The sequence below is a fragment of the Paenibacillus sp. VCA1 genome (assembly GCF_031583795.1).
Taxonomy (GTDB): domain Bacteria; phylum Bacillota; class Bacilli; order Paenibacillales; family Paenibacillaceae; genus Paenibacillus_AQ; species Paenibacillus_AQ albilobatus.
This window is the reverse complement of sequence record NZ_JAVLSX010000010.1, coordinates 230686-277750: the sequence shown is the minus strand read 5'-3', so window position 1 is coordinate 277750 and position 47065 is coordinate 230686. Positions and strand designations below refer to the sequence as shown.

43 protein-coding genes and 1 tRNA gene (1 of these 44 cut by a window edge) are annotated in these 47065 nt (G+C 52.0%); 37 read left to right on the top strand and 7 right to left on the bottom strand.

Features of this window, described 5'->3' with window-relative positions:
- Together RJP21_RS22875 and RJP21_RS22870 are read left to right on the top strand one after the other, a co-directional pair.
- Window positions 1-91, top strand: a 91-nt coding sequence (locus RJP21_RS22875; RefSeq protein ID WP_310861361.1) for an IS3 family transposase, incomplete at its 5' end; no start/stop codon positions are given.
- A 119-nt stretch (window positions 92-210) separates the two neighbouring features.
- Window positions 211-1545 (top strand): DRTGG domain-containing protein, encoded by a 1335-nt coding sequence (locus RJP21_RS22870; protein ID WP_310861349.1) that lies wholly within the window; start codon window positions 211-213, stop codon window positions 1543-1545.
- A gap of 84 nt (window positions 1546-1629) precedes the next feature.
- Here RJP21_RS22870 and RJP21_RS22865 read toward each other — a convergent pair whose 3' ends face one another.
- From RJP21_RS22865 to RJP21_RS22855, 3 genes are read right to left on the bottom strand one after another with little or no spacing between them, the layout of a single operon-like run.
- Window positions 1630-1938 carry a YtpI family protein gene (locus tag RJP21_RS22865; protein WP_160043249.1) on the bottom strand — a complete coding sequence of 103 codons (309 nt, stop codon included), beginning with the start codon at window positions 1936-1938 and terminating at the stop codon, window positions 1630-1632.
- 50 nt (window positions 1939-1988) lie between these two features.
- The gene (locus RJP21_RS22860) at window positions 1989-2483 is read right to left on the bottom strand and encodes a sporulation membrane protein YtrI (RefSeq protein WP_310861348.1); all 495 of its coding nucleotides are present in this window, start codon (window positions 2481-2483) and stop codon (window positions 1989-1991) included.
- Between the two features lie 2 nt (window positions 2484-2485).
- Entirely contained in the window at window positions 2486-2812 is a 327-nt protein-coding gene (locus RJP21_RS22855) for a YtrH family sporulation protein (RefSeq protein ID WP_310861347.1), read from the bottom strand.
- 149 nt (window positions 2813-2961) lie between these two features.
- On the opposite strand from RJP21_RS22855, the gene RJP21_RS22850 reads away from it, so the two are divergent.
- The 13 genes from RJP21_RS22850 (at window position 2962) to RJP21_RS22790 (ending at window position 17689) form a co-directional block, all read left to right on the top strand.
- Window positions 2962-6582 (top strand): DNA polymerase III subunit alpha, encoded by a 3621-nt coding sequence (locus tag RJP21_RS22850; RefSeq protein ID WP_310861346.1) that lies wholly within the window; start codon window positions 2962-2964, stop codon window positions 6580-6582.
- A 202-nt stretch (window positions 6583-6784) separates the two neighbouring features.
- Window positions 6785-7291 carry a phosphatidylglycerophosphatase A family protein gene (locus tag RJP21_RS22845; RefSeq protein ID WP_160043253.1) on the top strand — a complete coding sequence of 169 codons (507 nt, stop codon included), beginning with the start codon at window positions 6785-6787 and terminating at the stop codon, window positions 7289-7291.
- Window positions 7292-7431: 140 nt separating this feature from the next.
- Window positions 7432-7620, top strand: a complete 189-nt coding sequence (locus RJP21_RS22840; RefSeq protein WP_036707848.1) for a hypothetical protein — start codon at window positions 7432-7434, stop codon at window positions 7618-7620.
- Window positions 7621-7705: 85 nt separating this feature from the next.
- Window positions 7706-8599, top strand: a complete 894-nt coding sequence (accD, locus tag RJP21_RS22835) for an acetyl-CoA carboxylase, carboxyltransferase subunit beta (protein ID WP_310861345.1) — start codon at window positions 7706-7708, stop codon at window positions 8597-8599.
- Window positions 8600-9583: an acetyl-CoA carboxylase carboxyltransferase subunit alpha gene (locus RJP21_RS22830; RefSeq protein WP_310861344.1), complete on the top strand. Its 984-nt coding sequence runs from the start codon at window positions 8600-8602 to the stop codon at window positions 9581-9583.
- Window positions 9584-9706: 123 nt separating this feature from the next.
- Window positions 9707-11131 carry a pyruvate kinase gene (gene pyk / locus RJP21_RS22825; protein WP_160043256.1) on the top strand — a complete coding sequence of 475 codons (1425 nt, stop codon included), beginning with the start codon at window positions 9707-9709 and terminating at the stop codon, window positions 11129-11131.
- 292 nt (window positions 11132-11423) lie between these two features.
- Window positions 11424-11936, top strand: coding sequence for an acyl-CoA thioesterase (locus RJP21_RS22820; protein WP_310861343.1), 513 nt, complete (start codon window positions 11424-11426; stop codon window positions 11934-11936).
- Complete coding sequence (locus tag RJP21_RS22815) at window positions 11936-12325, top strand: FxsA family protein (protein ID WP_310861342.1); 390 nt, start codon at window positions 11936-11938, stop codon at window positions 12323-12325. Before RJP21_RS22820 ends, RJP21_RS22815 begins: the two co-directional genes overlap by 1 nt.
- 249 nt (window positions 12326-12574) lie before the next feature.
- Window positions 12575-13690, top strand: a complete 1116-nt coding sequence (gene citZ / locus RJP21_RS22810) for a citrate synthase (RefSeq protein ID WP_160043259.1) — start codon at window positions 12575-12577, stop codon at window positions 13688-13690.
- Window positions 13691-13805: 115 nt separating this feature from the next.
- A complete protein-coding gene (gene icd, locus RJP21_RS22805) occupies window positions 13806-15098 on the top strand; it encodes an NADP-dependent isocitrate dehydrogenase (RefSeq protein WP_036707858.1) in 1293 nt (430 codons plus the stop codon).
- Between the two features lie 11 nt (window positions 15099-15109).
- A complete protein-coding gene (mdh, locus tag RJP21_RS22800; RefSeq protein ID WP_310861341.1) occupies window positions 15110-16051 on the top strand; it encodes a malate dehydrogenase in 942 nt (313 codons plus the stop codon).
- A gap of 141 nt (window positions 16052-16192) precedes the next feature.
- Entirely contained in the window at window positions 16193-16618 is a 426-nt protein-coding gene (locus RJP21_RS22795; RefSeq protein WP_310861340.1) for a hypothetical protein, read from the top strand.
- A 201-nt stretch (window positions 16619-16819) separates the two neighbouring features.
- Window positions 16820-17689, top strand: a complete 870-nt coding sequence (locus RJP21_RS22790) for an SDR family oxidoreductase (RefSeq protein ID WP_310861339.1) — start codon at window positions 16820-16822, stop codon at window positions 17687-17689.
- A gap of 86 nt (window positions 17690-17775) precedes the next feature.
- Here the strand turns inward: RJP21_RS22790 and yfbR are convergent, their stop codons facing one another.
- The gene (yfbR, locus tag RJP21_RS22785; RefSeq protein WP_310861338.1) at window positions 17776-18387 is read right to left on the bottom strand and encodes a 5'-deoxynucleotidase; all 612 of its coding nucleotides are present in this window, start codon (window positions 18385-18387) and stop codon (window positions 17776-17778) included.
- Window positions 18388-18569: 182 nt separating this feature from the next.
- Here yfbR and pnpS point away from each other — a divergent pair, with 182 nt between their 5' ends.
- The 10 genes from pnpS (at window position 18570) to RJP21_RS22735 (ending at window position 30070) form a co-directional block, all read left to right on the top strand.
- Window positions 18570-20357: a two-component system histidine kinase PnpS gene (pnpS, locus tag RJP21_RS22780; protein ID WP_212957800.1), complete on the top strand. Its 1788-nt coding sequence runs from the start codon at window positions 18570-18572 to the stop codon at window positions 20355-20357.
- 132 nt (window positions 20358-20489) lie between these two features.
- Entirely contained in the window at window positions 20490-21218 is a 729-nt protein-coding gene (locus tag RJP21_RS22775; protein WP_310861337.1) for a response regulator transcription factor, read from the top strand.
- Between the two features lie 124 nt (window positions 21219-21342).
- Window positions 21343-22533, top strand: coding sequence for a methyl-accepting chemotaxis protein (locus RJP21_RS22770; RefSeq protein ID WP_310861336.1), 1191 nt, complete (start codon window positions 21343-21345; stop codon window positions 22531-22533).
- Window positions 22534-22712: 179 nt separating this feature from the next.
- Window positions 22713-23468 (top strand): phosphate ABC transporter ATP-binding protein PstB, encoded by a 756-nt coding sequence (gene pstB / locus RJP21_RS22765; RefSeq protein WP_160043266.1) that lies wholly within the window; start codon window positions 22713-22715, stop codon window positions 23466-23468.
- A 43-nt stretch (window positions 23469-23511) separates the two neighbouring features.
- Window positions 23512-24171: a phosphate signaling complex protein PhoU gene (phoU, locus tag RJP21_RS22760; protein ID WP_160043267.1), complete on the top strand. Its 660-nt coding sequence runs from the start codon at window positions 23512-23514 to the stop codon at window positions 24169-24171.
- A 302-nt stretch (window positions 24172-24473) separates the two neighbouring features.
- Window positions 24474-27140 (top strand): DNA polymerase I, encoded by a 2667-nt coding sequence (gene polA / locus RJP21_RS22755; protein ID WP_310861335.1) that lies wholly within the window; start codon window positions 24474-24476, stop codon window positions 27138-27140.
- A 51-nt stretch (window positions 27141-27191) separates the two neighbouring features.
- Complete coding sequence (gene mutM / locus RJP21_RS22750) at window positions 27192-28022, top strand: DNA-formamidopyrimidine glycosylase (protein WP_310861334.1); 831 nt, start codon at window positions 27192-27194, stop codon at window positions 28020-28022.
- A gap of 152 nt (window positions 28023-28174) precedes the next feature.
- A complete protein-coding gene (locus tag RJP21_RS22745) occupies window positions 28175-28891 on the top strand; it encodes a manganese efflux pump (protein WP_310861333.1) in 717 nt (238 codons plus the stop codon).
- Window positions 28892-28904: 13 nt separating this feature from the next.
- Entirely contained in the window at window positions 28905-29501 is a 597-nt protein-coding gene (gene coaE / locus RJP21_RS22740) for a dephospho-CoA kinase (protein ID WP_310861332.1), read from the top strand.
- Window positions 29498-30070 (top strand): lytic transglycosylase domain-containing protein, encoded by a 573-nt coding sequence (locus tag RJP21_RS22735; protein ID WP_310861331.1) that lies wholly within the window; start codon window positions 29498-29500, stop codon window positions 30068-30070. The genes coaE and RJP21_RS22735 overlap by 4 nt, the downstream gene beginning before the upstream one ends.
- A 139-nt stretch (window positions 30071-30209) precedes the next feature.
- Here RJP21_RS22735 and RJP21_RS22730 read toward each other — a convergent pair whose 3' ends face one another.
- Entirely contained in the window at window positions 30210-30428 is a 219-nt protein-coding gene (locus tag RJP21_RS22730) for an alpha/beta-type small acid-soluble spore protein (RefSeq protein WP_160043273.1), read from the bottom strand.
- Between the two features lie 142 nt (window positions 30429-30570).
- Here RJP21_RS22730 and nrdR point away from each other — a divergent pair, with 142 nt between their 5' ends.
- The 4 genes from nrdR (at window position 30571) to RJP21_RS22710 (ending at window position 34544) form a co-directional block, all read left to right on the top strand.
- The gene (gene nrdR, locus RJP21_RS22725) at window positions 30571-31047 is read left to right on the top strand and encodes a transcriptional regulator NrdR (protein WP_160043274.1); all 477 of its coding nucleotides are present in this window, start codon (window positions 30571-30573) and stop codon (window positions 31045-31047) included.
- Between the two features lie 325 nt (window positions 31048-31372).
- On the top strand, window positions 31373-32260 hold the full coding sequence (locus RJP21_RS22720) for a carbohydrate ABC transporter permease (RefSeq protein ID WP_310861330.1): 888 nt from the start codon (window positions 31373-31375) through the stop codon (window positions 32258-32260).
- On the top strand, window positions 32257-33081 hold the full coding sequence (locus RJP21_RS22715) for a carbohydrate ABC transporter permease (protein ID WP_310861329.1): 825 nt from the start codon (window positions 32257-32259) through the stop codon (window positions 33079-33081). Before RJP21_RS22720 ends, RJP21_RS22715 begins: the two co-directional genes overlap by 4 nt.
- Before the next feature lie 80 nt (window positions 33082-33161).
- On the top strand, window positions 33162-34544 hold the full coding sequence (locus tag RJP21_RS22710; RefSeq protein WP_310861328.1) for an ABC transporter substrate-binding protein: 1383 nt from the start codon (window positions 33162-33164) through the stop codon (window positions 34542-34544).
- Window positions 34545-34819: 275 nt separating this feature from the next.
- Here RJP21_RS22710 and RJP21_RS22705 read toward each other — a convergent pair.
- Window positions 34820-34891 (bottom strand) — tRNA-Ala (locus tag RJP21_RS22705).
- A gap of 123 nt (window positions 34892-35014) precedes the next feature.
- Between RJP21_RS22705 and RJP21_RS22700 the strand changes: the two genes are divergently transcribed.
- Window positions 35015-36697, top strand: coding sequence for a recombinase family protein (locus tag RJP21_RS22700; RefSeq protein WP_310861327.1), 1683 nt, complete (start codon window positions 35015-35017; stop codon window positions 36695-36697).
- Between the two features lie 174 nt (window positions 36698-36871).
- Here the strand turns inward: RJP21_RS22700 and RJP21_RS22695 are convergent, their stop codons facing one another.
- Window positions 36872-37081, bottom strand: a complete 210-nt coding sequence (locus RJP21_RS22695) for a helix-turn-helix transcriptional regulator (RefSeq protein WP_310861326.1) — start codon at window positions 37079-37081, stop codon at window positions 36872-36874.
- Between the two features lie 236 nt (window positions 37082-37317).
- On the opposite strand from RJP21_RS22695, the gene RJP21_RS22690 reads away from it, so the two are divergent.
- From RJP21_RS22690 to RJP21_RS22660, 7 genes are all read left to right on the top strand, one after another.
- Window positions 37318-39582: a helix-turn-helix domain-containing protein gene (locus tag RJP21_RS22690; RefSeq protein ID WP_310861325.1), complete on the top strand. Its 2265-nt coding sequence runs from the start codon at window positions 37318-37320 to the stop codon at window positions 39580-39582.
- Window positions 39583-39842: 260 nt separating this feature from the next.
- Window positions 39843-40829: an ABC transporter permease gene (locus RJP21_RS22685; protein ID WP_310861324.1), complete on the top strand. Its 987-nt coding sequence runs from the start codon at window positions 39843-39845 to the stop codon at window positions 40827-40829.
- Window positions 40830-40887: 58 nt separating this feature from the next.
- The gene (locus RJP21_RS22680; protein WP_310861323.1) at window positions 40888-41787 is read left to right on the top strand and encodes a carbohydrate ABC transporter permease; all 900 of its coding nucleotides are present in this window, start codon (window positions 40888-40890) and stop codon (window positions 41785-41787) included.
- Window positions 41788-41922: 135 nt separating this feature from the next.
- Window positions 41923-43632 carry an ABC transporter substrate-binding protein gene (locus tag RJP21_RS22675; protein ID WP_310861322.1) on the top strand — a complete coding sequence of 570 codons (1710 nt, stop codon included), beginning with the start codon at window positions 41923-41925 and terminating at the stop codon, window positions 43630-43632.
- 101 nt (window positions 43633-43733) lie between these two features.
- Window positions 43734-44963 (top strand): alpha-L-fucosidase, encoded by a 1230-nt coding sequence (locus RJP21_RS22670; protein WP_310861321.1) that lies wholly within the window; start codon window positions 43734-43736, stop codon window positions 44961-44963.
- Window positions 44964-45494: 531 nt separating this feature from the next.
- Window positions 45495-46727 (top strand): FAD-dependent oxidoreductase, encoded by a 1233-nt coding sequence (locus RJP21_RS22665; protein ID WP_310861320.1) that lies wholly within the window; start codon window positions 45495-45497, stop codon window positions 46725-46727.
- 56 nt (window positions 46728-46783) lie between these two features.
- Window positions 46784-47065: the beginning of a TetR/AcrR family transcriptional regulator gene (locus tag RJP21_RS22660; RefSeq protein WP_310861319.1), read on the top strand. Its footprint extends 363 nt past the window's final position; 282 of the gene's 645 nt are visible here — the first part of the coding sequence; its start codon is at window positions 46784-46786; its stop codon lies beyond the right edge, outside the window.

Sequence of the window (47065 nt, the reverse complement as noted above, 5' to 3'; positions counted from 1 at the left end):
ATATATTGAATACTACAATACCAAACGGTTAAAAGCAAAAATCAAAATGAGTCCGGTACAGTACCGAACTCATTTTGAGAAAGCTGCTTGATGAAATAACCGTGTCTAGCTTTTGGGGGTCACTTCACCGCCGCGGCTTTTTTTGCGTGACGCGGAATGGTATTATATAGATACAGAATGGTACAGTTGTAACGATGGGGGTGTAACAGCTTGGAAGGCCGCGATGACGCAATTACAAAACATGAGCAGCTGCTGCTGCATATCGAAGGATTGAAGGTAGGAACGAAAATTTCGGTCCGCAAGCTGGCCAAAGAAATGTCCGTCAGCGAGGGAACGGCCTACCGCGCCTTGAAGGACGCGGAAAATCTCGGGATCGTTGTGACGAAGGAGCGGATCGGCACGGTGCGGGTCGAGAAAAAACCGCGCAACATGTCCGAGCAGCTGACCTTTGCCGATGTCGTCGAAATCGTCGAGGGACATATGCTCGGTGGGGCGGAAGGCCTGCATAAAAACCTGCATAAATATGTGATCGGCGCGATGAAGGTGGACGCCATGGCCCGATACATCGACGCCGGAAGCCTGCTTATCGTCGGCAACCGCGAAAATGCGCATACGCTGGCGCTGGAGCAGGGAGCGGGGGTTCTGATCACAGGCGGCTTCGGCACGAGCAAAGAGGTGAAGGCGCTGGCCGACAAGCTGAATTTGCCGATCTTTTCGTCGCGCCACGATACCTTTACCGTTGCGTCGCTGATCAACCGGGCGATCTTCGACCGCCTGATCAAGAAAAAAATTATGATCGTGGAGGATATCGTCGGCAGCAAGCCGAAAATCCATGCGCTGAAGCTGTCCAGCACGGCCGGCGAAAGCATGGCGTTATCCGAGCAAAAAGGCGACACGAGGCTGCCGGTGGTGGACGAATGGAACCGGGTGCTCGGCATCGTCAACCGCAGCGATTTGAGGAAGCTGCCGCCGGAGCAAAGCATCGAAAAAGTGCTGGTCCGCAATCCGGTTACCGCCACGCTGCAAACGTCCCTGGCGTCGGCTGCGCAGCTGATGATGTGGGAGGGCATCGATTTCCTGCCGATCGTGGACAAAAACCGCAAGCTTGTGGCGACCGTCTCGCGCAAGGAAGTGCTGCAGGCGATGCGCGACGCGCGCAAGCAGCCCCAGCTTGGGGAAACGTTCGATCATTTGATCTGGAACGGCTTTGCCGACGAGCGGGACGAGGAGGGAAAGCTCTTTTTTCACGGGTTTATCACTCCGCAGATGGCGACGGATCTCGGGACCATTTCCGAAGGCATCCTTACGACCGTCATGACGCAGGCCGCGCTGCGAGCCGCGAAGGACATGACGGGCAACGATTTCGTATTGGACAACATGTCCACCTATTTCCTCCGTCCGGTCCAGATCGAGGATCCCGTGGCGGTCATGCCGCGGCTGCTGGAAGCAAGCCGCAGGACGTGCAAGCTGGAAATCGAAATGACGCATATGGACAGCTTGGTCGCCAAAGCGGTTCTGACGCTGCAGTCCATCGAACACGGATAAGCCGGAGGGCGCAAGAAATGCAGCAACGAAAAAGCCGGGAGCTCCTTATACGGAGTGCCCGGCTTTTGCCGCTGGCTCGTTCATTTAGTTCGCGTCCTTCGATTTCATCCGGTGGAAGTAGCCGCGGTTGCGGATGCCGGCAAAAATGTTGAACGCGCCGAGCACCAGAAAAACCGCTTCGACGATAACGGCGACCGTCGACCCCCTGAACATGAACATGGCGATCAGCGCCAGCATGACCAGCATCAACCCCATGAAAATGTTCGTAACAGCCCCGTATAACCCGCGCTCGCGGGCGTCTTTGGCGCGCCGGGAACGGCTGCTGTACAGGGCGGCGCAAATGCAGGAAACGACCAGCAGCGCGAAAAGCAAGTAACGGATGAATATAACCATCGGTTGCGTATCCCCTTTTAAATCCTGATGAGGATCATTGTACCATGATTCTACGGATTTCGCACTTTGACCGGATGGACGTCCACCCAGATTTGCAGCATGCCTTCCATCAGCAGCATCGTTTTGATTTCAACGGTATATTCCTTTTCGCGGACCTTGTATATTTTTTCATTGAGCAGCGTCCGGACGAACTTGCTGTACGTATCGATTTCGAATACGTTCCGGCCGCGCAGCACGTCCAAATCATCCCCGAGCTGCACGATGATGGCTTTGACGATGACCGGGTCGAGCGGGGGATCCTGCTGCTCGTTGCGGATTTTGATTTCCCGGATCACCGTTTGCTGGTTTCTGTATTTTTTCAACGTTTTGATATCGTCTTCATATTGCTTGATCTGGATCTCCAAATCCTGATTCGACAGCCAGAGCAAATTATAGCTGTTCTGAAATACGGCGTTGTACACGACGGCGCCTACGACGGCGCCCAAAACGAAAACGGCGGCGATTTGCGAAATATGGCGGTAACGGCTAAACGGAGGAATCCTCATGGCTACTCCCTACCGCCGCAGACCCACTTCACGAGCTCGCTCCCCATATGCGCCCCCAAAAAAGCCGACACGAGAAACAAAATCTGCTTGATCGCCGGGGACAGATTGCCTCCTAAAAAATTGCTTTCGATGACCCGCATCGGATCGATCGTGCCCCCGACCGCCGCGGCGAGGGCCCAGATTTTGATCCGGTCCGCAACGTCCAGCATCGTCTGAGTAGGGGGCTGCAGCGAAATGACCGCCCCGACGCCTCCGACCATCGCCCCCCCGATGACGATGCCGAAGGCGATGAAAAAATCGAGAATCGCCTTGGATAAAAAGGTGCTCATGATATCCCTTCCTTTCAGAGGGGTACTGGCATACCGCCTGTCCGATGGCCTCTATTCCATTCTATGGGCGGTGCCTTGGCGTTTATGATAAAATAATATAAAGGGATGATTGTTTTCCGCATCAATGGCGGACAAAAAGGAGAAGAGATATGAGTTCATTTGTGCATCTTCATGTGCATAGCGAATACAGCCTCCTGGACGGAGCGGCACGGATCTCGGACCTTGTCCGCGGGGCCGCCGATTACGGGATGAAGGCGCTGGCGCTGACCGACCATGGGGTCATGTACGGCACCGTGCCTTTTTATAAAGCCTGCGTTGCCGCGGGCATCAAGCCGATCATCGGCTGCGAGGCTTATCTGACGGCCGGCTCGCGCAAGGAGCGGGGCAGCCGGAAAGACCAGCCGATTTATCATTTGATCCTTCTGGCCAAAAACGGGACCGGCTACCGCAACTTGATGAAGCTGATCTCGATCGGCCATTTGGAAGGTTACAATTATAAACCCCGGATCGACATGGAAGCCCTCCGGGCCCACCATGAGGGGATCATCTGCCTCAGCGCCTGCCTCGGCGGCGAAGTGCCGCAGCATCTGCTGCACGGAAGAACGGAAGAAGCGCGCAAAGCGGCGATCCGCTACCGCGAAATTTTCGGGGAGGACTTTTACCTGGAGCTTCAGGACCACGGACTGCCGGAACAAAAACGCGTCAATCCGCAGCTGGTCGAGCTGGCGGAGGAGCTTGGCATCGAGCTCGTCGCAACCAACGACGTCCATTATTTGAAACGCGAGGATGCCGCCATGCAGGACGTGCTGATTTGCATCGGAACGGGCAAAACGGTCGAGGACGAAGGCCGGCTGCAGATTCAGACGGACCAGCTGTACCTCAAAAACGGGGAGGAAATGGCCCGCTTGTTCCCGCATGTGCCGCAGGCGATCGCCAATACGGCCGCGATTGCGGAAAAGTGCAGCCTGGAGCTGGAATTCGGCCGATCCATCCTGCCGGAATACCGGCCGCTGCCCGAAGGGATGAATTCCGCCCAATATTTGCGCGAGCTTTGCCGCGAAGGCCTTGCCAAGCGCTATGAAAAAACGGAGCTTTGGACCGCGCCGGGCGGCCGGGAGGAGCTGGACAAGCGCCTCGATTACGAGCTCGGCGTCATCGAAAGCATGGGCTTCAGCGACTATTTCCTGATCGTATGGGATTTTATCGCTTACGCGCACAGCCAAGGCATCGCGACAGGCCCCGGAAGGGGATCGTCGGCGGGCAGCCTTGTCGCGTACGTGCTTGAGATCACCAATGTCGACCCGATCAAATATCATCTTCTCTTTGAGCGATTCCTGAATCCGGAGCGCGTGACGATGCCGGATATCGATATCGATTTCAGCGACGAGCGGCGGGACGAAGTCATCCGCTACGTCGTCCGAAAATACGGCCGCGAGCATGTGGCGCAAATCATCACGTTCGGAACGATGGCGGCGCGGGCGGCCGTCCGCGACGTCGGAAGGGCGCTGAACGTGCCGTATGGCGAAGTGGACAAGGCCGCCAAGCTCATCCCGTCCGCCCACGGCATCAGCATCAAGCGGGCGCTGGAGCTGAGCGGGGAACTGCAGGCTTACGCGCAGCAAAACGCGAAAATCCGCGAATTGCTGAACATGGCCATGAAGGTGGAGGGCATGCCCCGCCATGCTTCGACACATGCCGCGGGCGTTGTCATATCCCGCGATCCGCTCACCGACGCGGTGCCGCTGCAAGAAGGCAGCGAGGAAACCGCGCTCACGCAGTATTCGATGGAAAACCTGGAAAGCATCGGTCTGCTCAAGATGGATTTTCTCGGCCTGCGGACGTTGTCCATCATCGAACGCTGCATGAACTGGATCGGCGAAATGACCGGGGAAAGCCCTGATTTTCAGCGGATTCCGGACGACGACCAAAAGACGTACGATATGCTCGGAAGCGGGGAAACGACCGGGATCTTCCAGCTTGAATCCGCCGGCATCCGGCGCGTGCTGAAGGACTTGAAGCCTTCGACGTTCGAAGACATCATTTCGGTCGTTGCGTTGTACCGTCCGGGGCCGATGGAGTTCATACCGAAATTTATTCAATCGAAACACGGCCAAATCGGCGTTGACTATCCGCATGAAGACCTGAAGCCCATTTTGAGCGATACCTATGGCATCATCGTGTATCAGGAGCAGATTATGAAAATCGCCTCGCTGATGGCCGGTTTTTCGCTCGGTGAGGCCGATTTGCTCCGCCGCGCCGTTTCGAAGAAAAAACGCGAGGTGCTGGATCAGGAGCGGAGCCATTTTGTCGCAGGCAGCCTGCAGCAGGGATACGCGGAAGAAGACGCGAACCGGGTCTACGACATGATCGTCCGCTTCGCCGACTACGGCTTTCCGCGGGCGCATGCCGCAGCTTATGCAGTGCTTGCGTTCCAGACGGCATATCTGAAGGCTCATTATCCGGTGCAGTTCATGGCTTCAATGCTGACGGCAGTCATGGGCAGCCACCGCAAAGTCGCGGAATACGTGCTCGAATGCCGGCGGATGGACATCGAGGTGCTGCCGCCGGACGTGAACGAAAGCGGCGTCCTTTTTACGCCGGTCGCCGCAGGCAGAGACGAAGCCCGGCACGGCGCGGGTCCGGGCCACATCCGGTTCGGGCTCGGTGCCATCAAAAACGTCGGCACGCAGGCCGTCGAAAACATGATGCTCGTCAGGGAGGAGAAGCCGTTCGAAAGCCTGCTCGATTTTTGCCGGCGGATCGACCTGCGGGTCTGCAACAAGCGGGTAATCGAATCGCTCATTCAGGCAGGTGCCTTCGATTCGCTGCCGGGCCACCGGGCGCAGCTTCTTGCCATGCTCGACGAAACGGTCGAAGCGGCGGTGAAATGGCGCAAGGAGCGCGAGGATTTGCAGATCCAGCTGTTCGATTTCGTCGAGACGCCGAACTGGGACATCGAATATCCGGACATTCCGCCGTTTTCCGCCGGGCAGCAGCTGGAGCTTGAACGGGAGCTGCTGGGGCTTTACCTGTCCGGGCATCCGCTTGACGATTACGACGTGGCGCTGGACGTTCCCGGCGTCGACCGTCTGATGGACCTGACCGAGGCGGCCGACGAATCGCATACCGTCGTCGCCGCCATGGTCATTTCGGTTAAGTCAATTACGACCAAGCAGGGAAAAGCGATGGCTTTCATGGAAGTGGAGGACCAGATCGAACGCTGCGAAGTGGTCCTCTTTCCGGAAGTGTGGAAGCGGAGCTCGCAGCATGTCGGCAAAGGGGCGCTGATCGCGCTCCGCGCCAAGGTGCAGCAGCAGGACGAGGGCTTCAAGCTGCTCGCCGAGGATGTCCTGCCGCTGGATGAAACGGCGCTCGCGCAGCTGGCGAAACGCTCCCGCATGAAACCTTCCCCCGCAAGGGCGTATCCCAAAGCGGAGCGGAAGCCTGCGTCCCCATCGGGCGCCGAGGGGCCGCAAACGCCTTCCGGCAGCGCCGGGCCCGCAAGCATGCGTCCCGCGCCGGAGCAGGGCAAGTCCGCGGGTCAGCGCGTATTCGTCAAAATTACGCCGCAAGCCGAACATAACCCCGATCTGCTTGCCCGGCTGAAAGTGCTGCTCCAGGAGCATCCGGGGCCGGTGCAGACGGTGCTGTTCTATGAGGAAAGCCAGAAGCTGCTTGCTTTAAGCGACGGCTACCGGATCAAGCCTTCGCCCGAGCTGTTTGCGGAAATGGAACGGATGCTCGGCAAAGAGACGGTCCGGATCAAATAAAAATGCCGGCCGCTCCAAACCGCCGTTAACTTGGCAGCGCACGGGGCCCACAATCTAAACGATTGGCGATTTACCGCAATTTTACGAACGTTTCCGGTTGTTTTCGCATACACATAGAAACACCCTTCCAAGGGACAACATTATGAAAGCGCCGGGGGCTTTGAAAATCAGCTTCCGGCAGCGTATGCGGGGGGAATAACGGATGTCGTATGAAGCAGCGGTAGCCATGCTGAACCGGCGTGGAGTCAAAGTCGAGGATATCGCGAAGATCGTGCACCAGCTCCAGCTGGCTTACCACCCTCTTTTGACATTGCAGGATTGCATGGAAAGCGTCAAAGCGGTACTTGGCAAGCGGGAAGTGCAATATACCCTTTTTACGGGAATGGCGCTCGACGAGCTGGCGGAGCAAAAGCTGCTGCCCCAGCCTCTTCAATCCATCATGGAGGCGGATGAGCCTTTGTATGGCGTGGACGAGACATTGGCTCTTGGCATTACGAATGTGTATGGTATGATCGGATTGACGAGTTTTGGTTATTTGGATAAGGAAAAAAACGGCATCATCGCGGAATTGAACGACAAAAGAAATGAAATCCACGTTTTTTTGGACGATCTGGTGGCGGGGCTTGCCGCAGCGGCTTCGGCCCGCATCGCCCATAGGCATAAAGGCGCGAAAACGTACCCCGATCCGAACGTTCCTCCGGGCTCTTGACCGGAATGCCCGGCCTTTTGCCGCCCCTTGATCCGCAAAAGTGTTCAGAGGCTCTTTCTTGCGGGAAAAAACAGAGTTATGTTATCATTGTTTCATTATACGGGCTAAAGAAACATGAGATTAGGGGGCTGACGAAAGGCATGTGGACGGTCATCTATATCGCGCCAACCGCGAAGGTTGCGGAAATGATCCAGGCCAAGCTAACCGAAGAAGGATTTTTGGTGAAAAGCCGTCCGGTCAACTTATCCAAACAGCAATTTGAAATTCTGGTTCCTTCCGGGGAGCTGGAGGAAGTCCAGGAAGTGCTGAATTCCATTTTGCATCCTTAATCTCTCGGGATACACAAAAGCGGCGTTTAAGATTGATTGAGCATTTGGTGCGGCTGAGCAAATAAACGGCTGGAGAGGTGTAGTTGTGTTTAAAGACTTGTTTCAGAAAAAAAGGAAGTACGCGACCATTCCTTCAGATCGTGTAGGAAGAGGCGCCGAGCCTGGCGAAAGCGAGAGACCCCGGCGGGAAGTTCCCGAAGGGCTCATGAATAAATGTCCCAAGTGCGGCACGATTCAATACAGCAAAGAGCTGGAGAAAAATTTGAAGGTTTGCCCGAACTGCGGGTACCACATGCGCCTGAACGCCATGGAACGGATTCATATGATCCTCGATGAAGAGGGCTTCGAGGAATTCGACAGCGGCATGGTATCGGTGGATCCGCTGCAATTTCCGGGGTACGGAACGAAGCTGGAGCAGCAGAAAATGAAGTCGGGTCTGCGCGAGGCCGTCATTACCGGACAAGGCACCATCGAAGGATTGCCTGTCGTCGTAGCCGTCATGAGCTTCGATTTCTTTACGGGAAGCATGGGTTCGGTCGTAGGCGAAAAGATTACGCGAGCCATTGAGGTGGCGACCGAAAAGGATTTGCCGCTGATCATTTTCTCGACTTCGGGCGGAGCGCGCATGCAGGAGAGCATTCTCAGCTTGATGCAGATGGCCAAAACAAGCGCGGCCTTGTCCCGTTTCAACGAAAAAGGCGGCTTATACATCTCCGTGATTACGGATCCTACGACTGGCGGTGTTTCTGCCAGTTTTGCCACGCTTGGTGACATTAACATTGCCGAGCCGGGCGCCGTGTTCGGATTTGCCGGCCGGATCGTCATCGAGCAGACCATCCGCCAGAAGCTGCCGGATGATTTCCAGACGGCGGAATTCAACCTGGCCCACGGCCAGCTCGACCTGGTCGTCCATCGCAAAGAGCTTCGTCCAATGTTGTACAAGCTCCTTGAGATGCACAGCGTGAAAGGGGGATACTAAGTGGCGGGAGAATTGCCTTTTGAAAAACCCCTTGTTGAAATGCGCCAAAAAATTAACGAGCTGAAGCAGTTCGGACAGGACAAGGGTATCGATTTTACCGAGGAAATTTCGAGGCTGGAAGAACGTTATGCGGAAATGGAGCACGAGATTTATTCGAACATTTCCCCGCACCAGAAAATGCATGTGGCGAGGCATCAGCAGCGTCCGACCTCGCTTGATCTGATCCAGCTCATCTTTACCGACTTTATCGAACTCCACGGCGACCGCGTGTTCGGCGACGATCTCGCCGTCGTTGGCGGGCTCGCCAAGCTGGACGGAAGACCGGTGACGGTGATCGGCCAGCAGAGGGGGAAAGATACGAAGGACAACATCGCCCGTTTCTTCGGCAGCGCGCATCCGGAAGGATTCCGCAAGGCGCTGCGCCTGATGCAGCAGGCGGACAAGTTTAAACGCCCGATCATTACCTTTGTCGACACCAAAGGCGCGTATCCGGGCAATACAGCAGAAGAAAGAGGACAGTCCGAAGCGATCGCCCGGAATTTACGGGAGATGTCCGCGCTCGGCGTTCCTGTCATTTGTGTGATCATCGGCGAAGGTGGAAGCGGCGGTGCTCTTGCGATGGCCGTAGGCAACCGTGTCCTGATGCTCGAGCATGCCATCTATTCGGCGATTTCGCCGAACGGGGCCGCGTCGATTTTGTGGAAGGATGCGTCGAAGGCCGACCAGGCGGCCGAGGCGATGAAAATTACCGCCAAAGACCTGCTTGGGTTCGAAGTGATCGAGGAGATCATTCCGGAGCCGGTCGGCGGCGCCCACAAAAATTACGAATGGACCGCGTCGGCGATCAAGGAAGCGCTGGTCCGGCATTTGGAGGAGCTGTCCGAAATGGACGGCGCAGCCTTGAAAGAAGACAGATACCAGAAGTTCCGCAAGATCGGAAAATTCGCATTTGAGCAATCTTCGACTGCCACAGCAATAGAATAGGCACATCTTGTCAAAGATAGATATGACAAAGTTCCTATACAAAGTCTTAAATTTGTAGTAAATTTAGTTGTTGGATAAAGATGTAGGATAGAGAGATTTTTATGAAAAACGGAGGAGACCCAAATGCGCAAAACTAAAATCGTATGTACTATCGGACCTTCGAGCGAATCGTTGGAAAACACCAAAAAGTTGATTCTCGCAGGCATGAACGTCGCCCGCCTGAACTTCTCGCACGGCGATTTCGAGGAGCATGGCAACCGGATCAAAAACATCCGCCAGGCAGCGAAGGAACTTAACAAAACCGTTGCGATCCTGCTTGACACGAAAGGACCTGAGATCCGCACGGGCAAAATGGCGGTAGAGCCGATCGAGCTGGTTCAAGACGAATACATCACGTTGACGACCGAAGAAATTTTGGGAGACAAAGACCGCATCTCCATTACTTACAAAGATCTTCCTAACGATGTGGAAGTCGGCTCCACGATTCTGATCGACGACGGTCTGATCGGGCTTACGGTTGTCGGCGTCGAAGGCACCGAAATCAAATGCCGCATCGTCAACGGAGGCACCATCAAGAGCAAGAAAGGCGTAAACGTGCCGGGTGTAGCGATTTCTCTGCCGGGAATCACTGAAAAAGACGCCAACGATATCGTGTTTGGGATCGAGCAGGACATCGATTTTATCGCAGCCTCCTTCGTCCGCAAAGCAAGCGACGTTCAAGAAATCCGCGATCTGCTGGAAAAGCATAACGCTGGCCATATCAAAATCATTTCCAAAATCGAGAATCAGCAAGGGGTGGACAACCTCGACGAAATTCTCGAAGCTTCCGACGGCTTGATGGTTGCCCGCGGCGACCTCGGCGTGGAAATTCCTGCGGAAGAAGTGCCGTTGGTCCAAAAACGCATGATCGAGAAATGTAACCTTGCGGGCAAGCCGGTCATTACCGCGACGCAAATGCTCGATTCCATGCAGCGCAACCCGCGTCCGACCCGCGCCGAAGCGAGCGACGTGGCCAACGCGATTTTTGACGGTACCGACGCCATCATGCTTTCCGGCGAAACGGCTGCAGGCAAATATCCGGTGGAATCCGTGCTGACGATGTCCCGCATCGCGGAAAAAGCCGAATCCGCTTTGAACTACCGCGAAATTTTCCTGAAGCAAAGAATCGCTCAGGAAACGACCGTTACGGAAGCGATCAGCCAATCGGTAGCGATCTCCGCGCTCGATTTGAACGCGAAAGCGATCATTTCTTCCACGGAATCCGGCCTGACGGCACGCGTCGTGTCCAAATACCGTCCGCAGGCTCCGATCATCGCCGTGACGACCAAAGAGCGTACGCTCCGCCAGCTGGCGCTGACTTGGGGCGTAACGCCGATCCAAGGCAAAACGGCGGCTTCCACGGACGAAATGTTCGAATACTCCATGAAGGGGGGCCTGGAATCCGGCCTCGTGAAACCTGGAGATCTGGTTGTCATTACGGCCGGCGTGCCGCTTGGACAATCCGGTTCGACGAACCTGGTCAAAGTGAGCCAAATTCCGAACGAATAGCCGGCAAGGCGATACGTTCACGTTTTAACCGCATATTTCGCATGAACTCAAGAAAGGCTGTGCAGGCGACTCCTGCGCAGCCTTTTTTTTTCTAAAAGATAAGAGGGCGGTGCCATAGAAATGCCATGCCGGGACCATCCCGTTAGGTTGAATAGATTGAGTGGAAAGTGGAACAAAATACCTATATAAACATTTTTTATAAATGTCTTATGCCGCAAATTCGAGAGTTGAGAGGGCCCTATGTTATACTGAAAACATTGGAAGAAATTTCGAAGAAAGGACTTTGGCAGACATGGGAAAAGACATGGGGGACAAGCCCGGCCGCTGGCATTACACGACCATCCGGGTCCGTTACCAGGAAAGCGACCAGATGGGCGTGGTGTACCACGCCAATTATTTGAACTGGTTCGAGATCGGGCGGACCGAAATGATCCGCGAGCTTGGCATTACATACCGAAGCATGGAAGAACGGGGCGTTTTGCTGCCCGTAACCGATTTGGACATGAAATTCAATCAGCCCGCGCGCTACGACGACGAGATTACGATTTTTACGCAAATGATCGATTTTTCCAAATTGCGAATCAGATATGCGTACGAGGTACGAAGACTCTCGGACGAAGAACGCCAGGGACTGGCACCTGCATCGTACGACGAGGGGCTTAAGCTGCCCGGGGAGCTGCTTGTATCCGGTTCGACAAGCCATGTGTGGGTCAACCGGGAATGGCATCCCGTAAGGCTGGATAAAAGCGCTCCGGAGCTGTATGAAGCTTTGAGCAAGGCGCTTGCCGGGGGAGGAGTGTCGTAATGTGGAAATGGCCGCTGGCGGTTCTATTGATCGTAGTTGCGGAGATTTACGGTTTTGACCTGGTGGCGAGCCGGGTCGGGGCCGGGAACACATTCCTTTTAACGGTCGTAACCTCCGTGATCGGAATGGTGATGATGCGTTTTGAGGGGCGCAAAGTATTGGAAGATTCGCGCGCCCGGATGAACGCCGGGCAGGTGCCGGGAAGAAGCCTGGTGGACGGATTATGCGTGTTTATCGGCGGCGTTTTGCTTGTCGTGCCGGGATTTATTACCGACATCGTCGGCTTTACGATGGTCTTCCCGCTGACCCGGCCGCTATACCGATTTTTAATACTGAAATGGATCGAGCGGAAAATGAAAGACGGGAAAATCAAGATTTACCGGCGTTAAATGAAGCTGTTTGCAGGTCGATAAAAATTATTTTATTCACCCGATAAAACAATTTGATGCTCTTATCGGGGGCGCTTATGTTCACATATCCGACAAAATACTTTATGATAATAATGATTCCATTACTTTGACGCAGCTCATGTCAGGTAGAATGGCGGACGGCCGTCTTTTTTCTTTCTCGTAAAATGTAAATGTTTTCACGGCTCGTTTACCTGTTTTAAAATCCGTTTTACAAAGGAGAGATGTACGATGACAGCTACGAAAGGCCTTGAGGGAATTGTCGCCGCAGCTTCTTCCATCAGCTCGATCGTGGACGGTGTGCTCACATACCGCGGTTACAATATCGATGATCTTGCGCAAAATGCAAGTTTTGAAGAAGTAGCCTATCTGCTGTGGTTCGGAAAACTGCCTAATGATGCAGAACTGAAACAGCTCCAACAGGATTTAAGCAACGAAGCTACCATTCCGGATGAAGTCATCCAGCAAATGAAATCATATCCTAAAGATACAAACACGATGGCTGCTCTCCGTTCGGCTGTATCCGCCCTCGCCCTGTACGATGGGGAAGCCGATGACATGAGCCGTGAAGCTAACGAACGGAAAGCGGTCCGCCTTCAGGCAAAGCTGCCTACTGTAATCGCTGCGCTGGCCCGCATCCGCGAAGGGAAAGAGCCTGTAGCGCCGCTGGCGGGGGTATCCATTGCCGAAAACTTCCTGTACATGCTCAGAGGCGAAAAGCCGGACGAGGTTTCGGTGAAAGCGTTGGATCAGGCGCTTGTGCTGCATGCGGACCATGAGCTGAACGCTTCCACGTTTGCCGCTCGCGTAACCGTGGCTACGCTTTCAGACATCTATTCCGGGGTGACTTCGGCGATCGGCGCCTTGAAGGGGCCGCTGCACGGCGGAGCCAACGAAGCCGTCATGAAAATGCTGAACGAAATCGGATCGATCGAAAACGTCGAGCCGTACATCATGAACAAGCTGGAAAACCGCGACAAAATCATGGGCTTCGGCCACCGCGTCTATAAAAACGGCGATCCGCGCGCGAAGCATTTGCAAAAAATGTCCCGCGAGCTTGGCGAAATGAAAGGCGATACGCAGCTGTACGACATGTCCGTCAAGATCGACGATCTGGTCACAAGCCAAAAAGGTTTGCGGCCAAATGTGGATTTCTACTCCGCTTCTGTGTATACTCAGCTAGGGATCAATCACGAGTTGTTTACTCCGATTTTTGCCATCAGCCGCGTGTCCGGATGGACCGCCCATATTCTCGAACAATACGAGAACAACCGGATTATCCGTCCGCGTGCCGAATATGTGGGGCAGACCGATCAGAAATACGTGCCGGTCGAACAACGCGCATAATGGGCAACGTTTCATGCTAGGGGACCGAAACGACGCATGCTGCGCGTTTTCGGAGCCCCTATCCGGCTGTCAGTGAGCCAGAAATCATGTTATTAAACAAAGGAGGATGTTCATAATGAAATTGGAAAAATTCGCGCTTCCTACCGAGGGTGAAAAAATCGAAATCGTAAACGGCAAGCTTCAGGTGCCAAACAACCCGATCATTCCTTTTATCGAGGGCGACGGCACCGGCCGCGACATTTGGAAAGCTTCCAAACGCGTTCTGGACGCTGCGGTGGACAAGGCTTACGGCGGCTCCAAAAAAATCGCGTGGTACGAAGTATTCGCCGGCGAAAAAGCATTCAATACATACGGAGAATGGCTGCCGAACGACACGCTTGAAGCCATCCGTGAATATATCGTTGCCATCAAAGGACCTTTGACTACGCCGATCGGCGGCGGCATTCGTTCCCTGAACGTGGCGCTTCGCCAAGAGCTTGATCTGTACGTCTGCTTGCGTCCTGTGCGTTATTTCAATGGCGTGCCTTCGCCGGTGAAACATCCTGAACAAGTCGACATGGTTATTTTCCGTGAAAATACCGAAGATATTTATGCAGGGATCGAATACAAAGAAGGCTCCGAAGAAGTGAAAAAGGTCATCAAATTCCTTCAGGAAGAAATGGGAGTCAACAAAATCCGCTTCCCTGAAACTTCCGGCATCGGCATCAAGCCGGTTTCCTCCGAAGGTTCCAAACGTCTCGTTCGCGCCGCCGTCGAATATGCGATCAAACACGGCCGCAAGAGCGTGACGCTCGTTCACAAAGGCAACATCATGAAATTTACGGAAGGCGCCTTCAAAAACTGGGGCTACGAAGTGGCCGAACAAGAATTCGGCGATAAAGTGTTCACTTGGGCGCAATACGACGCCATTAAGGAAAAAGACGGCGTAGACGCCGCGAATGCCGCTCAAAGCGCTGCGGAAGCCGAAGGCAAAATCATCGTGAAGGACGCGATTGCGGACATCGCCCTGCAGCAAGTGTTGACTCGTCCGACCGACTTCGACGTCATCGCGACGCTGAACCTGAACGGCGACTACCTGTCCGACGCATTGGCTGCCCAAATCGGCGGTATCGGCATCGCTCCGGGCGCGAACATCAACTACGTTACCGGACACGCGATCTTCGAAGCTACGCACGGCACGGCTCCGAAATATGCGGACAAAGACGTCGTGAACCCTGGTTCCGTCATCCTGTCCGGCGTCATGCTGCTTGAGCATCTCGGATGGCAGGAAGCGGCCGACCTGATCTACAAAGGCATGGAAACTTCCATCAACAACAAAACCGTAACTTACGACTTTGCCCGCCTGATGGACGGCGCAACCCAAGTCAAATGCTCCGAGTTTGCAGATGAAGTCATCAAAAACATGTAGGAGTGAGGATCATGGCATTAACACGTAAAAAAATTACGGTTGTAGGCGCCGGTTTCACCGGCGCGACTACGGCTCTAATGCTGGCTCAAAAAGAACTGGGAAACGTGGTATTGCTTGATATCCCTCAACTGGAAAACCCGACGAAAGGCAAGGCGCTCGACATGCTGGAAGCAAGTCCGGTGCAAGGCTTCGACAGCCAAATCATCGGCACTTCCAACTATGACGACGCGGCCGGCTCCGACATCGTCATCATTACGGCCGGCGTAGCGCGCAAACCGGGCATGAGCCGCGACGATCTCGTGAACACCAACGCGGGCATCATGAAATCCGTTTGCGAAAACGTGAAAAGGGTCGCTCCGGAATCGATCGTCATCATCCTGAGCAATCCGGTAGACGCTATGACGTATGCTGCGTACAAAACGCTCGGTTTCCCGAAAAACCGCGTCATCGGCCAATCCGGCGTGCTCGATACCGCCCGCTACTGCACGTTTATCGCGCAGGAGCTGAACGTATCCGTGGAAGACGTTCGCGGCTTCGTGCTGGGCGGACACGGCGACGATATGGTTCCGCTCGTTCGTTATTCGAACGTCGGCGGCATCCCGATCGACAAGCTGATCCCTGCGGACCGCATCGAAGCCATCGTACAGCGCACCCGCGTGGGGGGCGGCGAAATCGTCAACCTGCTCGGCAACGGCAGCGCGTATTACGCGCCTGCGGCTTCCCTTGTGCAAATGGCGGAAGCGATCATTAAAGACAAAAAGCGGATCATACCGGTCATCGCCTATCTCGAAGGCGAATACGGCTACAACGATTTATTCCTCGGCGTTCCCGTCATCCTCGGCGGCGACGGCATCGAAAAAGTGTTCGAGCTGGAGCTGACGGCCGAAGAAAAAACGGCGCTCGACAAATCGGCGGACTCCGTGCGCAGCGTCATCCAAGTCGTGAACGCGTAACGAATCAATAGTTCCGGCAAGCATCATCTAAGGAAAACCTCTAAGTTTGTTCACGATTTAGAGGTTTTCTTTTCTTTTGGTTGGTGTAAAATGATAATGGATGTAATTTAAATCATAGACACAAGTGGAGGGATACGGTTCATGGCAATGGTAATGTTATTCATACATATTATTGGCGCCGCTGCGTTGGGATTCTACCTGATTCTGCCGTTTGCGATCGGGAAAGCGGCCAAGCTGTCTTTGGCAGCCCAGGAAGGAAGCGCGACAGCGATCCGAAGCCTGAATACTTTTGCGCAAATTGCGTTGATTATCCAGCTGCTTACCGGCGGATATTTGATGAGCCAAGGAAAATATTCCGTGCCTTGGATGATCGTGGTCGTTATTTTGTTCCTTGCGATCGGAGCCATCAGCGGCATGATGGGCAAACCGCTTCGCCTCGCCGTGGACGGCATTAAAAATAACCGGGACATTTCGGTTGAAACCGGAAAAATTCGCACGCTCAGCGCATTGCTGGCGATCTGCGTGCTTGTGATGCTGTTTTTTATGGTATACAACCACATCATTTAATCGGCTGCATAAGAACGATAAGGGCATCCTTTCCATCGATTGGGGAGGATGCTTTTTTGTTTGAGGAACCGATGATGCGGGTAAGTAAACAACGTCAGACGCATAAAGGGTTTGTTTTACTTGCATCCTAATATGGGAATGGTATCCTGTGTGCCAGAAATGGACAAAAAGCCAAGATCAGCACGGAAAGGAGCATGAATCATGTCAGGAAATCAACAAACCAAACAAACGATGCCTCCCCAGCATCAGAACCGGCAACCGGGGATCGAATCGGAAATGAACCCGCTGCCGAAATACGAGCCTAAAGATTACGTCGCCGCCGGAAAGCTGAAAAACAAAAAGGCAATCATTACCGGAGGGGACAGCGGGATCGGACGAGCCGTGGCCGTCGCGTTCGCCAAGGAAGGCGCGGATCTCGCGATCGTGTACTTGAACGAGCATGGGGACGCGGAGGAAACAAAGCGGCAGGTAGAACAGGAAGGACGCAAATGCCTGCTGATCCCGGGCGATATCGGCGACGAGGCGTTTTGCAAAAACGCCGTAAATATGACGGTGCAGGAGCTAGGGGGACTGGATGTTTTGATCAACAACGCCGCCGAGCAGCATCCACAGCAGAAAATCGAGGATATTACACAAGAGCAGTTGGAGCGGACGTTTCGCACGAATATATTCGGCATGTTTTTTATGACGAAAATGGCGATGCCGCATTTGAAGAACGGCTGTGCCATCGTCAACACGGCTTCGGTGACCGCGTACAAGGGGAACCCGACGCTGATCGATTATTCCGCCACGAAGGGCGCCATCGTCAGCTTCACTCGGGCGTTATCGATGAACGTGGCGCCTAAAGGCATCCGCGTCAATGCGGTGGCGCCCGGGCCGATTTGGACGCCGCTCATTCCGTCCACGTTCGACGAGAAGCAGGTAAGCCAATTCGGAGGAGACACGCCGATGAAACGTCCGGGGCAGCCGGAAGAGCTGGCGCCCGCGTACGTCTATCTCGCGTCGGACGATTCTTCTTACGTAAGCGGCCAAGTCATCCACGTCAATGGCGGGGAAATCGTCAACGGCTAATCGCGAGCGCCAAAAAAAGGTTGGGCAGACGTTTCCATCTGCTCAACCTTTTTTGTACCCGGATTATTTGAAAGCTTCCCGGAACGTCACTCCGAATCCGGCGCGAGCTGCGACAGCTCATCCAGCGACATGTCGAAGCTCGGAGCCATATGTTCAAGGAAATAATCGGCTTCGGGCAGCTGAAGCTGCTTGATTTTGGCCAACGTCTGTTCCTTGGCTACGGCGAATTCGCGGTTTCCGGACGCGACCTCCAAGGCGCATTTGAGATAGGCGTCCAGGCTGTCGGCGGCTTTTACGTAGCGCAGCAGCTCGCGCTGCTCCGCATCCGCGGCATCCTGGCGGAACAGGCTCGCATACTCGCCTTGAAGTTCGGAAGGAGCCATGGCTGCCAGCCGTTTGGCCGCGATGTTCTCCATTTCGCGAAAGCTGGCGAGCAGCTGCGGATTGTTATGTTTGACGGGCGTCGCGATATCGCCGGTAAACACCTCGACCACGTCATGGTACAATGCTAGAGTGGCGGCGCGGTCCGCATTTAATGTCCGGCCAAAATACGTGTTCCCGATCAGGCAAAGCATATGGGTTAAAAGCGACACGTGGAAAGAGTGCTCCGCCACGTTTTCGGTTCTCGTGTTTCGCATCAGGCTCCAGCGCCGGATGTATTGCAATCGGTACATATAAGCTGCAATCGGAAAATCCAAAGCAATACGCTCCTTATGTTAAAATTTAATCCTGCCATGACATTCGGTTATTATTATACTCTTATGCCAAGCAAGCAGGCTACCCGGAACGGCATGCTTTTCATCGCAAACGTTTCGGGATAGGATAGGAGAAGGAATACGGCAGCATTATTCACTTGAATCCATAAAAAGGAAGACATGACATGAGACCCTTTCGCATCAGACTCACCATCATTTTAATGGTTATGATCGGGATATCCATGGCGGGTGCCGGTTTGACGATGGCCCGGGTGTTTGAAAAATCGCATATTTCCGCGCTGGAAGAAAACATGATCCGGGAAATCCAGCTGCTCAGCCGGACCTTTGACTTTCATCAGGCGCAAAGCGGGGACGCCATCGATTATTATACCCGCGAAGCGAGGGAACTGGCGGCTCTGACCGACTCCAGGGTGACTTTTATCTCGAAAAACGGCACCGTCATCGGGGACTCGGAAAGCGATCCGAGGCATATGGATAACCACAGCGGCCGCGAAGAAATCAAGGATGCGGCCCGAAAAGGCTCCGGCAGCGCGATTCGCCACAGCTCCACGCTAAAGGAGGACATGCTGTACGTAGCGGTCCCCGTCGTATCGGCAGGGAACTTTGACGGTTTCATCCGGCTTTCGGTCAGCCTTGCTTCCGTCGATCAAGGGGTGCGCAAAGGCTGGACGCTGATGGCCGGCGGCCTGGCCATTTTGTTCGTCATCGCTGCGGTCGTCAGTTACCGGGTCGCGGCGGGGTTGACTTCACCCTTGGAGAAAATTACGCGGGTCGCCGGGAGAATTTCGAAACTGGACTACGACGCCAGGGTAAACATCAACCGGAAGGACGAGATCGGCGAGCTGGCGAAAGCGATCAACGGCATGGCCGACAGCCTTCAAAATCAGCTGCAAACGATCCGGGACAACGAAAACCTGCTGCAAAGCGTGCTGGATAACATGACGACAGGGATTTTGCTCGTCAATCCGGAGGGCAAAATCGCTCTGATCAACCCGGCAACCGAAAACATGCTTCATATTAAGGGCGGGCAATTTAACGGCCGGCCGGTGGCCGAGCTGAAGCAGTACTACGAACTGACGCGCCTCATTCAGGAAGGGATCGAGCGGCGGGAGAACATTCACGAGGAACGGAGCGTGTACCAGCCGGCCGAAACGATTCTGCAATTGGACGGCGTGCCGATGTTCGGGGAGGACGGCAGCTTTAAAGGCATGTTGTTCCTGCTCCAGAACATTACCGCGATCCGCCGCCTGGAAAACATGAGAAGCGAGTTCGTCGCAAACGTATCGCATGAGCTGAAGACGCCAGTGGCCGCGGTAAAAGGTTTTGCCGAGACGCTGCTTGGAGGCGGCGTGAAGGACGAAGAGACGGCCCGCTCTTTCCTGCAGATCATCTACGATGAAAGCGAACGGCTGAACCGTTTGATCAGCGACATTCTCGATTTGTCCAAAATCGAGTCGAGGCGTTCCCCGATGGATTACGCGCCGGTTCACATGGCAACATTTTGCGCATCGATCCTGGACACAATGGCGACTGTGGCCGAGAAAAAAAGGATCGCGCTGCATGGCGACATTCCCGAGGAGCTGTTTATTGAAGCGGACGAGGACAAGCTGCGCCAAATTTTGATCAACCTGCTGTCCAACGCCATCAGCTACACGCAGGACGGCGGCAAGGTGGAGCTGAACGTCCGCGAGATTCAGGACGCCGAAGGCACGGAAAAGATCCTTATCCATGTGACCGACACGGGCATCGGCATTCCGAAAAAAGACCAGCCGCGCATTTTCGAACGATTTTACCGGGTGGATAAGGCACGATCCAGAAGCTCTGGCGGCACCGGGTTAGGGCTTTCCATCGTCAAGCATTTGGTGGAGCTGCATCACGGCGAAATTTCCGTGGAAAGCGAGCTCGGCATCGGTACGACGTTTACGGTCGAACTGCCGATGCTGCAGGATTAAAAAGAATGTAAAGCACCGCAAGCCATGTCCTTACATTTTGCATTTCTTTACACAGCGTTTACAATGGAGTGGTACAATGGACTTGTCGGAAGCCTTAACCATTGTTTTTTGAGAAGCGGGGGTATATTTGCAATGTCACAGCGATTGCTGGTTATCGAAGACGAACCGACTCTCGCCAGATTGCTGTCCTACAATCTGACGCAGGAAGGTTACGAAGTCACCATCTCGGATCACGGAACAACCGGCTTCGAGCGGGCGGTTCAAGAGCCGTTTGATTTGATCGTGCTTGATTTGATGCTGCCGGGAATGAACGGGTTCGACATTCTGGGCAAGCTGCGCGGAAAAGGCATTGCGACGCCGGTCATCATTTTGACGGCCAAAAACGCCGAGGAGGAAGTCGTTCAAGGCCTGAAGCTTGGCGCCGACGACTACATCACCAAACCGTTTGGCGTATCCGAGCTGCTGGCCAGGGTTGCGACGGTGCTGCGCCGCGTATCGGGGGTAAAGGAGGAAGCCACTCCGCAAACCTCGGATTCGGCCATCCGCCTCGGCAAGCTGGAAATTTTCCCCGAGAAATACGAAGTGTTGCTTGGCGGCACCAGCATCAGCCTAAGGCCGAAGGAATTCGAGGTTCTGCTGTATCTCGCGCGCAAGCCGGGCGTCGTTCTGACGAGGGACGATTTGATGAATGCCGTTTGGGGCTTCGATTATATCGGCGGGCAGCGTACGGTGGACGTCCATGTCAGCTCGCTCCGCAAAAAATTGGAGCTGGATCCCGAATCCGTGCATATCGATTCCATCCGCGGCGTCGGATACAAACTTGTGATCAACAAAGGAAGCGCTCATCATCAACCATCATGATGAGGGCTTTTTTTGTTGTCATCGGAGTTCATGATTTTACAATCCCCGAATCGTTCCCGCATTCCCCGTTAATCTTTTGGGGTTATGATGCAGCTAAAAGAGCCGTATTTAGGGGGAGTCTGCCTTGAGCACGCTGCAAATGGAGAAAAAGAAAGAAAGCGATCTTCATTCGCCGGGGGACGGGAACAAACGGAACGACGGCGGTTTATCCGACAATCTTGCCGCAGCGCCGCCGGCATCCGCACAGTCGGAGAGAAAGCGCTCCGCCGCGGGATACTTGCGGAACGTGCCCCTGCTGAAACCGGACGTCACCTGCAGGGAAGCCTTCGGCATGCTGAGGGAGCAGCCGCATCTTCCGTGCATTGTCATTTGCGGGGAGGAAATGCGGCCGGAGGGCCTGCTGATGAAGGAGGCGTTTTACCGGAGGCTGACCGGCCGTTTTGCCGCCGATTTATATTTTGGCCGTCCGGTACAAGGGTTTTGCGAGAAGGAAATCCTCGTGGTGGACATCGACGACGACCCGGCCCAAATGATCCGCAGCGCGCTGGACCGGCCGGAATCGCGTTTTTACGACTGCGTGATCGTAACCGAAAACGGCAGGGTGACAGGCGTACTGACGGTGCTCGATCTAATGAAGCTCTCCGGTGAGCTGCAGGAGGATGCGGAGGCGCTCCGCAAGCATACCGTCATCGAAAACTACGGGCATGTAAGCGGCATGGAGCAATCGCTGGCCGAAGTGGAGGATGCGGCGAACCTTACGTTAACCGAATGCCTAAGGATGAAGGCATGGACGGCGGAAGGAAGGCTGAAGCTGAACGAGGCGGGCGAATCGTATGCCGAGGCCGTTGAACTCATGAATCGGAATCAGGAGCAAGCGGAGCGCCTTATAGAGCATGCAGGCAAAATTTCCGCATTGACAAAAGGCATCGCCGATCTGGCGGACCAAAGCGGGCTGCTGGCGATCAACGCCTCGATCGAAGCCGCCCATGCAGGCAGCCAGGGCCGGGGATTCCAAATCGTTGCGGCCGAGGTGAGGTCGCTGGCTTCGCAAACCCGAAAGCTGGCCGCGGACATATCGAAGCTGCTCGACGGCATCAGCCATTTGGCTGGAGAGACCGGTACGCTCACCGCTTCGGGCGTCCGGCGGATCGAGGCCGGAGCCGCGCAGCTGACGGAGGGAAGCCGCATGTTCGGTGAGCTGGAGCAGGCCGTAGGGGAAGTGGAGAAGACGGGGCAATCGGTGTACCGGTTGGCCCGGGACACCGCCAAGCAGGCCTTAAGCGTGAAACAAGAATTGGAGCGAAGCTTGAACTGAGACCGGAGACCGCAGACCGGAAACATTCGATTTTACATTTTACACTGCGTTTACAATTGAGGCGTACAGCTTTTACATAACGGTTATACAATGAAATGGAGTTGCAGGTCCAAGACAGGTCCAAACGACTGATAAAACGTACAGGATATCCCAATGAACGAAGGAGACCTGAGTCGCACATGGAAAACATTATCGAAATCGAAGATTTGAATTTATATTACGAACAGTTTCATGCGTTAAAAAATATAAACCTGGACATTCCCCAAAATACCGTCACCGCTTTGATCGGCCCGTCCGGCTGCGGCAAATCGACGCTGCTGCGGACGCTGAACCGGATGAACGACATGATTACCGGGACGCGGATCGAGGGCTCCATCAAAATCGGCGGCATCGGCATTTACGGCAAAGATGTATACGTGGAGGAGCTGCGCAAGCGGGTCGGCATGGTGTTTCAGCAGCCGAACCCGTTTCCGAAGTCGATTTACGACAACGTCGCTTACGGTCCGCGCCTCCATGGCATCCGCAGCAAAAGCGCGCTGGACGGCATCGTGGAGGAAAGCTTGCGCCAGGCCGCGCTGTGGGAAGAGGTCAAAGATTATTTGAAGCGTTCTGCGCTCAGCTTGTCCGGCGGCCAGCAGCAGCGCCTTTGCATCGCGCGCGCCTTGGCGGTTAGCCCTGATATTCTGCTAATGGACGAAGCCACATCCGCGCTCGACCCGATTTCGACCTTGAAGATCGAAGAGCTGGTGCAGGAGCTGAAAGAAAAATACACCATCGTCATGGTCACGCATAATATGCACCAGGCTGCCCGCGTATCCGGGCGAACCGTCTTTTTCCTGAACGGGGAAGTCGTCGAAGCGGACGATACGAAAACGCTGTTCAGCAATCCGCGGGATGCGAGAACGGAAGATTATATCTCCGGGCGTTTCGGCTGATATAAAGGGGAAACAAAACATATTATAGGGGGAAACATCGGCCATGATTCGGAGAAAAGAATTGGATCAGGATCTGGACCAGCTGCGTTCGCTGCTTGTCCGGATGGGGGAGCATGTCGTTGATGCGCTTGATGGAGCGGTCACCAGCTTGAAGACGCAGGATTGCGAAAAAGCGCAGGAAATCGTTCAGGCGGATGCGCTGCTGAACCAAATGGAAGAGGAGATTATGGATATCGGGTCGCGCCTTATCGTCACCCAACAGCCCGTTGCCAAAGATCTCCGCAGAATACTGGTTGCCTTTAAAATCTCCAGCGATCTCGAGCGGATGGGCGATCTGGCGTTGGACGTGGCGAAGGTAACGCTGCGCCTGCAGGGCGAGAAGCTCATCAAACCGCTGATCGACATTCCGCAAATGGCGGAAATCGTAAAGGTTATGATCGAAGAAGCCATCACGTCTTATTTGAACGAAAATACCGATTTGGCCTACAAAATGGCGCAGGACGACGACCAGGTCGATCTGCTGTACAGCCGCATTTTAACGGAATTATACGATCATATGCGGGTAAACCCGGATTCGTTGTCTCAAGCTTTATCGTTGACGCTGGTCGGCCGTTATATCGAACGGATCGCGGACCATGCGACGAATATCGGGGAAAGCGCCGTCTATCTGGTAACGGGAACACGCCCTGACCTGAACCGGTAGAACCAGCGAAACAACGGTATTTATGACATATTTGGCCAAACTTGGCCATCGGGTTTGAAATAGATGAAAACATCGGAAATTTTTCCGGTGTTTTTCTATTTATAACCCCGATTTTTTTCTCGAATACAAGGTCATGTGTTAAGATATGAGAAGGCATAGTTTAAAAGAAACCGCACTCTCATATCGCAAGAAAACAACGCATGGGATATTTCCGCTTCAATGCGGTACGTCTTCATTGAGATACATCGGATGAATGTTTTTCTTTTGACGGATAAAGGAAGTTGAAAAAGGGAAGGTGCTGTATGAGCAAACTGATTCTGATTGACGGAAACAGTATCATTTACCGGGCATTTTTTGCGATGCCCCCGCTGACGAACACCAAGGGACTGCACACCAATGCAGTATACGGCTTTACGAATATGCTGCTGCGCCTGATCGAAGACCATAAGCCGACGCATATGATGGTGGCCTTCGACGCCGGCAAAGTGACGTTTCGCCATGAGGGATACCAGGAATACAAGGGCGGCCGGGAAAAGACGCCTCCGGAGCTGTCCGAACAGTTTCCGCTGCTGAAGGAGCTGCTGCACGGATTCGGCATTTCCCAATTCGAGCTTGAAGGTTACGAAGCGGACGATATTATCGGCACCGTGTCGCGGATTGCGGAGGAAGCGGGACATCAAATTCTCGTCGTGACCGGAGATAAAGATATGCTGCAGCTTGCATCGGATCACGTTCAAGTCGGACTGACGCGGAAGGGCGTAACGGAAATCGAGACGTATTCGCCTGAGCAAATCCAGGAAAGATACGGCTTGACGCCGCTGCAAATCATTGACCTGAAGGGCCTGATGGGCGACGCTTCCGACAACATTCCAGGCATTCCGGGCGTAGGGGAAAAAACGGCGCTCAAGCTGCTGCATCAGTTCGGCTCGGTGGAGGAAGTGCTGTCCAATACCGGCGAGCTGAAAGGCAAAATGAAAGAAAAAATCGAGACGCACGCGGACGATGCCGTCCTGAGCAAAAAGCTGGCGACGATTTACCGCGAAGTGCCGCTGGACAAGTCTTTCGACGACATGATCTTCGACGGATTAAAGGAAGAAAGCGCCGGTCCCGCGCTGGCGAAACTCGAGTTTAAATCGCTGCTCGAACGTTTGTCCTTTAAAGGGGACGGCAGCGTCACCGACGCCTCCGGCGAATCTCAAGCTCCCGCCAAGGAATTGAAGGTCGAGGTGTTGACCGAGGACCGGATCGCTGAATTAAACGAGGCCCTTGGTTCCATCGAAGCGCTGCATGTGGAAACAAGCGGGGAAAATCCCCATCACGCCGAGGTGATCGGCGCGGTCTTCTCCGGCTCGGAGCGGCATTTCTACGTATCGTTTGAAGTGTTGAAATCCGAATCGGCGGAGCCGCTGCGGGCATGGCTGGCGGATGCCGGCATTCCTAAACGCGGGTACGATCTGCACCGGACGGATCTGGCCTTGCACTGGAAAGGCATCGCCTTTGCCGGGGCATCGTTTGACGTGCAGCTGGCGGCTTATCTTCTCGACCCGACCGAATCCAATCAGAGCCTTCATGCCCTTGCCGCCAAATACGGGCTGCAGCAGCTGGCGTCCGACGAGGACGTGTTCGGAAAAGGGGCGAAATACAAGGTGCCTGAGACGGAGGTGCTGAGCAAGCATCTTGCCGCCAAGGGCGCGGCGATTTTGGATTTGATTCCGCTGCAGGAAAAAGAGCTGGAAGGAAACGAAATGGCGTCGCTGTTCCATGATCTCGAGATGCCGCTGTCGCGTATTTTAGCGGATATGGAAAAACAGGGCATTTCCGTGAACAAGGACGATTTGATCGAGCTCGGCAAGGAATTCGAGGCTCAGATCGACGAACTCGTCAAAAACATTTATGAAATCGCAGGCACCGAATTCAACCTGAATTCGCCGAAGCAGCTGGGCGAGATTTTGTTCGTGAAGCTCGGGCTGCCGGTCATCAAAAAAACGAAAACCGGGTATTCCACCGATGCCGAGGTGCTTGAGAAGCTTGCGCCTTACCATGATATCGTGCGCTTCATCCTGCAATACCGGACCATCGCGAAGCTGCAATCCACCTACGTCGAAGGCCTCCTGAAGGAGGTTTCGCCGGAAACGGGCAAGGTCCATACCTATTACCGCCAAAACATCGCGGCGACGGGCCGCCTCAGCAGCCAATTCCCGAACCTGCAAAACATCCCGATCCGGCTTGAGGAAGGACGGAAAATCCGGAAGGTGTTCGTGCCGTCCGAGCCGGGCTGGTATATCCTTGCGGCGGACTACTCGCAAATCGAGCTGCGCGTGCTTGCGCACATTTCGGACGACGAGGGCCTGAAGGAAGCGTTCCTGCATGACATGGACATTCATACGAAAACGGCGATGGACGTGTTTGGCGTCCAAGCGGATGAAGTCGATGCCAATATGCGCCGATCGGCCAAAGCCGTCAATTTCGGCATCGTGTACGGCATCAGCGATTACGGCTTGTCCCAAAACTTGAACATCACCCGGAAGGAAGCCGCGCGCTTCATCGACCAATATTTCGATGCGTTCAGCGGCGTCCGCCGATATATGGATGAAATCGTGCGGGATGCGAAGCGTGACGGGTACGTAAAAACGCTGCTTGAGAGAAGACGGTATCTGCCGGAAATCAATGCGAGCAATTTCAATCTGCGTTCCTTCGCGGAGCGCACCGCGATGAATACCCCGATCCAGGGAACCGCGGCGGATATCATCAAGCTGGCCATGGTGCACATGGACGCCGCCTTGGCGGAGAAAAAGCTGAAAAGCCGCATGCTGCTGCAGGTGCATGACGAACTTGTATTCGAAGTGCCTGAAGACGAACTGGAACTTATGAAAAAGCTCGTGCCCGAAACGATGGAAAAAGCGCTGAAGCTGTCCGTGCCGCTGAAAGCGGAAGTCAGCTATGGTATGAACTGGTACGAGGCGAAATAATGCCCCATAACGGACGCAAATCCGTTATAATGGGGTTGAGGTGAAGACATCATGCCGGAATTGCCGGAGGTTGAAACAGTCAAAAGAACGTTGAATCAATTGGTCAAAGGCAAGGTCATTGACCGCGTTACCGTAAATTTGGCGCGCATTATCCAGCGCCCTGACGATATAGATCAGTTTGCTTTTTTGCTGGCGGGACATACGATTCAAGGCGTAGAACGCCGCGGCAAATTTTTGCGGATATTGCTGGACGGGTTGGTCCTGGTTTCCCATCTTCGGATGGAGGGACGGTACGGGGTGTATGCAAGCTCGGATCCCGTTGAGAAGCACACGCATGTCATCTTCCATTTTAACGACGGAACCGAGCTTCGCTACAAGGACGTGCGCCAGTTCGGAACGATGCATTTGTTCAAGCCCGGGGAAGAGTTTCATTCTCCCCCGCTGAACAAGCTGGGCCTCGAGCCGCTCGATCCCGGGTTCACCGTCGATAAATTCAAGGAAGCTTTACGAGGCAAAACCTCGAAAATCAAGGCGGTGCTGCTGAACCAGGCATACGTCGTCGGCATCGGGAATATTTATGTGGATGAGTCCCTGTTCAGGGTCGGCATCCACCCTGAGCAGCCGGCCAACACGCTGACGGACGAGCAGTTTCGCGACTTGCATCAGGCCGTCGTGGCGACGCTGTCGGAAGCGGTCGAGGTTGGCGGCTCCTCTATCAAGTCCTATGTGAACGGACAAGGAGAGATGGGGATGTTCCAGCATCAGCTGAAAATTTACGGGCGCCAAAACGAGCCGTGCGTCGCTTGCGGAACGCCGATCGAAAAAACGGTCGTCGGCGGCCGCGGCACGCATTACTGCCCGAATTGCCAGACCCTGGATTAAAAACAACATAGGCGTGCACCCGTTGCATGTCTCTCCCATATACTGAGACCGTAGTGGACTTCAGGTAAAACGGAAAACTCGAGAACCCGATTCCTTGCTGCAATGCCTTCGGGTTCCGAATGTCCGTTTCGACAAGGGGAGGGAAATCAGGGGTGCTCAGCCATGTCTTTTCGCTGCTCCTGCTTGCATTTGCATTAAGTTTGGACAGTTTCGGGGTCGGGATTACATATGGGCTGAGGCAGATGAAAATCTCGCCGCTGTCCGTCGTAATCATTTCCGTTTGTTCCGGCGTCATTATTTATATATCGATGCAGGTTGGCGTGCTTTTGGCCCGGGTGGTGTCGCCGGATGCCGCATCGGCCGTCGGGGCCGTCATCTTGATTGTGATGGGTTCATGGTCGCTGATTCAGCTTTTGATTCAAAAGGAAAAAGGCCGGGACGATAAACATACGGCCAGCATTAAGGCTGCGGATCCAGGGAAGTCCGGGGAGGCGGTTTTGCTTGCGCCTACCGGGGAAATGCCGGAGCAAACGGTGTTTTCGCTGGAAATCCGGAAGCTGGGCCTGGTCATCCGCATTTTGCGGACGCCGTCTTCGGCGGATATCGATAAATCGGGAAGCATCTCGGGATTTGAAGCGATGTGGCTTGGCATCGCGCTGTCGCTCGATGCATTCGGCGCCGGGCTCGGAGCCGCGCTGCTCGGATTTTCTCCCGTCTGGACCGCCATCGTCATCGCGTTGTTTAGCGGAACGTTTTTGGTGGTCGGCATGAAAACCGGGTTCAAGTTCGCGGCAAGATCATGGATGCGGCATTTTACCGCGCTTCCGGCGTTGTTATTGATCGCCATGGGAATAATAAAGCTGTTATGAGGTGGTTTTGCACATGAATATCGGGTTAACCGGAGGTATTGCCACAGGAAAAAGCACCGTCTCTACGCTCCTTGTCAACAAAGGGGCTCTGCTTGTCGATGCCGACGCGATCGCCCGGGAAGTCATGCTCCCGGGTCATCCCGTTTTGGCGGCGGTTTCCGAACATTTCGGACAAGCCGTGATGCTTGCGGACGGGACGCTTGACCGGAAAAAGCTCGGGGATATCGTCTTCCGCGACCCTTCCCAGCGCAAAGCTCTGAATGACATTACGCATCCGGCGATCCGGAAGGAGATTCGCGAACGGATGGACGTTTTGCAGCGGGAATATCCGGACAAGCTGGTGGTGGTGGATATTCCCCTTTTGTACGAATCGAAACTTGAACATTTGTTTGAACGGGTAATGGTCGTATACGCTCCCGAGCGGATTCAATTGGAGCGTTTGATGGAGCGGAACCGGTTCACGGCGGAGGAAGCGGCGGCGCGGATCCGGTCGCAAATGGACATCGAGGAAAAGAAGCGGAAGGCCGATATCGTCATCGACAACAGCGGGGACGTTGAAGAGACGGAGCGGCAAGTGGATCGGTTCTGGCTTCAAGCGGGATTGGCATGAAGGCGTTACGTTTTTTGCGCAAAAAACGAGTTCTGCTTGTGCTGTTCATCGGGTTCGTCGCGGTTCTGTTCCTCAGCACGAACTGGATGTCCTGGTTTTACCCGATCTATTACAAGGATAACATCCGCGAGCAGGCCGAACGTTATGACGTAGATCCGTTTTTGATCGCATCGATTATCCGCGTGGAATCCAATTACAAGCTTGGCAAGGAATCGAAAAAAGGAGCCCTCGGCTTGATGCAGCTGATGCCGGACACGGCCCAATGGGTGATGGAGCAGGCCAAACTGCCGGAAGTGACGATGGATCATCTCAAACATAAACCGGAAGCCAGCATCGCCATCGGGACATGGTATTTGAAAAATTTGAACAATCAGTTCAAAGGCAACCGCATCGCCGTCATCGCGGCTTATAACGCCGGACCGGGAAAAGTGGACGGATGGCTGAAAAAAGGGGTATGGGACGGAACGCTTGAGTCGGTCAAGGACATTCCGATCGGGGAGACTAGGCACTATATCCAGCGGGTAATTTATTATTATAATCAATATACGAGGATATACAGCCAATTTTAGGCGGACAAGCCAAAATACCTCACAACATGGGGCTTTGCGCTAATGTCCATCCAAGTATTATAATAGAAAGCCTGTAATGACAAGAAAGTATTGAAGCAGCCTTTACGGCTGCCCCAATACTTCCTAGGAAAGGCATGTATTATTGGAATTGACCAGCCAGTTGTTGTTCAGCCAGGGTTACCAGACGTTTAGTGATGAGTCCCCCGAGAGAACCGTTCTCGTAGGAAGTCATGTTGCCTTGGTATCCGTCTTGTGGGATGGAGATACCCAGTTCCTGAGCGACTTCGTATTTCAATTGGTTCAGAGCTGCAGTAGCTTTAGGCACTACCAGGTTGTTGGAGTTGTTGTTTTGAGCCATTGATGTTCACCTCCTTGCTGTTTGTAAAAGTAGTATGTCTCAAAGATTCGATCTTCATCACTTTTTTATTGAATTTTCAATTGGAAATTTGAGTTATTTTTCATTCGAAAAACAAATCCTGACGCAAAGGAAGTGAATAGGCATGAAATGTCCCTACTGCGATTACGCGGGCACGAAGGTGCTTGACTCCCGTCCGGCCAACGACAACAAGTCGATCCGCCGCAGACGCGAATGCGAAAAATGCAGCAGGCGTTTTACGACGTTTGAGATGGTGGAGGAAACTCCGCTCATCGTCATTAAAAAGGATGGAAGCCGCGAGGAATTCAGCCGGGATAAAGTGCTGCGCGGGCTGATCCGCGCTTGCGAGAAGCGCCCGGTGTCGGTGGAACAGCTCGAAGCCATCGTCTCCGAGGTTGAAAGAGCGCTGCGCAATACCGCAGTAGCCGAAGTCGAAAGCCGCCAAGTCGGCGAGCTTGTCATGGAACAGCTGTACCCGGTGGACGAGGTCGCTTATGTGCGGTTTGCCTCCGTATACCGGCAGTTCAAAGACATCAATATGTTCATGAAAGAGCTGAAAGGGCTGCTTTCGAAGAATACGATGCCCGACTCCGTCGATTGATGGGGAGCCATAAAGCAAAAAAGACGCAAAGAGCTTGATGACCTGATCAGGCCGCTGCGTCTTTTTTTATGCCAAAAGCAAAAAAAAGCCTTGCAGCGAAAGTGCCTTTATCTATGTGTCGTTATAAAGTTCTGAAATATATTTTAATTTTGTAAAGGTTGTTCGAAATTTAATTGTGAATATTTGTTGACAATGGCAAAAAAACGAATGTAAGATAATAACATATATGGGCTTGTTGTGACGAATATCATCGGGAGACATGGGAGGGGTCATCGATTTGTCTAATTATGAAAGCGTTTTAAATGTAAAAAAGCCTAAAAGCAGGATGTCCAAACGGAATATTTGGAAAGAGCATGTCTTGGCTTACGCTTTTTTAGCGCCTTCGATCATTTTGTTCGTCATGTTTTTATTTTACCCGATGCTGAAATCCGTTTATTTGAGCATGACGATCACGGATCCCCGGGGGCAGGTAGCCGAATTCGTCTGGTTCGAAAATTTCGTTACCCTGTTCAAATCGCATCAGTTGTATTCGAACTTGAGCGTTACGCTGATGTTTATTTTGTATACGGTGCCGACTTCGCTGATCTGGTCTTTGTTTTTGGCGGCGATCACCCACAACAACAAGCTGCGGGGGATGAAAATTTTCCAGTTCATTTTCTCGCTGCCGATCGTCATTTCGGTTGGTACGGGCTCCATCATATGGTTTCTGCTGTTCCATCCGACGGCGGGGATGTTGAACTATTTTCTCGGCCTCGTTCACGTTGGTCCGATTCCGTGGTTGACCGATCCGGCATGGGCGCTTGTTTCCATTTCCCTCATGACGGTCTGGATGAATATGGGGTTTCTGTACATCGTGTTGTCCAGCGGGCTGCAGGGCATTCCGGAGGAGCTTTATGAAAGCGCTAAAATCGACGGTTCCGGACCTGTACGCACGTTTGTACGCATCGTGATTCCGCTTTTGTCGCCGACGATTTTTTTCGCCTTGATCGTGTCGGTGATTGGAGCTTTCCAGGCTTTTGGCCAAATCCATATATTAACCAAAGGCGGTCCCATCAACTCCACCAACGTTATGGTCTATTCGATCTACCAAGACGCTTTCGTGAATTTCCGCTTCGGCATCGGCAGCGCACAGGCGCTTATCCTGTTTATGATCATTTTGGCGCTGACCGTGCTGCAGTTTAAAGTTCTGGAAAAGAGGGTGCACTATCAATGATTGCGAAACGAACGACCGCGCTTCTGCTGTACGTGCTGCTCGCCGCGTTGGCGCTGATGGTGCTGTATCCGCTTATTTTTACGGTGTTTTCTTCCTTTATGACCGAAAAAGAAGTGTCCAATTTTCCTCCTCCTCTGTTTCCGACCCATGTATATCTCGGCAACTTCAAGGAGGCTATCGCCGGATTTCCGATCGTCCGGTTTATTTTGAACAGCTTTATCGTGTCGGCTGCGGTTATGATCAGTCAGGTGGTCACTTCAAGTTTAGCGGCTTACGCTTTTTCGTTCCTGAATTTCAAAGGGAAAAACGCGCTGTTTGCGGTATTTCTGTCGACCATGATGATTCCGTGGGAAGTGACGATCATTCCGAACTATTTGCTGATCAAAAGCTGGGGCTGGATGGACAGCTACCAGGGGCTGATCGTTCCTTTTATGGCCGGCGCTTTCGGGGTGTTCCTGCTCCGCCAGTTTTTTCTGCAGCTGCCGCGCGAATTGTTCGATGCAGGCAAAATCGACGGATGCGGGCATTTGCGCACCTATTTTTCCATCGTGATCCCGCTCGCCAGGCCCGCGCTGGCCACGCTTTCGGTATACGTGTTTCTGACGCATTGGAACCATTATTTGTGGCCTCTGCTCATTACGAACCGGGCGTCCATGCGGACCGTCCAAATCGGGGTGGCGATGCTGCAGCATGCCGAGGTGATGTCCTGGAATTTGATTTTGGCCGGGGTGACGCTGGTGCTGCTGCCGTCCTTCATCTTGCTTGCATTTGGCGTCAAGCAGCTGGTTCGCGGTATCGCGGCCGGAGCGGTAAAAGGATAAACGCGGTGATCGGCCTTGGGTTTGCCGCAAGGCTTGTCATAGAAGGCAACAGGCATCATTTTCTTAATAAAAGGGGAGGAATGAAGCAGACTATGGGGAAGAAAGGGCTTATAAGTTTGATGCTGGCGACGGTGATGCTGCTGATGGCCGCCTGCAGCGTGAACATGGGCGAGGATGAGCCGAAAACAACAACCGATTCCGGCACCAAAGGAACTGAAACGAAAAGCGGAGCGCAAAAGGTCGTGTTCTGGCATGCCATGGGCGGGGCGACGACGAAGGTTGTGGATCAACTAGTCGACAATTTCAATAAGTCGCAGGATAAAATCCAGGTGGAAGCGGTGTACCAGGGCACGTATGACGATTTGCTGAGCAAATTGAAGGCGTCCATGGGTACCAGCGAAGGGCCGACGGTCGTGCAGATGTACGAAATCGGCAGCCGGTTTATGATCGATTCCAAGCTCATTACGCCGATGCAGAATTTTATCGATCAGGACAAATGGGACGTCGGCCAGCTCGAACCGAACATCAGCGGTTATTATACGTTCGACGACAAGCTGTATTCGATGCCGTTTAACACGTCGAACCCGATTTTGTATTACAACAAGGATTTGTTTAAGGAAGCCGGACTCGATCCGGAAAATCCGCCGAAGACATTTGAAGAACTGAAGACCGCCGCGGACAAAATCTCGAAAACGGGCAAAGCCGTCGGCGCCAACTTCGCCATTTACGGCTGGTTTATGGAGCAGTTTTTTGCGAACCAGGGGGCAGAATACGTCAACAACGGCAACGGCCGGGACGATCTGGCGACCGAATCGCTGGTGAATTCCGAAGCGGGCGTAAAAGTCATGACGTGGTGGAAGGACCTCATCGATTCGAAAGCGGCCAACAACCTGGGACGGAAAACCGATGACTCGAAAAAGGCGTTTTCCGCCGGCCAGGTGGCGATGATCCTCGATTCCACGGCTGCACTGAAAGGGCTTGTGGATGGCACGACAGGCAAGTTTGAGGTCGGAACCGGCTTCCTGCCGAAACCGGCGGATGCGAAGGAAGGCGGGGTCATCGTCGGCGGCGCGAGTCTGTGGATGATGAACAACCGTCCCGACGAGGAGCAAAAGGCGGCTTGGGAATTCATCAAGTTCCTGACCTCGCCGGAGCAGCAGGCGTTTTGGCATATCAACACCGGATATTTCCCGATTACGACCAAAGCGTATGAACAGGACAGCGTAAAAGAAAACCTGAAGAAGTTCCCGCAGTTCCAAACGGCGATCGACCAGCTCCATAACACCAAGCTGAACCGGGCTACGCAAGGCGCCGTGATGGGTGTCTTCCCTGAAGCGAGACAAATCGTCGAGGGCGCCATCGAAGAGGTGCTCAACAACAAAAAGACGCCCAAAGCGGCGCTGGACGACGCGGCCAAAGAGATCACCTCGAAAATTCAGGAGTATAACCGGACGGTGAAATAATCCGTGATAAAAGAGATGCCCTTCAAAATCTTGTGACTCAAGGGCATCTCTTTTTTGTGAATAATACGAATGGCGGAACAGTATAAGCAAGAAAAGCATAAATAAGAAAACCAGCATTGGTTGCTGGTTTTCTTAAAATGTCGGTAAATTAAAAGTTCCTAAACGTAGTTATCGAGCAGGTGGTAGACCAAGTAATGGGAAAATGACTCAGTTAATCGAAGAGATTACATATCTATACGTAAAACAAAAAGACCCATATAGGTCTTCTTTAAATATGGAGCGTAGGGGGGTCGAACCCCTGACCTCTTCGCTGCCAGCGAAGCGTTCTCCCACTGAACTAACGCCCCTCAATATTTCTCACAAGAAATAAATTAACATGAAACAATCATTATAGTCAAGTTTTATTTTACTTTTTTTATTTTGAAATTATAATTATGGTAGTATCCTCGAATGACGAGAGAGGTTGAGTTATGGCACTGATAAAAAGAGTGGCTTGTTTATATCGAGTTTCGACAAAAGGGCAGTTGGACGGGAATGACATTCCGATGCAGCAAAGAGCATGTAGGGGACTTATTGATAAGAATGATGGATGGAGATTAGTCAAAGAATACACTGAGAAGGGTGTTTCCGGTTTTAAAGTCTCAGCTGCCAATCGAGATGTGATTCAACAAGCAAAAGAAGATGCTGAAAAGGGAGTTTATGACATTTTACTGGTTTTTATGTTCGATAGACTTGGGAGAAGGGATGACGAGACTCCTTTTGTGTTGGAGTGGTTTGTCAAACATGGCATTGAAATGTGGTCTGTAGTAGAAGGTCAACAAAAGATTGAAGAGTATGGCGACAGGCTTATGAACTATCTTAGATTTTGGCAATCTAGTGGAGAAAGCAGAAAAACATCTATTCGGGTGAATGAAAAACATACACAAATGGCCGAAGATGGTCTGTATAGGGGCGGAACTCCTCCTTATGGTTACAAATTGATTAAATCTGGCATGCAGAATAAAAAAGGAAAAGATTTAATGAAGATGGTAATTGATGAGGAGAGAGAACCGATAGTAAAATGTATTTTTCACCTTGCAAAAGAAGAAGGATATGGAAGCAACAGGATCGCGAAACTTCTGAATGAAAAAGGAATTACAACAGCAACAGGTTCAAAATGGAATACTGGATCAATTAATTTCATTTTGAGGAATCCAGTTTATAAAGGATATCCTACATACGGAAAAAGAAAGTCTGATGAAGGAATATTTACGACTAGAGACAGAAGCGAATGGGTTGCTCCCAAAAAACAAATTACATCATTAGTCATAATCGAAGAAGATTATTTCGATGCTGTTCAGTCAATAAGAAGCAAAAGATCCCCTAAAAGTGTAAAAAATGATGAGTATATACGAATGAATACCACAAAAAGTCCGCTGCTTCTGGTTGGGATCATAAAGTGTGGTCATTGTGGTTCTCCAATGACTACTACTTATTCTCAGAAAACATATAAAGTAGCAGATGGGACAGTGAAAAAATGGAAAAAGGCAAAATATCGTTGTAGTGGTAAAGCTTTAGCCAAAATTGACTGTGATGGTCAAACTTTATATTCGAATGATAAAATTGAAAACACTGTCCTGAATGAGGTTGAGCTTTACCTTCAGCACTTGAAAAAGATTAATTATGAAGATTATGCTAAAGACTATAATCAAGAGCAGTATGAATTAATGAAAAAGGAATTAAACAAAAAAAATAGAGGGTTAGAGAAAGAATATTCGGAAATCGACACATTGAAAAAGGAGATCCCCAAAAGTATTTCAGGACAAAGCCCTTTTAAACCAGAACTATTAAATGAGTTAATTCAGGAGAAGGAAAGAATGATTGAAGCATTAAATGCTGAAATTCAGAAGTTACATGTCGATACCAATGAAAAAAAGAATGAAATAATTGCACTTAAAGAAATAGCAGGAAGCATAAGCGCTTGGTCTCAAAAATATAAGGAAGCAACTCATGATAAGAAAAAGGTAATGCTTAGAACTATATTAGAGGAAATTAAAGTGTTCAAAAACCACATAGATATTTCGTTCAAATTAGACGTTGTTCAGTTCCTATCAGACTGTGGAAATGGCAGTGTTTCTGAATTACGTAGGAGAGAGAATCGCTGGCAACGATAGGTCAGGGGGGCGATATCCCCCTAGGCTCAGCCATTCATAAACAACCATGCAGCCGACGATATGGTTGCTTTTTTTTTGTATATTGTGAGTCCAGGGCAGGAGAGAACCCCTGAAGCGTTCGTCCCGCGCGGCCATGTGTTCTCCGGTGCCCCCTCAAAGGCGTTCAGTCCCGCGTTATTTCAGAATAAACAATTCCTCCACGGGAAGACCCAAAACTCTTGCCATCTTAATGGCTAACACTGTACTCGGTATGAACTTTCCATTTTCAATCGTGTTGACCGTCTTTCTGGTGACCCCAATCAATTCTGCCAGCTGTTCTTGTGTCAAATTCATTTTGGCTCGTTGCACCTTTATCGTATTTTCTAGAACATCTTCACTCATCATCGAGAACCTGCGAGCCTAAGGTGAAACCCCGTGAAAATCCGTACGGTACGTTTTCTTATAGCCTGCAATCGCTGCAGCGTTTCCGGTGGCGAATGCATCCCTTGGAATGGGTATTGTCTCTTGCGATGCCCCGCGCGATCCGAGGGATGCATTTTTATGTATTCGCAAAAAGGATTTGGAAGGCCAACGGTGAAATGAGAAGGGTGGAAAAAAATCAACTTATGCGGGGGCTGCTCATGCGTAAATCCTGGTTTAAACGTCTATTGCTCTCATACATGCCGGTTTTTATCATTGTGATTACGTTCATATTTTTTGTGTTCTTTCAGATCTTCGGCGAACAAAGCCGCCAGGAGGCGTTGAACGCCAATAAGAACCTGTCCCTGCAAGCGATGCGTATCGTGGATACGTCCTTAAAGGTGATCGATAACATGATCGTGCTGGAGAGCATCAACAGCAAACCTTTGAATGATTTTTTCAAGTCGACGGCGGCGAGCGATCCTTATATTAATATCAGGGCCGTGCAGAAGCTCAAAGAAATGATTAATTATTATCCCTTGATCGATTCGATTTATCTTGTCAGGAATTCGGACGGATATGTGCTTAGCGACGCGACGAACGGGTTTGTCGGCACGTATCCGGACCGGAGTTTTATCGAGCAGTACCAAATATCGATGACCCCCAAGTGGACGGGCGTACGAACATTCGAACAATTTAAAATGAAAGGCGGCAAGCAGGTCGTCAGCCTGGTTCGGGGGTCGCCTTACATGAAAAACGATCTGGGCATGATCGTCGTCAACGTGGCCGCGGATTCATTAAGTAACTTAACCAAATCGATGTACGAGTCCAAGGTCAGCTTTATTCATGTCAACGATGCATCGGGCCGGGCTTTGTTCGGCAGCGACGTCCAGGTCGGACCGTCCGAAGTTTACTCGGAGTATGTATCGAGCTATACCAATTGGAAATACGGGAGCGGCCTTGTGAACCATGGTTTTGTAAGCGCTGTCTCTTATCTGTATAACCTTTGGTTCGTCATCGGACTCGTCATGATTGCGGTCGGGTTTATTTGGATGATTTACGTCACCAGACGGAATTCGAAGCCGATCGAAGCCATCGCCGCCAGGTTCAGCAGCTATTCGCTCCCGGTGGCGGGAGGAGGTTTGTGGAAAGGCAAACCGGATGAATTTGCCTTCATTGAATCCGCTGTTGACCACATATTGGAACAATCCAAGCAGTATCAGGAGAAATACCGGGAGGATCTGCATTTGCGGACCCGGTATATGTTCCATCAATTAATTGAAGGGGATTCATCGCTGACGGTTTCCGAATTGAAATCGGAGGCGGCCCGCCTGAACTTGCCGCAGCCGCTGGATCGATTTCGCATCCTCATGATCGAAATCGATAAATACGGCGACTTTTGCAGGAACTATTCGAAAGCCGATCAGGATTTGCTTAAGTTTACCTTGCGGACCGTCGTCCATGAGATAGCCTCCAAATGGGACTGCCGGGTGTGGTCCGAATGGATGTCTTCCTCAGGCTTGTCGGTCATGTTGTTTGAAAAAAGCGACGACGACCATTTCAGAACCGCGGTTTTGCCCCGTTTTGCCGAACAGGTTATTGCATGGGTCGACCAAAACCTGAAGTTTACGATTACGATGGGCATGGGCGAATCCACGCCGCATTTAAGCGATATTCCGGTGTCGTATAAAAAAGCGCTTGCAGCCTTGCAATATAAAATCGTTTTGGGCGAAAACCGGCTGATCCAAGGCGATGATATTTCGCGTCACGGCGTCGCCGAAGTGTATTCGCATTTGGGGGAAATCCGCTCCATTGTGCAATCCTATCGGATGTTGAAAGCGAATTGGAGCGAAGACTATGACACATGGTTCGTGCAGTTGAAGCAAGGCCTGTTGACCAATGATGAAATTTTCAACCTGATGAATTATTTCATATATCACATCGGCCGCGAAATGTCCGGCATGAGCAAGGAGATATACAACCAATGGATTCGGGAGGGGCTGCCAAAGCTGACGGAGAGCGTGGATAACTGTTACTCTTTGGAGCAGCTGAGGCAGGAAACGAAGCAGGTGCTTTCGGCCCAGTTTGAGATGATGAAACAGCTTCAGGATCGCAGGCAGCATTCGAACATCATCCGGGACATCTGCCGGCTCATCGAGCAGGATTACGCCAATCCCGACTTGTCGCTCGAGATGCTTGGAGACCGGTTCCATCTGAACGCCAAGTACGTAAGCAAGCTGTTCAAAGAAAACACCGGACAGAGATTCGTTGATTTTTTGATCGATATCCGAATGAAGGAGGCGCAGCGTTTGCTGACGGAAACGGGGGATTCGGTGCAGGAGATTGCGGAACGGGTCGGATATACCCATGCGATCTCGTTTACCCGTGTTTTTAAGCGGACCGTCGGTGTTGCTCCCGGCGTATACCGGGCTGACAAGCTGCGCAGCATGGCAGGCGAAAATGATTCAGTCGTAGAAAACGGTTAATAACAGCGATCGCGCATCGCTGTTTTTTTAATTCGTCGCAGTCGGCTGTTAGTGGGATTGGGAAACCGGGCAATCGGCATTGCGGCTAAGACATTATTTTGCGGGAATTTACGTGCATTGGGGCCGGCAGGCGAAAACGGTTAATCCGGTTTATTTTTGTTTCTTGTTGCGTGCTTGCGGTTTCCTATACAATCGGCTTACATTCCCAGCACCCGTATGTATGCCCGAAAGTATGATCGAACGGAAGGAGTTTACCCATCATGCCAAGACTGATCAGCAAGCCGCAGGCCGAGCCGGGACTGGCTCGGAAAATCACTTTATCATCTCAAGCGCCGCCAAAGAGGAGCAACGTCGGCAAAAAAATCAAGCGGCACTGGCAGCTTTATCTCGTATTGCTGCTGCCCGTCCTGTATTTGATCATCTTCAAATATATACCGATGGCCGGCATTGTAATCGCATTCAAAAATTATAACGTCATCAAAGGCATCTGGGGCAGCGACTGGGTCGGACTTAAATATTTTCACCAGTTTTTTGAATCGCCGAATTTTTGGCTTTACATCAAAAACACGCTCGGCATCAGCTTCTACGGCCTTATCGTAGGCTTTCCCGCACCCATCATTTTGGCGCTGGCGCTGAACGAGATCCGAAACGGCATTTTCAAAAAAACCGTACAGATGGTCTCTTATGCCCCTTATTTTATTTCCACGGTCATCATGGTATCGATCATTATCGTAAACCTGACGCCGCATGTGGGGATGGTCAGCAAGTTTTTCGAAATGCTCGGCGTAAGCAATACGAATTTTATGGGCATGCCGGGCCTTTTCAAGTCCATCTATGTATGGTCCGATGTATGGCAGTTTACGGGATATGGCGCGATCATCTACATCGCTGCGCTTTCCGGCGTGAATCCGGAGCTGTATGAATCGGCCAAGGTGGACGGCGCATCCCGCATCCAGAAGATTTTGCGCATCGATATCCCAAGCCTGGTTCCCGTCTCGGTCATCCTTCTCATTCTGAACCTGGGCAACATCATGAAATTAGGTTTTGAAAAAATATATTTGATGCAAAATCCGCTGAATTTAAGCACCTCGGAGGTCATATCCACTTATGTCTATAAGGTTGGTTTGCTTGGGTCCAGTTTCAGCTTCTCGGCGGCCATCGGTCTGTTCAATTCGGTGATCAACCTGATTCTGCTTATCACGGTCAATTACATTGCCCGAAAACTGTCAAGCAACAGCCTCTGGTAGTCATATTCCGATTTTATGAATTAGAAACGCACAAGCACCAAGAAAGAGAGGAGATCTTATGTCGAAAGGAACCGCTATTCGCGAGTCCAAAGGCGATCGCCTATTCGTTGTTTTCGTCTACCTGTTTTTGACGCTGATCCTTGTTATTGTGGCGGTGCCCCTTATCTACATATTAAGCTCGTCCGTCAGTTCGCCCCAGGCGGTTACGTCGGGCAAAGTATGGCTTTTTCCGGTGGATTTTACGCTGGACGGCTACAAAGCGGTGTTCCGCAATCCGCAAATCGGCGTCGGTTATTTGAATTCGCTTTTTTACACCGTCGTCGGCACGGTCGTTAACGTGGCTCTGACCATTATGCTTGGTTATCCGCTGGCCAAGAAGACCCTTTACGGCCGCAGCTTTTTTATGGTTTTGCTTGTGATCACCATGATGTTTGACGGGGGGCTGATTCCTTATTATCTCGTCGTCAAAGACCTGCATTTGCTGGATACCCGTTGGGCGATGATTTTGCCGGGAGCGATGGGCGTATTTCAGGTCATTGTGGCCAGGACGTTTTTCCAAACCACCATTCCGGATGAATTGTCGGAAGCGGCGGAACTGGACGGATGCAGCGATTTGCGGTTTATATTCAGCATCGTTCTGCCGCTGTCCAAACCGATCATTGCCGTGATGACGCTGATGTATGCCGTCGGACACTGGAATGCGTATTTTGATGCTTTGATCTTTTTGCGGTCGCCCGACTTGTTCCCGCTTCAAATCATTCTCCGCAACATACTCATCCTGAATACGGTTGATGCCTCCATGATGGCGAACGTCAACCAGATGCAGGCGCAGCAGGGGCTTAAGGATTTGATCAAATATTCGCTTATCGTCGTTGCGAGTGCACCGGTCCTTATTATTTATCCTTTTGTGCAGAAGCACTTCGTCAAAGGGGTCATGATCGGTTCGTTGAAGGGCTAAAGACGGCTTCCACGCCGCCGTAACTGCTTAAAGGGGGTGATGCTGTCCGTTTTGCGGATAAGCTCGAGGTTCGGATATCATAAAAACAAAGTTTTTGCCCGGCAAAACCATGATGATGAATGGGGGAAAAGTTCGATGCAAAAAAAGATTGGAAAAACATGGCTAGGCACCATCAGCTGCATGTTGGCTTGCATGCTTCTTCTCAGCGCCTGCAGCGGCGGCAAATCCGCAGGGCCGGAAGCTTCCGGCGATCAAAAAGACAATAAGCCTGCGGAGCAGAGCGATGTATTTACGCCGGTCGGCACCTATCCGATCGTGAAAGAGCCGATGACGATCAAAATGTTTGCGCCGCAATTTGCGACGATCGAAAACATGGATACGAATTTGTTTACCAAATATCTTGAAGACAAAACGAACATCAAAATCGACTGGGATTTGGTCCCGGATAACGCGTTAAACGATCGTAAGCAGCTTATGCTTGCCAGCGGCGATTATCCGGAAGTCATTTTGCACGGGGGGCTGACCAAGGAAGAACAGATGAAATACGGGCAGCAGGGAGTCTTTATCCCGCTGAATGATTTGATCGACCAATACGCTCCCAACATTAAAAAAGCGATGCAGGATCTACCCTACATGAAGGCTTCGATTACGGCGCCTGACGGCAACATCTACGCTTTGCCGCAGGTCAACGAATGTTACCATTGCGACAATGCGCTCAAAATGTGGATCAACAAAGCATGGCTTGATAAATTAGGCCTGGCTGTTCCAACGACGACGGACGAATTTTACAATGTTCTGAAAGCGTTTAAGGAGAAGGATCCGAACGGAAACGGCAAACAGGATGAAATTCCGTTAACGGGCTCCGACGAGATGTGGGCAGGCAACGTTTCGGCGTTCCTCATGAACTCATTTATCCTCGATGACTATGTCGATAAAGATTCGGGAACGTTCCTCCGCCAAATCGACGGTAAAGTCGACTTTACGGCAAATAAAGAAGAGTGGAAACAAGGTCTTCTTTATCTCAATAAACTGTACAAAGAGGGATTAATCGATCCGGCGGCCTTTACCCAAAACGCCGACGCCGTTCAGCAGATGGCCAACCGCGAGCCGGATAACGTCATGGGTACCCTCACGACGGCATTAATCAGTTACGCCTACAGCATGGACGATAAAGCTCCGCGCCATAAGGACTACGTTGTCGTGCCGCCGCTGAAAGGCCCGAACGGGGTTCAACAGACGCTTAATTTTGCGGGGATCGGAAGCTCCCAGTTTGCGATTACGAATAAAGCGACAAAAGAGCAGCAGATTGCCGCGATCCGGTTAGCGGATTATTTATACACGGAGGAAGCCATCGTTCTGGAGGAAAACGGCCCCGAAGACAAAGGGTGGCGGAAGGCGAAAACCGGAGAACTTGATTTCAACGGTGAGCAGGCGAAATACGCCTCGATTCCGAAAACGGACAAAAAGCCGACCCATAACGACGGTTGGGAGCAAATCGGTCCATCCCTTCGGACTTACGCTTACCGCGCGTCTTGGGTAGCACCGCAGGACCCGCTTGCACCGGACGGCTACGGCACGCGCCTGAACCAGGTTTCCAAGGAGTACGAACCGTATCACTCCAAGGAGCAATATCCAAACGGCTTGTTCATAGCGCTTGAAGATGCCGAGATCGCAGCGCAGATCAAAACGACGCTCGTCAGTTACGTAAAATCCAATATGGCCCAGTTTATTACCGGCTCCAAGGATATTGACAAAGAATGGGATTCTTACGTAAAAGGGTTCGATGGGCTTCAATTGAGCCAGTACCTGGAAATCTATCAAAAAGCGCTGGATGCCAAAAAATAGACGACGCAACGAAACCTGACGAAGGTCTCATCCCTTGCGCGGTCGCGATTGATGGCGTAAGGGGTGAACTTTGAATTTTTTGGAAAGCAGGTGTAAGGAAAATGACGGTGCTTGCTAAACCATCGCCGCAGCAGCTTGCATGGCAGGATCTTGAGCTGGGGATGTTTTGCCATTTTGGCATCAACACGTTTTGCGATCAGGAATGGGGGGAAGGGACGGATTCCCCGGAGCTTTTTCATCCAACGGCGTTTGATGCCCGGCAATGGGCCAGAACCGCAAAACGTGCAGGATTCAAATATTTGGTGCTGACCGCCAAACATCATGACGGCTTCTGTCTGTGGCCGACGAAAACGACCGATTATTCCGTGAAATCAAGCCCGTGGAAAAACGGGCAGGGAGATGTCGTAAGGGAAGTTGCCGATGCTTGCAGGGAAGAAGGACTAAAGTTCGGGTTGTATTTATCGCCTTGGGACCGGCACGAACCTTGCTACCCGGATCAGGAGGCATACGACGACTTCTATGCGGAGCAATTGACGGAACTTCTGACGGGTTACGGGCCGCTTGTCGAGGTATGGTTCGATGGGGCGGGCTCTCAGGGCCGGGAATATGACTGGCCGAGAATCATCGGACTGGTGGACAAATATCAGCCGGAAGCGATGGTCTTTAATATGGGAAGGCCCACGATCCGTTGGGTAGGCAATGAGGACGGCGTCGCTCCATACCCTTGCTGGAATACGGCAACGACGGCGCGGGAAAGCATGTTCACCAGCGATATGCTGACATGGATGGAGGGAACTCCTTCCTGGGTGCCTGCCGAATGCGACGTCCCGATCCGCAAAAGACACTGGTTCTGGCATCCCGACGACGAAGCGAGCTTAAGAAGCTTGGAGGACGTACTGGACATTTATTACCGGTCGGTCGGCCACGGGGCCACGCTGTTGTTGAACATTTCTCCGGATAACCGCGGGCTTCTCCCTGATGCTGATGCAGCGCGAGTCATCGAATTCGGGGATGAAATCCGGCGCAGATTCGGGCAGCCCATCGGCCAGACGCAGGGTGAAGGTACGGAGCTGCTACTCGCCTTGAACCAAATTCAGCCCGTGAATCATGTTGTTCTTATGGAGGACATCGCTCAGGGGGAACGCGTTCGGGAGTATGTTCTTGAAGCTTATATCAACGGCCATTGGGAAGAGCTTGTCAGGGGAAGCGCGATTGGGCATAAAAAAATCGACCGTTTTGGCACGATTGAAACCGACGCGTTGCGATTGCGGGTGCTTGCAAGCGTAGAGAAGCCCATGCTCCGCAGCTTTGCGGCTTATTACGTTGATTAAATCTTTGAATATCATGTCAAAACCTGAATCCTTCATGGATCAGGTTTTTTATTGGTCTTCATGATGCTTGAACTGCATGTATGATGATTCCTGGCTCCGAGCTTGATCGGCTTTGGGCGGGTTTTTACTACATATAAATTGTTCGTTTTTGTTTTCGTAGCCTCACGATTGGTCAAAGTGATGAAGTCAAAGCATGTGAATAGGTCACCCAATTCGGAAGCTCCGGACTGTCGACAAAGTGTCGGCAGTTTTTTTGTATCTTCTTTATCGATGCCGGTAAGCTCCACGTTCAGTTGATCCAGGCAAGGACATTAGGCTTGATCGGCACGGGGTTCAGCAGAAGGGACAGGATGGATCCCGACAGAGTCAACCGGCGACGGCGAAGCAAGAATTTGTCTTTTTCATAGACCTCGGCTTACATGGTGAGAATGTTTCGGTTGTGCCCTTCAAAATCATTGACAAACAGAGGTGATGATTTGTAATATAACGATGTAAGATAAATTTAACTAAGTTAAAGAAGGGTGAAATGATATGAAATCACTATCTGTAGTTATTATCGGTGGCGGTATCGGTGGACTTGCATTGGCACAAAGTTTGAAAAAAAATCACATTGATTTCCATGTTTGTGAACGTGAGCATGCAGATCATTTTGTTCAAACAGGCTATCGAATCAAAATAAATGAAAATGGATCCAATGCGCTGCGGTTTTGTCTTCCTGAAAAACTTTACGATCTCTATATGGAAACATCCGTAATAGGACCGGCACACCCTGTCTTCTTGGATCCGGTTTCTTTGGAACCCACGGGCGAACAGCACCCCATGTACAATAAAGCGGAATCCTCGCCATCCGTAAACCGGTTTACCTTTCGTGAAGTGTTGCTTGGCGAACTAGGCGACAGGATCAGCTTCGGATACCGATTTACCCATTATGAAAGATTGGAAAACGGACGCTTAAGAGCGTGGTTCGATAATGGGGAGCATATGGATGCGGATGTCCTGGTTGGGGCTGACGGGGGAGGCTCCAAAGTCCGGCAACAATACAAACCTTGGGTGAAAATTTTCGATACGGGTGGCAGGGCTCTTTATACCAAGGTATTTCTGGATGAGGAGCGGAGAAAGGAACTGAATATGCTCATCGGGGATGGCAGCATGAGAGGCCTCCTAAATCCGGAAGGAGATGCTCCGGTTTCCCTTCTTCTTGAAGAGATGGCTTTCAAGCCGAATATTGAGCAATTACCGGCATCCATGTCCCTAAATGTGAAGATTTCTCCTCAACAGGATTACCTGTATGCTGTGTTTGCGTGCTCGCCCGAGTGGTTCGGGATCCCTGACGAGCAGCTTTTCCAATTGAACGGGTTCGAATTGTTATCCTTTACTCAAGAGAAAACCAAACACTGGCACCCACAAGTAAAACGGATGTTGGAACTGGCGGATCCCGAGAAAACGGCTGTTTATCATCTTCGTAACGTTCTGCCGTATAAGCCTTGGAAAGAAACGACCCATCTCGTTTTGCTGGGAGACGCCCTGCATCCCATGACACCGGCAGGGATCGGCGGGAATGCGGCACTCTTTGATGCCTATGAGCTCTCGAAGGAATTAATCAACGTGAAAAACGGGGGAAAGGAACTTTTGGCCGCTTTACGCGATTATGAAGTGAGTGCCATTGAACGGGGGATGAGGGATGTACGGCTTTCTTCGAAAGCAGGAGAAAGGATGTTCAACCAAAAGCCGTTGCCCTCTGAAGATGTAGAATTGGAGGAATAACTATATAGAGTATAATAAGCATATAAGAATTTTTGGAATGGAGTTGGAATGTTTTTATGCCTAAACGCAGGCCACATATCAGCGAAGAGAAAATCATTGCAGCCTCATGGAAGCTTCTCTCCGACCAAGGAATCGAAAATTTTACGATGAGAAACCTCTCCAAGGAATTGAATGTTCAAGCGCCCACGATTTATTGGTACTTCGAGAGTAAGCAAGTCCTTTATCAAACGTTGGCCAACCTGGTTTCAAAAGAAATCATAAGCGATCTCCCCAAGCAAGGAGACTGGCGAGAAAGGCTTCAACTAAGCGCAACGGTTATTCGAAGCAAGCTTCAGCAA

What these genes read in the sequence shown, in the direction of transcription:
- RJP21_RS22685 (WP_310861324.1), top strand. Translation starts at nt 39,843, where the DNA reads ATGCCAAGACTGATCAGCAAGCCGCAGGCCGAGCCGGGACTGGCTCGG.
- nrdR (WP_160043274.1), top strand. Translation starts at nt 30,571, where the DNA reads ATGAAATGTCCCTACTGCGATTACGCGGGCACGAAGGTGCTTGACTCC.
- RJP21_RS22695 (WP_310861326.1), bottom strand. Translation starts at nt 37,081, where the DNA reads ATGATGAGTGAAGATGTTCTAGAAAATACGATAAAGGTGCAACGAGCC.
- phoU (WP_160043267.1), top strand. Translation starts at nt 23,512, where the DNA reads ATGATTCGGAGAAAAGAATTGGATCAGGATCTGGACCAGCTGCGTTCG.
- RJP21_RS22675 (WP_310861322.1), top strand. Translation starts at nt 41,923, where the DNA reads ATGCAAAAAAAGATTGGAAAAACATGGCTAGGCACCATCAGCTGCATG.
- RJP21_RS22700 (WP_310861327.1), top strand. Translation starts at nt 35,015, where the DNA reads ATGGCACTGATAAAAAGAGTGGCTTGTTTATATCGAGTTTCGACAAAA.
- RJP21_RS22795 (WP_310861340.1), top strand. Translation starts at nt 16,193, where the DNA reads ATGGCAATGGTAATGTTATTCATACATATTATTGGCGCCGCTGCGTTG.
- pyk (WP_160043256.1), top strand. Translation starts at nt 9,707, where the DNA reads ATGCGCAAAACTAAAATCGTATGTACTATCGGACCTTCGAGCGAATCG.
- RJP21_RS22790 (WP_310861339.1), top strand. Translation starts at nt 16,820, where the DNA reads ATGTCAGGAAATCAACAAACCAAACAAACGATGCCTCCCCAGCATCAG.
- RJP21_RS22690 (WP_310861325.1), top strand. Translation starts at nt 37,318, where the DNA reads ATGCGTAAATCCTGGTTTAAACGTCTATTGCTCTCATACATGCCGGTT.
- RJP21_RS22865 (WP_160043249.1), bottom strand. Translation starts at nt 1,938, where the DNA reads ATGGTTATATTCATCCGTTACTTGCTTTTCGCGCTGCTGGTCGTTTCC.
- citZ (WP_160043259.1), top strand. Translation starts at nt 12,575, where the DNA reads ATGACAGCTACGAAAGGCCTTGAGGGAATTGTCGCCGCAGCTTCTTCC.
- icd (WP_036707858.1), top strand. Translation starts at nt 13,806, where the DNA reads ATGAAATTGGAAAAATTCGCGCTTCCTACCGAGGGTGAAAAAATCGAA.
- RJP21_RS22670 (WP_310861321.1), top strand. Translation starts at nt 43,734, where the DNA reads ATGACGGTGCTTGCTAAACCATCGCCGCAGCAGCTTGCATGGCAGGAT.
- polA (WP_310861335.1), top strand. Translation starts at nt 24,474, where the DNA reads ATGAGCAAACTGATTCTGATTGACGGAAACAGTATCATTTACCGGGCA.
- RJP21_RS22680 (WP_310861323.1), top strand. Translation starts at nt 40,888, where the DNA reads ATGTCGAAAGGAACCGCTATTCGCGAGTCCAAAGGCGATCGCCTATTC.
- RJP21_RS22730 (WP_160043273.1), bottom strand. Translation starts at nt 30,428, where the DNA reads ATGGCTCAAAACAACAACTCCAACAACCTGGTAGTGCCTAAAGCTACT.
- mutM (WP_310861334.1), top strand. Translation starts at nt 27,192, where the DNA reads ATGCCGGAATTGCCGGAGGTTGAAACAGTCAAAAGAACGTTGAATCAA.
- RJP21_RS22840 (WP_036707848.1), top strand. Translation starts at nt 7,432, where the DNA reads ATGTGGACGGTCATCTATATCGCGCCAACCGCGAAGGTTGCGGAAATG.
- RJP21_RS22860 (WP_310861348.1), bottom strand. Translation starts at nt 2,483, where the DNA reads ATGAGGATTCCTCCGTTTAGCCGTTACCGCCATATTTCGCAAATCGCC.
- coaE (WP_310861332.1), top strand. Translation starts at nt 28,905, where the DNA reads ATGAATATCGGGTTAACCGGAGGTATTGCCACAGGAAAAAGCACCGTC.
- RJP21_RS22735 (WP_310861331.1), top strand. Translation starts at nt 29,498, where the DNA reads ATGAAGGCGTTACGTTTTTTGCGCAAAAAACGAGTTCTGCTTGTGCTG.
- RJP21_RS22775 (WP_310861337.1), top strand. Translation starts at nt 20,490, where the DNA reads ATGTCACAGCGATTGCTGGTTATCGAAGACGAACCGACTCTCGCCAGA.
- RJP21_RS22850 (WP_310861346.1), top strand. Translation starts at nt 2,962, where the DNA reads ATGAGTTCATTTGTGCATCTTCATGTGCATAGCGAATACAGCCTCCTG.
- RJP21_RS22820 (WP_310861343.1), top strand. Translation starts at nt 11,424, where the DNA reads ATGGGAAAAGACATGGGGGACAAGCCCGGCCGCTGGCATTACACGACC.
- RJP21_RS22855 (WP_310861347.1), bottom strand. Translation starts at nt 2,812, where the DNA reads ATGAGCACCTTTTTATCCAAGGCGATTCTCGATTTTTTCATCGCCTTC.
- RJP21_RS22845 (WP_160043253.1), top strand. Translation starts at nt 6,785, where the DNA reads ATGTCGTATGAAGCAGCGGTAGCCATGCTGAACCGGCGTGGAGTCAAA.
- pnpS (WP_212957800.1), top strand. Translation starts at nt 18,570, where the DNA reads ATGAGACCCTTTCGCATCAGACTCACCATCATTTTAATGGTTATGATC.
- RJP21_RS22665 (WP_310861320.1), top strand. Translation starts at nt 45,495, where the DNA reads ATGAAATCACTATCTGTAGTTATTATCGGTGGCGGTATCGGTGGACTT.
- RJP21_RS22720 (WP_310861330.1), top strand. Translation starts at nt 31,373, where the DNA reads ATGTCCAAACGGAATATTTGGAAAGAGCATGTCTTGGCTTACGCTTTT.
- RJP21_RS22710 (WP_310861328.1), top strand. Translation starts at nt 33,162, where the DNA reads ATGAAGCAGACTATGGGGAAGAAAGGGCTTATAAGTTTGATGCTGGCG.
- RJP21_RS22815 (WP_310861342.1), top strand. Translation starts at nt 11,936, where the DNA reads ATGTGGAAATGGCCGCTGGCGGTTCTATTGATCGTAGTTGCGGAGATT.
- RJP21_RS22715 (WP_310861329.1), top strand. Translation starts at nt 32,257, where the DNA reads ATGATTGCGAAACGAACGACCGCGCTTCTGCTGTACGTGCTGCTCGCC.
- mdh (WP_310861341.1), top strand. Translation starts at nt 15,110, where the DNA reads ATGGCATTAACACGTAAAAAAATTACGGTTGTAGGCGCCGGTTTCACC.
- pstB (WP_160043266.1), top strand. Translation starts at nt 22,713, where the DNA reads ATGGAAAACATTATCGAAATCGAAGATTTGAATTTATATTACGAACAG.